Raw genomic sequence first — 57671 nt, forward strand, 5'->3', positions numbered from 1 at the left:
TCCACCGCGTTGATCGTGCTCAACGCCGACGCCGCCAACGCGCGCACCTTCACCGTGTCCGAGCACGGCCGGTCGTTCACCTACACGTTGCCCGCGAAGGCAGTCGCCACCTTCACCTGGCGGTGAAACCGCCCGGGCCGGGCGGGTGAAGCAACCCGCCCGGCCCCGACAGCGTCCGAGTACACAGAAAGGCCTGTGCGATCCGCCCCGCGGAGCGGGATGATCGAACAGTGGCGGTGTTATCGGAAGGGCGTGGCGCGATGACGAGGTGGCCGGCGATCATGTTGGCCGTGACGGGACTGCTGGTTGCCGGATGTTCCGGCGGATCCACCGGCGGCTCGGCGGCCACCAGCACCACACCGCCGCCCCCGCCCGCGAAGGTGGCGATCAGCCCCGCCGCCAACGGGAAGGACGTCGCCACCGAGACGCCGATCAAGGTCACCGCCGACGGCGGCAAGGTCACCGACGTGGAGATCAGCGGCGGCGAGCACGTCACCGGCAAGCTCAGCGCCGACGGCAAGACGTGGACCAGCATCGGAACGCTGAACGTGTCGCAGACCTACACCGTGTCCGCGACCGCGACGAACTCCGCCGGCAAGGCCACCACGTTGTCCAGCACGTTCACCACGGTCACGCCGAAGAGCATCGTGCACACGCACATCTTCGAGGGCGAGAACTCCACCTACGGCGTCGGCATGCCGATCATGCTGACGTTCGACAAGCCCGTGCAGAACAAGGCCGCCGTCGAGCAGGCGCTGCAGCTCACCACCTCGCAGCCCGTGGTCGGGGCGTGGGCGTGGGCCGACGACACGCACCTGAACTTCCGGCCGCGCGAGTTCTGGCCGGCCAACACCAAGGTCTCCTTCGACGGGCACCTCAACGGCGTGCAGGTCTCCCCCGGCGTCTACGGGGCCGCCGAGCTCACGCAGACGTTCAACATCGGCGACTCGCTCGTGGTCGTCGCCGGCACCGCCACGCACCGCATGCAGGTGTACAAGAACGGGACGCTGCAGTACGACTGGCCGATCAGCACCGGCAAGCCCGGCCACGACACGCCCAACGGCACCTACCTCACCATCGACAAGGGCAACCCGGTCGAGATGAAGCCGTCCGACATCGCCCCCGGCGCGCCCGGCTACTACGACCTCAAGGTGCCGTGGTCCGTGCGGTTCACCTGGAGCGGCGACTACCTGCACGACGCCTACTGGTCCGTCGGGCAGCAGGGCAGCGAGGACGTCAGCCACGGCTGCGTGAACATGGCTCCCGAGGCCGCTCAGGCCTACTACGAGGAGGAGCTGCCCGGCGATCCGGTGACCATCACCGGCAGCCCGCTTGCCGGCACGCCGGGCGACGGCTGGACCGACTGGTTCGACAACTGGCAGACCCTGCTCGGCAAGAGCGCCACCCACCAGGCCGTGCAGGCCGGCCCGTCCGGCAGTTCCCTCGTCGCGCCCACCTCGGTCGCCGCGTCCACCGCCGTCGCGCCCACCGGCATCCCCGTCGAGAACAACGCGGTCGCGTCGTAGTCGACGGGGACGGTCAGGCGCTCGCCATCGCCAGCACGATGGTGGTGAGCAGGATGCCGCACACCGTGGAGGCGAACAGCATGCCGGCGAAGACCTTGCCGGCCGTGCCGAGCAGGTTCTGCACGGAGGACAGGATGCGGCCCAGCACGCGGACGACGGCGATCAGCAGCATGACGCCGAGCACGAGCGCGACGGCGAACATGAGGGACATATCCGAGCTGTTCATGGCAACTCCCGACAGGTGCGGGTGATGCGGGGTCAGGGACGGTGTCGAGACGCCCCGGCCGGCGGGGCCGGCCGTGAACCGGGTGGGGCTGGGCGGTGCGCGGGTGTCGCCGGTGGCAGCCGGGCTGGGTGGTTCATCACTCCACCTCCTGAACTTCACCAAGCTCAGTCAACTTCAGTCCAAACTTGGTGAAGTTAACGATAGAGTGTGGAACGCAGGTGGACAAGGGCCGTCGACACGCTAGTGGAACGCCTACATCGGTACACCTGGTTGATGGTGTACCGTGCCAGCTTCAGCGAGGTATGGTGAAGTTAACTTAAGGGGTTTACCGCCGTGCACCCGACCTCTCCCGCTCTGGCCGCACGTCTGAGGGCGTTGCGGGAAGAAACATGGCCGGGGCGAGTCGTCACGCAGGCCCAGCTGGCGGACGCGTTCGGCGCCGAGCGGTCGACCAGCGTGCCGTTGATCTCCTCCTGGGAGAGCCTCGCCAATCCCAGGAAGCCGCCGGCGGTCCGTCTCGAGCAGTACGCCCGGTTCTTCGCCACCGAGCGATCCGTCCACGGCAGCCACCACCGCCTGCTCCCGGTGGACGACCTCACGCCGGCGGAACGCGCGGGGTACGAGGACCTGCTCGCCGAGCTGACCGAGCTCCGGTCGGAGCAGCCCGCCCGGCGCGGCGTCCATGCCACCGCCGCCCCGCATGGCCTCTGGCACTTCCCCGACGGCTACGACATCATCATCGTCTGTGCCCGGCTACCCCGGGATCTCGTGCACTCGATGGGGTCCTACACGGACCCGAACGACCCCGACTACGTCGAGCTGTACACGTACGCGGACCCCGACGCGCTGATCGAGCTGTTCGGCCACGTCCGCGCGCTGAACCCGACCAGCGAGGTTCGGTTCAAGACGGTCGACCAGCTCGACCGGGACGACTACACCAAGCACCTGGTGCTGCTGGGCGGCGTCGACTGGAACCGACTGACCAGAGAGCTGCTGGAGCGCGTAGATGTCCCGGTGGAGCAGATAACCCGGCCCAGCACGGCGGAGCCCAGCGGCTTCGAGGTGACCGACCACGGCACGCGCATGTACTCGCCGATCGTGCGGTCCGGCCGGCTCCTCGAGGACGTGGCGCACTTCTACCGCGGCGAGAACCCGTTCAACGTGGCGCGCACCGTCACCATCTGCAACGGGATGTACGGCCGTGGCACCTACGGGGCGGTGCGTGCCCTGACCGACGTCAAATTTCGCGAGCGAAACGACGACTACGCGCGTGACCAGCTCGACCGGCACGACTCGTACAGCCTGCTGATGCGGGTGCAGGTCGTGGACGGAGAGGTTCTGACCCCGGACTGGACCGTCGCCGAGACTCGCCTCCACGAATGGCCGGAGGCCACCAGTTGACCCGTGCCGACACGACGGCGAGCCCCCTCAACGACCTCACGCTCCACCACGGCTCCCACCGCAACCTGCTCACGCTCGTCACCGAGCCGCCGCTCGGGCCCGGCGAGGTCGACGCGATCATCGTGCCCACCGCGCGCCGGGCCGCCCACCTCAAGCGGGCCGTCGAACTCGCCGCGAAACTGCGGTGCACGCTGGTCACGCTGAACAGCAAATGGTCGTCGGCCGCCGCGACGCGGCGCATGTTCCTGCAGACCGGCGTCGACATCGCCGCAGTGAACATGGATGACGTCTCCCCCGCGCTGCTGCCGGAAATCGGCACGACGTCGTTGTTGGCCGGTACTCCGTTCGCCCGGGGCACCGACACCAGCCGCAAGCGCAATCTCGGGCTGTTGATCGCGCGGATGGCCGGCTGGAAACACGTCGTCTTCCTGGACGACGACATCGACATCCCGGACCACCAGCACCTCACCGACGCGGTGCGGCTGCTGCACCGGTTCGACGGGGTGGGCCTCACCGTCGGCGGATATCCGGACAATTCCGTGGTGTGTCATGCGCACCGCGAGACCGGGGGCTTCCAGGACACGTTCGTCGGCGGCGGCGCGCTGGCCGTGAACGCGGCCTCCTGCGAGTCGTTCTTTCCGGACGTCTACAACGAGGACTGGTTCTTCCTGCTCAACGACACGCGGCTGCGGCCGATCGCGAAGACCACCGGCCTCGCGGTCCAGAAGCCGTACGACCCGTTCGCGAACGAGCAGCGGGCCCGCACCGAGGAATTCGGGGATGTGCTCGCCGAGGGCGTGTTCTGGCTGTTGGACCAGGGCAAACGCGTCCAGGACGCGAGCGTGGACTACTGGCGGAAGTTCCTGGCCAAGCGGCTCGGCTTCATCAACGACGTGCTGCTCCGGGTCGACGACGCCGACATGGGCGCCGCCGAGCGTGAGCGAATGAAATCGGCACTGCGGGCGGCGCGCGGCCGGTGCACGCTCGTCACGCCGGAACTGTGCGTGCAGTACCTCAGGGCATGGCGCACGGATCGCGGCAAATGGCGCCGCCACCTGGAACGGCACGACCGCATCTCCACCGAGCTGGGCCAGCCGAGCATCGACGACGTGTTGCTCCTGCTGGGCATTTCTCAGCCCAGCAACTTGACCAGCACGGTGCATTCCTCGCGCGTCTCCAGCAACGTGTCGTCCGGGAGCCATTCCCGCTGAATGCAGTCCACCCGGCCGAAGCCCCAGTCCTGGTAGCCGAGCCGCTTGTACAGGCGTTCCGCGTCCACGTTCGACAGCTCGACCGCCAGCGCGACGGTCGTGTAGTGCCGGTCCCGCAACACCTGTTCGGCGGCCTCGACCAGGCGGGTGCCGATGCCCTGGTTGCGGCTGCCGGCGAACACTTCGAGATGGGTGATCAGCGGCGTTTCCGGCAGGTGCTCACGGATCTCGGCCTCCTCGGCCGGTTCCAGCCACAGGTAGACGCTGCCCACGGCGAGATCGCCGCGCCACGCGGCGAGGAACACGCCGCGGCCGTCGTCCTGGCGGGCCAGCCGGTCGTGGACGTATCCGGCCTGGCCACGCGCCTCGAGGGCCGGCGCTTCGCCCAGGCGCACGGGGTGTATCTCCAGGTCGACCATCACGTCCGACGGTAGGCGAGCCCGGGGCGCGCGTCACTGGTCCGACAGGGTGGGCCGCCGGTCAGAGGACGATCAGGGCGCGGGGGCTGTCGAGGGTGCCGGCGGCGAGGCGGGAGTAGGCGGTTTCGATGTCGTCGAAGGGGAAGCGCTGGACTTCGTTGCGGATGGCGCCGGTGGCGGCCAGGGAGATGACGTCGTGCAGGTCGGTGATGGCGGAGCCCTGGAAGGTGAAGACCTCGCCGTCCTTGGGGAGGGCGCCGAGCAGGGGGGCGGTGAGGCGGCCGCCGGCGGCGCCGACGAGGCCGTAGCAGCCGCCGGGGCGGAGGGCGCGCAGACCGGCGGCGATGGTGTCGTCGGCGCCGACGAAGTCGAGGACGGCGTCGGCGCCGGAGATGCCGTCGAGGGAGGGGAAGGCCTCGTGCGCGCCGAGGGAGAGGGCGGCGGGGAGGCGGGCGGGGTTAGTGTCGACGGCCACGATGCGGGCGGCGGTCAGCAGGCGTAAGAACTGCACGGCGAAGGAGCCGAGACCGCCGACGCCGATCACGGCGACGGTGCCGCCGGGGTGAATGCGGGGCAGCGCCCGGCGGACGGCGTGGTAGGAGGTGGCGCCGGCATCGGTCAAGGGCCCGGAGGTGACGGGGTCGAGGGATGCCAAGGGGATCAGGAACCGTTTGCCGTCAACGAGAACGTACTCGGCGAGCCCGCCGTCACGACCGTAGCCGCGGCCGGCCCGGCCGTTGGGGCACGCGGAATCCAGGCCCCGCTGGCAATGCCAGCACTGTCCGCACGAATTCGGCGACACGAGCGCGACGGCATCGCCCTCGGCGAAGCCGGTGACACCGTCGCCGAGGACGGCGATCCGGCCGGCGACCTCGTGCCCGAGCGTGAACGGCACCCGCCAGCCGAGCCGCTCCCCCACCGAGGCCGGCATGTGCGGCAGGCTGACGTCGGTGTGGCACAACCCGCAGCCCGCCACCCGGACCAGCACCTGCCCCGGACCTGGTTGCGGCACCGGCACATCCACCACCTGCGGCGGCTTGCCCCACTCGGTGATCCGAAATGCGCGCATGTCGATCACGGTACCGGGATTCGACCGCCGGCGATCTGCTCCAACACGGCCTTGGCGGCGGGCGCAGCGCCGGCAGCGATTTCACGGCTCGTGATCAGAACCGTAGCGTTGTGGTCATGACGAGGCGATTTCTCATCACCGGGGCCAGCCGGGGCATCGGCCGCGCGCTGGCGCAGCGCGTCGCGGACGCCGGCCACCGGCCGATCGGACTGGCCCGGACCGCGCCGGCCGACTTCCCCGGCGAGTTCCACGAGGTCGACGTGCTCGACCGCGCCGCGACCGCCGACGCGCTGGGCAAGATCGGCGACGTCGACGGCGTGGTCAACAACGTCGGCTTCGCCCGGATGGCCCCGCTCGGCGAGATCGACCTCGACGACCTGGCCTGGATGTACGACGGCAACGTCCGCGTCGCGGTGCAGGTGACGCAGGCGGCGCTGCCGGCGATGAAGGCGGCCGGCTGGGGCCGCATCGTCAACGTCACCAGCCTCGTCACCCTCGGCACGCCCAACCGCAGCGCCTACGCCGCCGCCAAGGGCGCGATGGACGCGCTGACCAAGGTCTGGGCGGGCGAGCTGGCCGGCGCCGGCATCACCGTCAACTCGGTGGCGCCGGGCCCGACCGAGACGGAGATGTTCCGCCGCAACACCCCCGTCGGCTCGCCACAGGAGGAGCGGTTCTTCGACAGCCTCCCGATCGGCCGCATCGGCCGGCCGGAGGAGGTGGCGGCGGCGATCTCCTTCCTGCTCTCGGAGGACGGCGCCTACACCACCGGCCAGATCATCCGCGTGGACGGCGGCGGCAGCATCGCCGCCTCGCAGCGCCGATAAGGCGCCGGCTACTTGGTCACCTGGTCCCCGAACGCGGCCAGGAACCTGTCCCGGAACGAGCTCATCGGCCACACCGGGGCGTGCGGGCTCGGCTTGAGCCCGTCGGTCCAGCCCCAGCCGGCGACCCGGTTCAGCACCGAGGGGTCCTTGGCCACGATGCTGATCGGCACGTCGTGGTCGGCGTCGGTGCCGCTGACCAGGGTCCCCGGCTGGTGGTCGCCGAGGAACACCATCACCGTGTTGTCGTCGCCGAAGTTCTGCAGGTACGAGATCAGCGTGTTCAGCGAGTACTGGATGGACTCGCCGTAGGCCTGCTGCACCTTGGCCTGGTCCGGCCAGACGTCCTTGACCTGCTTGCCGTTCGCGGCCTGCGGGCCGAACATCGAGCCGTCGCCCATGGCGTTCCAGTCGACCAGCTGCGGCAGCGGCGCCCACGGGACGTGGCTGGAGACCAGGTCGATCTCGCCGAACGCCGGGCCGGGCTTGGCGAGCTCGTGCTGGCGGATGAAGTTCATCGTGTACTGGTCGGGCATGGTGGCGTAGGAGAAGACCGGGCCCTTGTAGCCGACGTTGCGCGAGTCGTAGACGCTGTCGTAGCCGTAGAACTGGGTCTCCGGCACCCAGTCGCGGGTGTTGGCCGGGTCGTCGGCGAAGGTGCGCCAGCCGGCGTCCTTGAACGCCCGGGCCAGCGTGAACCGGTTGCCGTTGACCAGGTTGTTGTAGCGGTACTGACTGTTGACGTCCACACCGGACTCCAGGGTGGAGTGCGCGAGCCAGCTGCCGCCGCCGAACGTGGACGAGGTCAGGAATCCGGTCTTGGCGGCGAAACCGGCCTGCTGCAGCTTCTGCGTGCCGGCGTCGAGCACGGCGTCGATGCCGGGCGCGAAGCTGGAGTTCATCACCGCCGACCGGCCGTAGCTCTCCACGAACACCAGCAGCACGTTCTTGCCGCGCAGGCCGCTGAGCAGCTTGTCGTGCGCGGTGCCGACGTACGCGTCCGAGGACACCTGGTTCGCGAACTCCCGCTGGTCCTTGATGTCCGCGCTGACCTGTCGCAGGTCGTTGACGGCGAGCGCGGCCGCGTTGCTGGCGGCCAGGGGCTGGCCGGGGGCCAGCTGCGCGCCGGTCGGGGCCAGCACGAGCCAGACCACCGCGAGCACCGCGACGCCGCGAACCGTGCCGGTGCGGTGGTTGGCGACGAATCCGCCGAGGCGGGACACCGAGAGCGCGGTGAAGACGATCAGTCCGATCGCGACGACGATCACCAGGGCCGCGGCCGCCCAGCCGCCGAACTCGCCCACCTGACCCTGCACGAACTCCAGGCCGGGGCCGAGGAAACTCCAGTCGTACACCGGGTCGAAGGGGCGGTTCAGCGAGGCGTAGAAGCCCATGTTGGTGAGCTTGAGGATGGTCAGCACGCCGAGCGCCGCGCCGGCCACGATCGCCACCGGCCTGCGCCACCGGTTCGGCAGCAGCAGGAGCACGACGATGCCGACCAGGCCCTCGACCGGGATGCGCACGAAGGCGAGCGGCGTCAGCTTGCTCAGGTCGTCCGGCGCCACCAGCGCGAACAGGACCAGCAGGAACGCGAGGACGGTGGCCGTGACGGCCAGGACCCGGCGGACGGTCGACGGCGGGGTGCGGTCGTCGGAACCCTGTTCAGGCTGCCGGCGAAGGCGCGTGAGGAGCGACAAGCCGAGGTCCTTCCGTGCGGTGGTGGCGATGGTGCCACTTCAGCACACGGCCCCCGGTCGGCTTCGGTTCAATAGATCTTTCGGGTGGGGGCGTTTGCGCCCGATGCCCGATATCCGCCGACGCTAGCAGTTCGACGTGGTGCACGGCCGGCGGCTCAAGGCGTCGAACAGCACGGCGCGGAAGTCGGCGCCGCTCAACGCCTGGTAGGCCTTGCCGCCGGTGGCCGCGGCCAACTGCTGCAACACGGTCATGTCGGCGTCCGGCCCGAGGCCGATGCCGATGATCTGGATCGGCCGGGTCGGATCGACCTCGGCCCGCAGCGCGGCGATCAGGGCGGTCAGGTCGATGCCGCCGGGCGTCTCGTTCTTGCCGTCGGTGATCAGCACCTCGGAGTTGACCTTGGTGGCGTCGTAGCCGTCCCGCAGCGCCCGGTAGGCCTGCAATGCCGTGTCGTACAAGGCGGTGTTGCCACCGACCCGGCCGGGCAGCGACGCCGCGGCCTGCTGCAGCAGCTGCCGCTGCGGGCCGCCGTTGGTCTTGCCGCCGAGCGGCCCGACCGGCACGAGTTCGCTCCACTGCTCGGAAAACGTCCACAGTCCGACCGACGTGGTGTCCGGCATCAGCGACATGCCGGCCAGCGCCCCGTCGCGGGCGACCTCGACGCGGGACTGGCCGTCGGGCATGGGTTCCGCCATCGAGCCGGAAGTGTCGATCACCGCCAGGGTGCGGCCGTCCAGGTGGATCACGTCCCACGCCCGCAGCACCGTCGTCACCTGGTCGGAGGTCGGCGTCGGGAGCCGGTTCGGCGTGTCCATCCGGACGCCCTCCCGCATCGGCCACGCGGCGCGGCCGCCGGGTTCGCGGAATCCCGCGTCGCTCAACGACTTGGCGGTGTCGGCGGATCTCAGCCGGTGCTCGAACGCGGCCGCGGCGTCACTCGTGCCGGAAGGCTCTGCCGCCGTGGAAACCCGCACCACCGGGTAGTCGAACAGCACCGAGCCCTCGGTCGGATACAGCGCGACCGCCGGCACGGACGAGCTGCCGTTGTGCGCGATCACCGACTGCTCGGTGGCGGTGAACAACGGCGCGGTCGCCGGGTTCTTCACCATCAGCTGGTAGCAGGTGGCGATGTTCGGCTGGGTCGAGTCGCGCAGCCGTAGCAACGTCGCGATCAGCTCCGGCGGCGGCGTCCCGTTCTGCGCCGGGGCCATTCCCTCGGCGAGGCCGAGCGTCGCGATGCCCTCGGTGTTGGTCAGCGGGTCGGCGATGTCCACCGGCACACCCGGATCCACCAGTCGCTTCCAGCTCACGCTCGACTGCGGCCAGCCCAGCTTCGCCACCGCGTCCATGCCGCCGACCACCACCAGCGGCGATGTCGCCAGCGAGCCGTGCGGGGCGACCTTCGGCGTCACGCCGGGGACCGCCGCGTTCTTCTGCGCCGCCGTCGACGCCCACAGCGTCGAGTCCGGGATCCACAGCGCCGGCGGGTCGATCGGCTTCGTCGGCAGCTCGGCCACGACGTCGGCCGCCTGCTCCGGGACGACCTCCACCTTCACGCACACGCCGTTGACCGCCGCCCGGTCCTTCTCGAACCCGTCGGCGGCCCGCTGCACCACCTGCTGCAACGCCGGCGTGACCGTCACCCGCAACGGCAGCTCCCCGCCGCAGGTATGAGCCGCGTTGGTCGCATTGGCCGTCACCACCGCGCCGACCGCCAGCACCGCGACGACCACCGGCAGCACAAAGCGCCCGCGCCGCGGTGCACGCCGATGCCGACGCATGGCCTCGAACCACCTCCGGAGGGGATTGTTGGCCCTGGACCGGCTGTCCGACACCGCCGGACGGCGTGTCTCAGTCCTGCCGAGTGGCCGCGCGCAGCGCCGCCAGCACCCGGGCCACCGGTTCCGACTGCCGGCCGGGCAGGTGCGCGACGATCAGCCGGCGGCGCTCCTGCGGGCCGCCTCGGACGCTGAGCACCCGAACGTTCGCCGGCATCGCCGCCGTCATCGACGCCGGCACGGTGGTCAGGCCGCAGCCGGCGGCGACCAACTGGAGTTTGGTCAGCCAGTCCCGGGCGACGTGGACGATCTCCGGCCGTTCCGGCAGGCCCGGCCAGACCCCGAGCAGCGGCTCCTCCCCGGAGCTGCGGCTGGCGATCCAGCGCCGACCGGCCAGCTCGTCCACGTGCACGGAGTCGTTTTCGGCCAACGGATCCGTGGTCGGCACGGCGACGCACAGGTCCCGTTCCGTCAGCGTTTCCACATGCAGCGCCGGTTTGTCGGTGTCCGGGGCGCGGAACGGCGGGACGGCGGCGAGCACCGCCACGTCGATCGTGCCGGCCCGGATGGATCGGGTCAGCGCCGGCGTCGAGCCTTCCCGGCTGGTGACGGTGATTCCCGGGTGCGTGCGGCGCAGGATCGTCAGCGTGCGCGGCAGGACCACCGCGCCGGCGCTGGGGATCACTCCGAGCCGGACGTGCCCGGTTTCCATTGGCAGGCCACGAAGTTCGCGCTCCACGGCGTCCATCTCGTCCAGCACCGCCGCCGCGTGCCGGAGGATCACCCGGCCCGCTGTCGTCGGCACGGCCCCGTCCCGCCTGCGCTCGAACACCGCCGCCCCGGCCGTCTTCTCCACCGCCGCGATCTGCCGTGACACCGCGGACTGGGTGTAGCCCAGCGACTCCGCCGCCGCGCTGAACGTGCCGCGCTCGGCGACCTCCCGCACGACCCGCAGGCCGGTCAGCGTGAATTCCATGACGTTTACGCATACCATGCTTGCCATACTTTCGTTGGACTCATGGCCGTGACGCTCCTAGCGTTGCTGTCATGACAGGTCAACGCATCGCCGTGGTGACCGGCGCCAACCAGGGCATCGGTCGCGCACTCGTCGAGGAACTCGCCGCCCGCTGGACCGCCGACGATCTCGTGCTGCTCACCGGCCGCGACCCCGGCCGCGTCTCGGCCGCCGCCGCTGCCGTGTCCGGCGTGGCCCGCGTCGAGGGCCGCGTCCTCGACGTCACCGACACCGCCGCCATCGCCGACCTGGCCGCCTCCCTCGGCGCCGTCGACGTCGTGATCTCCAACGCCACCATGCGCATCACCCCCGAACGCACCCAGGTCGAGCAGGCCGACGAGTTCATCGCCGTCGCCAACGGCGCCACCCACGCCGTGCTCAGGTCGTTCCCCCCGATCCTGCGTCCCGGCGGCCGCCTGATCATCGTCGCCAGCTCGCTCGGCACCCTCCGCAATCTCGACCCGACGCTGCACCCCCTGTTCGAGGGCGCTTCCCTGGACGAGGTCGAGGCCGTGGTGTCGAAGTGGCAGGCCGCCGTCCACGACGGCACGGCAGCGGCGCAGGGATGGCCCGAGTGGATCAACATCCCGTCCAAGGTCGCGCAGGTGGCCGCGATGAAGGCGGTGGCCCGGGAGCGCCGGGAGCAGGACCTGGCGGAGGATCGGTTGATCGCCGCGGTCTGCCCCGGGCTGGTCGACACCCCCACCTCGCGCCCGTGGTTCGACGACTTCAGCCGAGCCAAGACCCCGACCCGGGCGGCCCGGGATGTGCTCGACTTCGTGCTGGCCTCGCCGGTGGACCCGGCGAAGTACGGCGAGCTGGTCCGGGACGGCAAGGCCCTGCGGTAGCTACTCCAGAATCGCCAGCACAGGCTCGACCCCCTGGCCGGTGGTCTCGTGCAGCAGCTGGAATTCGCTGACGAGCAGCGAGGGCGGCGTGCCCTCGGCCAAGGCGGCGTGGATCTCGGCGATGGACTCCTCCTGGCGGCCGAGCGCCCACAGGCAGACCGCCCGATCCATCGGCGCTGCGCTGGTGGCGAGAGCGGCCAGGATCAGCGTGTGCGACCGGCTGATCAAGGCCAGCAGGAAAAACGCGTGGGACCGGTGGCCGTTGAGTTCGACCACACGCTCGAGATCGGCGGCGGCCCGGTCGGGCTCGTTCATCATGAGCAGGATGTCGGCTCGCCGCATCATGCCGTAGATGTAGTCGCGGTCCAGTTCGATCGCTCGATCGACGTCGGCCAGCGCCTCCGGGAGTCGACCCATCCGCCGGAGGGTTTCGGCGCGGGCGCCGAAGGCCCAGGTGTACCTGGGTCGCAGTTCGATGGCCTTGTCGAGGTCCCCGAGGGACTCCTCGAGCCGACCAAGCGCCTGGAATGCGGCGCCTCGGCAGCCGTACGCCCAACCGTTCCCGGGGTCAACGGCCAGAAGACGATCGAGGTCCTCGATCGCTTCGGCGGCACGGCCCATGCGCCGCAGCGTCTCGCCGCGGTCGCCGACATAGCAGATGTTGTCGGGGTCCAGGTCGACCGCGGCCTGGAAGTCGGCAAGGGCCGGGTCGAAGTCACGGGCGGCACGGAGAAGGACGCCCCGCTCGGAATGGGCAAGCGCCCGCGCCTCGGCCGGCAGCGAGCGATCATCGACGAGGAGGCCGATCAACGCCATGTGGTCGGCCGCCTCGACCAGCTCGGTTCCACGCCGCACGACGTCAGGGGCGTCGGTCTCGCGACCGGCCTGGACGATCATCCGGGCCCATTGCGGCGCAAGGGATCGGCGGACCGAGAAGGCCGTGATCAAGTCCTGTAGCGCCTCGGGCAGCGCGGCGGCTCGGTCGGCGCACAGCCTGTGGTAGGCACGTTCGAGGGCCGAGTCATGGTTGTGCTCGGCCAGGGCCAGGTGGCGGGACCGCCACTCCGCCGGCGAGCGGCGTTGCAGGACGCGAAGCATCTGCGACCGCACGACGTCGTGGTAGTGGAAGCCGTCGGCCTGCTCCGTGACGAAGGGCTGTTGCAGCAGCCAGGGCAGGTGATCCACCGAGCCTGCGGCCACCGCGAACACCTCGGCGGAGAACCGGCGGGGCAGAGCACCGAAGAGGGCCGCGGTGCGGCGCTGGGGATCGGGTTCCCACTTGAGGAACCGTTCCACCGCGCTGCCGCTGGGGTCGCCGACTTCCGCGACGTCCGTGGGCTGGGACTCGGCCAGCATCGCGACCAGAACCGGGAGACGGCCGGAGAGCCCGAGGATCACGTCGACCACCCGGTCGTCGGTTACGCCACGGGAAGCCAGGAACCGGCCGGCCTCCGCCTCGGTGAAGACCTCCAGCGGGAGGTCGGTGCGGACGCTGAGGTAGTCGCCCCAGAGGTTGAGGTCCAGCGGCCGTTGGCCGGCCACGACGAAGACGATCTCGGGCGGGAGCGGGCCGTACTTGCCGGCCAACAGGTCCCGGAGCCACTGGTCGAGGAAGGGCGAGGTCCGCTCGTAGGTGTCGAAGAACAGGGCCAGCGGCTTGTCCACCGCGCCGAGGTCGCGGACCAGGGCCGGGGTGAGGACCTCGGACGGGGACAGGAGCAGCTGCACATCGTCGTGGCTGCGGAGCTTGCGGGACAGGAACACCCGGAGCTTGTCGACGTCCTCGGCCGCCGACCTGGCGTCGATGGCCTTGGTGAAGGCCCCGACAACGGGGACCTCGCCGGCGGCGGCCAAGCCGGCGCGAACCGTGGAGCGGGTCAGCAGCGACGACAGGCCCTCGGGAGCGGTGGGATCCGAGTCGAGGTCCTGGCGGTGCTGGCGGTAGGCGGCGAGCCGCTTGGCGAACTCCTTGCACGGCCCCAATCCGGCGGCCAACGCCTCCAGCGCGGACGGCAGGTCGTAGGCGGACTCGTCCACATGTCCGGTGGCGAAGCCATGATCCGTGGCCACGCGGCGGAACTGCCGTACCAGGTAGGACTTTCCGATGCCGGCGGCGCCGTGCACGCTGAACAGGAAGCGCCGGCGAGGGTCGACCACGGGCAGCCGGAGGTTCTCCTCGAACAGGGCCAGCTGCCGCTCGCGGCCGACGAACTCGCCGGCCTGCCGCCGGCGGATCAGATCCTGCAGGGTCAACGGGCGCTCGGGCACCCGGCACAGCCTAGTGGCCGCTGAGGACGTCCGGGGGGACTTCGCCGTCGGTGCGCAGGGCCTCGAACAGCCGGGTCGCCTTGTCCTTGTTCCACAGCACCACGGAGCCGACGCCGGAGATGGTGGGGGTGCTGCCGACGGGCACGGTCGTGGTGACGAGATCCTTGCTGGCCAGGGAGAACGCGAGGCTGGCGAGGTTCCAGACGTGGTCGCCGTTGTTGACGGTCAGCGCCCCCGGCACGCTCGACATCAGGGGGATGATCTTGAGCGGGTTGAGCATCACCCCGGGGCTGGTGATCTTGCTGACCACCGCCGACAGGAACTGCCGCTGGTGCACGACCCGGTCCAGGTCGGCCGACGGCGTGGCGCGGGTGCGGACGTAGCCGAGCGCCTGCGCGCCGTCCAGGTCCTGGCAGCCGGGCTGCAGGTTCAGGCCGGCCTTCGGGTCGACCATGGGCTTGTCGATGCACATGTTCACGCCGCCGATGTCGTCGACGACGTTCGAGAAGCCGGCGAAGCCGATCTCCATGTAGTGGTCGACGCGCAGCCCGGTCGCGCCCTCGACGGTCTGCTGCAGCAGCTGCGGCCCGCCGAACGCGAAGGCGGCGTTGAGCTTGTTCTTGCCGTGCCCCGGGATGTCCACATAGGAGTCACGCAGCATGCTGACCAGGGTCGGCTTGCCGCTGGACGGCACGTGCAGCAGCAGGATGGAGTCGGTGCGGGAACCCGCGGCGTCTCCGGTGGCCAGCTGCTGCTTCTGCTCGTCGGTCAGGCCCTCGCGGCTGTCCGACCCCACCATCAGCCAGTTCGTGCCGGCGCCCGCGGCGGGGCGGCCGGAGTAGTCCTGGAGCGCGTCGGTCCGCTTCAGCGAGAAGTCGGCGTACACGAACACACCCAGCACGAGCAGGATCAGGACCACCAGGACGATCCCGATGACACGCCCGATGCGCACCAGACCACCTCCGCGTTTGGACAGACATCCACAATAGGGACGTTCGGCCCCCGGCGCTGGTTGCCACGGCGCTGGTTGCTACGGGACCCGCTGCGACAGCACGAGCGCGCCGGCGGCGCCGAGCACCGCCAGCACCGCGCCCAGCGCCACGAACGGCTTGCTGACGTCGGCCTCCTGCGTCTCGTAGCCGATCTGCTGGCCGAGCGAGGCGTAGATCTGGTTCAGCTTGTCGCTGGTGTCGGCCTTGAAGAACTGGCCGCCGGAGATGTCGGCGAGCTGGTGCAGCGAGTCGTCGTCGACCGGCACCGGCACCTCCTGGTTCTGCAGCACCACCACGCCGTCGCTGGTGCCGTAGGAGATGGTGTTGATCGGGATCTTGGCGTCCTTGCACTCCTTGGCCATCGCGAACTCGTCCCGGCCGGCGGTCTGCTTGCCGTCGGACATGAGCACGATCTGCGCCGGCGGGGCGCCGGCCGGGCCGCCGAGGCCGCGTTCGAACTGCTGGATGGACTGCAGCGCGGCGGCGATCGCCTCGCCGGTCGCGGTGGCCGGCTGGAGCTGGATGTTGTCGATCGCGTCGGCCACCGGCTTGCGGGCCGTGGTCGGGCTGACGTCGACGGTGGCCGAGCCGCCGTAGGTGACCAGGCCCAGGTTCACCCCGCCGGTCATGTTCTCCACGAACGACTTGGCCGCGGCCTGGGCCGCCTTGATCCGGGACGGCTGGATGTCGGTGGCGTCCATCGACGGCGAGACGTCGATCACCAGCATCACGGTGGCCCGGTTGCGAGGCACCTTCGCCTCCGCCATCGGGCCGGCCAGCGCCGCCGTCAGCGCGACGAAGGCGACGAGGAACAGGACCGGCGGCACCATCCGCAGCCGGTTCGGCCGCTTCGGCGCGACCCGGTCCAGCACGGCCATGTTGGCGAACCGCACCACGTGCCTGCGCCGGCGCCGCGACACCCAGAAGTACGCGCCGAACACCGCCGCCACTCCCAGCAGCAGCGCGAACCACACCGGCGACGCGAACCCATCGATCCCCACGGCCCCAGTCAACCGCCTCGGACGTAAAACCCCGGCGAGTCCCGCTCTGGAGCACACCGAATGTCGGTTTCGAGCAGAACTGAGCCTCGAGTCTCGATTCTGCCGGAAACTGACATTCGGTCTGCCTGAGAGCGTGACTCGCGGGGGTCAGCTGAGGCCGCGGAGGCCGATGGTGGCGCTGGCCCGGCGCACCATGGCCGCCGGGTCGGTGGGCAGCACGTTGTTGAGGAACTCGTACGGGTGCAGCTCGTCGGCGTCGCGCCGCCCCAGGTGCCGCCACCAGCTGGCGATGTCGTGCCAGCCCGGGGCCGACAGCGACCCGCCGAAGTGCTGCACGGACAGCGCGGCGCACAGGTTGGCGAAGTTCACCCGGTCGGCGAGGGGCCAGCCCGCCAGCGTCCCGAACACGAAACCCGCCCCGAACACGTCGCCGGCCCCGGTGGGGTCCAGGGCGGCCATGTTCAACCCGCCGACGTCGACGGTGACGCCGTTGGCCGAGTCGACGGCGTAGGCCCCGTTCCCGCCCCGGGTGACGACCACCACCGGCACCAGCTCGGCGAGCTTGCGGGCGGCCTGCTCGGGCGTGTCCTCACGGGTGTAGCTCATCGCCTCCACGGCGTTGGGCAGGAACACGTCGTACCCGTCGAGTTTCCGCAGCATGGAAGGCGCCCACTGCTCGGTGGGGTCCCAGCCGACGTCGGCGAACAGCAGCGCCCCCTGCGCCTTGACGGCGCCGACCCACTGCTCCTCCTGCAGGTCGACGTGGACGTACGCGGCGCGTGTGGTCGGCGGCGGGTTGAGCAGCTCGTCCGGGCCGACCGGCGAGGGGTGACCGTGCGTGACCATGCTGCGGTCGCGGTCGACGGCCATCGACACGGTCAGCGGCGAGTGCCAGCCGTAGAACCGCCGGCTGCACGACAGGTCGACGTTCTCCTGGTTGGCCAGCACCTCCCAGCAGAAGTCGCCGTACAGGTCCTCGCCGAAGGCGGCGGCCAGCGCGGTGCGCAGCTGCAGCCGGCTCAGCGCGACCGCGAGGTTGGCGATGCCGCCGGGGCTGGAGCCCAGCCCGGTCGACCACACCTCGGTGCCGGCCGCCGGCTGGTGCGCCAGCCCGGTGAAGATGATGTCCAGGAACACCGTGCCGGACAGCAGCACGTCGAACTCCGGGCTCTGCTCTGTAGACGCCGTTGCCACCCTGGTCACCTTAGGACTCCGACGCCGCGTCAACCAAGATCAACGGCACTCGGGCGGGTGATGCCTGCTCACTTGGCCAGGCAGAACTGGTGCACGTCGAGGTAGCCGGCCCGGAATCCGGCCTCCGAGTAGGCCAGGTAGAACTCCCACATCCGGCGGAACGTCTCGTCGAAGCCCAGCGCCGCGACCTCCTGCCAGCGCTCCAGGAACCGCCGCCGCCACAGCCGCAGCGTCAGCGCGTAGTCCGGCCCGAACGCCCGGTCGTGCGCCACCCGCAGGCCGGTGTGCTGGGCGACGGCGTCCTCGATCGCCTCCACGGAGGGGATCAAGCCGCCGGGGAACACGTACTTGTGCATCCACGTGTACGCGTTCGCCGTGGCCAGCATCCGGTCGTGCGGCATGGTGATGGCCTGCAGCCCGATCCGCCCGCCGGGCCGGACCAGCCGGTCCAGGGTGGCGAAGTAGGTCGGCCAGTACCCCTTGCCGACGGCCTCGATCATCTCGACGCTGACCACGGCGTCGTAGCTGCCGTGCGCCTCTCGGTAGTCACGCAGCACGACCTGCACGCGGTCGGCCACGCCGGCGGCCTGGATCCGCTGCTCGGCCAGCGCCTTCTGCTCGGCCGACAGGGTCAGCGTCGTCACGCGGGCGCCCCGCAGCGCGGCCCGGATCGCCAACGCGCCCCAGCCCGTGCCGATCTCCAGCACGTGCGTGCCGCCGCCGACCCCGGCGAAGTCCAGCACGCCGTCGATCTTGCGCAGCTGGGCGTCGACGAGATCCTGCTTCCCCGAGGAATCAGACACTGCGGCGAACCAGGCCGATGAGTACGTCATCGTCTCGTCGAGGAAGATCGCGAACAGGTCGTTGGACAGGTCGTAGTGCCGGTGGATGTTCTCCCGCGCGCCGGCGAGGTCGTTGTCCTCCACCTCCGGCTGGGTGCGCTCGGCGATCCGGCGCAGCGCCTGCAGCGGCCGCGGCACGAGGGTAGCCATGCGTGCGGCGAACGGTGTCAGGACGTCGGCCACGTCGGGGCTCGACCAGTCCCCCACCATGTACGCCTCGCCGAAGCCGATCTTGGCGTCGGCCCCGAGCCGGTGGAAGAAGTGCGTCGGCCGGTGCAGGCGCATCACCGGCGCGTCCGGGCCGCCGGCCCCGAGCACCCGGCCGTCGGGGAACTCGACGCGCACCGGGATCTCGCGGACGGCGTGCCGGAACAGCCGCTCGGCGACGGCGGCCCGCAGCGGCGACCGCGGGACGGTCGCCAGCCCTGGCCAGATCCCCTTGCTGGGCAACGGAACGGACCGGGTTCTGGTCATCGCGCTGTCTCCTGGGCCTCGTGCGGGGTACGGGGGACGATCGGGATCCGGCGCAGCCACAGGGCGATGCCGTGCGTGCGAATCAACGCGGACACGCGGTGCGTGGTCAGTGGCCGCTTGACCAGCAGCCTGACCAGGGCGGACGGGGTCGCCGGCAGCCGGTGCCCGCGCAGCGTGGCGGTGAGCGGGGTCCGCCCGTTCTGCCGCAGCGCGATGGTGACGGACAGGGTCGGCCCGGGCTCGCCGAACCGCATCAGGTACTCGCCGCCGAGGTCGAGGAACGGCGAGACGTAGAACTCCTTGTCGGCGCGGGCGCGCCCGGTCTCGTCGGGGAAGAGCAGGTAGCAGTGCCTTTCCCCGTACGTGTTGTGCACCTCGGCGACCACACAGGCCAGCGCCGCGTCGTTGTAGCACCAGAACACGGTCAGCGGGTTGAAGACGTGCCCGAGCGACCGCGCGTTGGCCAGCATCAGGATCCGCGAGCACCGGATGCCGTGGTCCGCCAGGTAGGCGTCGAGGTTCTGGCGGATGGTCCGCGTCGGAACCCCGAGGTGGTCCCGGGATTGGAAGCGGGCGAACGGCCGCAGCCATCGGGGCAGCGCCGGCAGCTCGTCGAGGTCGACGAGCCACAGGAACACCCGGTGCTTGAACGCGTAGTCGATGCGTTCCCGCCGGGAGTGCGCGACCTCGACGTCGTACAGCGCGGCGGCTACCACGTGACGCCCATCGACTCGGCCGCCCGCACCCCGGCGGCGCAGCCGTCCTCGTGGAATCCCCAGCCGTGATAAGCCCCCGCGTACGCGACGGTTCCGTCGTTCAGCGACGGCAGCCGCCGCTGCGCGGCCAACGCGGCGGGCGTGTAGATCGGATGTTCGTACACCATCTTGGCGATCACGGCGTCCGGCGCGACCCGGTCGGTCGCGTTCAACGTCACGATGTAGCCGACCGGGGTGTCCAGTCGCATCAACCGGTTCATGTCGTAGCTGACGAGGACCGGGCCGCCGCCGTCGTGGCAACTGGTCTTGAGGTAGTTCCACGAGGCCCGCGCCCCGGGGCTCACCGGCAGTACGGACGGGTCGCTGTGCAGCCAGGTCTCGTTGCGGGAGTACTCGAACGCCCCGAGCACTTCGCGTTCCGCAGTGGACGGTGAGACCAGCAGCCGGAGGGCCTGATCCGGATGGGTGGCGACGACGACCTTGTCGAACTCGTGCGTCTGGTCGGCGTCGTCCCGGATCGCCACCCCGCCGGAGGTCCGGCTCAGGGCCCGGATCGGCGTCGAGATCTCCACCGCGGACAGGCCCTTCGCGGCCCGCTCCACGTAGCGACGCGATCCGCCGACGACGGTTTTCCACTGCGGGGACCCGCCGACCGACAACATGCCGTGGTTGGCGAGGAACCTGAACAGGTACCGCGCCGGGTAGCTCAGCGACTGCGTCTCCCCCGCCGACCACACCGCCGACACCACCGGAACCATGAAGTGCTGCACGAAGTACGGGGAATAGCCGCCGACAGCGAGGAATGCGCCCAGCGTGACGTCGCCGGCCCGTTCGTCGTCCATCACCCGCCGCGCATGCCGGTGGAACCGCTTCACCTCGGCCAGCATCCGCAGGTACCGCCCGCGAACGGCGTTGGCCCGCTGGGCGAACAGGCCCGGCAGCTGCCGCGCGCCGGCGTATTCGAGGCCGCAGCCGTCGCAGCGGACGCTCATCGACATCTCCGAGTCCCGCGTTGCCACGCCCAGCTCGTGGAACAGCCGCAACAGGTTCGGATACGAGCTCTCGTTGTGCACGATGAACCCGCTGTCCACGGCGACGAAGCCGCCGCCCTGGGTCGGCAGGTCGTGCGTGTGGGCGTGCCCGCCCAGCCTCGCGTCGGCCTCGAACAGCGACACGTCGTAGCGGCGTTGCAGCAGGTAGGCGGCGGTCAGCCCGGCCACGCCCGAACCGATCACCGCGACTGTGCCCCTCGTCATTCGGGCGACCTGTTCATTCCGGCGGCCCCTTTCAGGCTCAGCGGCACCCGGAGGCCCCGCGGCGACGGTTCATGCACAGCGTTCGCGATCCAGGCCGGCATCGGTTCGTAATCCAGGCGACCGAGGACAAAACTTCGGACCAATCTCGTCCATTCGCCCGCGCGGCGCAGCATCGCGTGCCCGTCGCCGTGCACCTCGAAGCGGCAGACGTCGCTCGTGACGGCCTTGGCCCGGACCGCGTAGTCGTAGGACAGGCGCGGGTCGGTCCAGCGCTCGCGGTCACCGTGCGCGATCAGCAGCGACTTCCCGGCCAGCTGCGCGACCGGCTCCCCCGGTTCCGTCCACGGCGCCAGCGCGCAAACGCCCAGCACGTGCGGGTCGGCGGCGGCGTGCAATGCGGTCCGGCCGCCCATGGAGTGGCCGACCAGCACGACCGGCAACTCACCGTGTCGTTCACGCAGGCGATCGAGCGCCCAGTGGGTGTCTTCGACGGGGTCCCCGTCGTTCCAGCCGCGGTACCGGTAGCTGAGCTGGGCCGCCAGTAGGCCGTGCTTGCGGCCGTGCCACGCCAGGTCGCGGGCGAACGGCACCATCCGCACGTAGGTGAGGTTTGCCCTGGTAGCCGGTTCGTGGCTGCGGGAACGACCTCCGTGCAACAGCAGCGCCACACCGGTGGGCCGCCGGACTTCACCCCGTTCCCGCAGGCCGGGGGCGACTGAGCTGGGCATGCCAGGGCATTCGCAGCGGAGGTTGCTCCGGTTCGCCGTGACTTTGGCGTACATGCGCGTCGCCGGATGTCCTGGCAGTGTGGAGAAGATGACCAGGGGGTGAATCAGGGGCCAACCGCCGGTGCGGCATCCTTGATCGACATCGAGTCTGTGAGGAGCGCGCGTGAACTACGAGATCTTCGGCTTGGTCAACGGGCTCGCCGGGAAGTTCGGCCCGCTGGACGTGCTGATGGTCTTCGCCGCGAAGTACCTGATCTTCCTGCTGTTCGCCGCCGGCGCCGTGGTGACCTTCCTGCGGGCCAGGCAGGACGGCTGGTGGCCGGTGGGCGCGTGGCGGATCGGGCAGGTCGGAGCCACGCTGGCCATCGGCCTGGTGCTGTCGGTGGTGGTGCGGATGTTCGGCCTGTCGCTGCGGCCGTTCCAGACCCACCAGGTGCACATGCTGATCACCCACGACCCCGGGGTGTCGCTGCCCAGCGACCACGCCACGGCCTCGTTCGCGCTGGCGATCGCGGTCTGGTTCTTCGTCTCGGCCAAGTGGGGCCCGTACTTCATGGGCGTGGCCGCCCTGGTGGCGATCTCCCGGGTGTTCGTCGGCGTGCACTACCCGGCCGACATCACCGCCGGCGCGCTGCTGGCCACCATCGCCGGCCTGGCGGTCTGGGGCGTCACGCTGCTGTGGCAGGACAAGTTCGTCAACCGGTTCACGACTCGGTGGGACGAGGATCAGCTCGTCGAGGAGCGGGCGCTAGAGTCGACTGTGTGATCGAGAAAACGCGCATCTCCACGCCCGCCGGCACGTTCGACGCGCTGGCCAGCGGCGACGAGGACGGCCGCGAGGTGCTGCTGCTGCACGGCTTCCCGCAGTCGTCGCTGGAATGGGAGCAGCAGCTGCGAGTGCTCGGGGGCGGCGGCTGCCGCGCGGTGGCCCCGGACCAGCGCGGCTACTCCCCCGGGGTGCGTCCCGAGCACGTCAGCGACTACCGACTGGAGGAGTTGGTCGGCGACGTCGCGGCGATCGCCGACGAGCTGGGCTGGCAGCGTTTCGACCTGGTCGGCCACGACTGGGGCGCGATCGTGGCGTGGGCGACGGCGGCCGCCATGCCGGAGCGCGTGCGCACGCTGACCGCCGTGTCGGTGCCGCACCCGGCGGCGTTCGACCACGCTCGCGCCACCGACGAGGACCAGCACGAGCGGTCCCGGTACATCACCACGTTCCGGCAGGCCGGGTCGGCGGAGAAGATGCTGCTCGCGGACGAGGCCGACAAGCTGCGCCGGATCTACGACTGGAAGGTCCCCGAGGACCACGTCGAGCACTACCTGGACCGCTTCACGCAGCCGGGGGCGCTGACCGCGGCGCTGAACTGGTACCGCGCCATGGACCTGACGGGCGAGGTCGGCCCGGTCGAGGTGCCGACGCTGATGGTGTGGAGCACCGAGGACAACGCGATCGGCTCGGCCGGCGTGCTGGCCACCGAGAAGCACGTCACCGGGCCGTACCGGCTGGAGATCGTGGAGGACGTCTCGCACTGGATCCCGGAGGAGGCGCCGGAGGAGCTGTGCCGGCTGCTCATCGAGCATCTGCTGGCACACCGGGGCTGAGCACGCGCTCGTAGCAGAGGGAGACCTCGCTGCCGACGTAGTCGCCGTAGAGCGGGATCGGGCGGTAGCCCTCGCGCTCGTAGAAGCGGATCGCGTCGGGCTGGCCGGTGCCGGTCTCCAGCCGCACGGTGGTCCAGCCGCGGTCGACGGCCGCCTGCTCCAGGGCCCGGAGCACGGCCGTCGCCACGCCGGTGCCGCGCGCCGCCGGCTCCACGTACATGCGCTTGACCTCGGCGGACGTGTCGTCGAGTTGGCGTAGCGCGCCGCAGCCCAGCGGCGTGCCGGCGTCGTCGAAGGCGATCAGGAAGACGGCGACGTCGGCGGCGCTCGGGTGCACGCCCGGCTCCGTGTCCTCGCCGCCGTAGCGGGCGAGAATCTCTTCGCGCTGGCGTTCGCGCAGGTGGATGCCGTTCGGGTCGTCCCAGGGGCGGTGTTCTACGGTCGTCACGGAACAGATGTTACGGTAACGTCTGTTACGGGAGGGTTTCATGTCACGAGTCGCGAACCCGCGGGCGGCGGAGCAGCTGTCGCAGGCGGTGTGGGACGTACTGGCCCAGCAGGGCCTGGAGCACCTGACCATCCGTGCCGTGGCGGCCGCCGCCGGCTGCACCACCGGGCTCGTGATGCACCGCTTCCCCAACCGCCGCGCGTTGCTCCGGCACGCCCGGGAGTTGCTGCACGAGCGGACCCGGTTGCGCGTCGAAGCGTTGGAGGCGGCCGCGTCGACACCCCGGGAAGCGCTGCGGGCCGTGCTGGCCCAGGGATTGGCGATCACCGAGGCCGGCACGACGGAAAGCGTGGTGTGGATCGGCTTTCTCGCCGCCACGGTCGGCGACTCCGAGCTGCTTGAGCTGCATCGGGTCAACACCAGGGCGTGGCGGCAACGAATCCTGCGACTCGTTGCCGCCGCCGCTCCTTCGTGGTCACCAGACGAGGTGTCCACGGCCGCACTGGCGTTGATGGGCATGGCCGAGGGCGCGGCCGCACTGGCATCGGCGGACCCGGAGACGTACAGCGCTGAGCTTCAGGAGGCCGCGCTGGACCGGACGCTGACGGCGTTGGGGCTCAGCTAGGCAGCGCCCAGATCTGGTTCAGCTGGTTGTCGCCGCAGGCATACAGCTGCAACGCCGTCCCGTCAGCGCTGCCACCGCCCGTGACGTCGAGGCACAGCCCCTGGTTGACGAGGTTCCCGTTCAGCTTGTACGACCACTGCTGGCTGCCGGTGCCGTCGCATGTGGACAGTACCGCCTTGTTGCCGCTGTTGGTCAGGCACTTGCCGAGGGTTCGGACGGTTCCGTTCGACGTCTGCCAGCGCTGGTTCGGGTTTCCGGTGCAGGGCCACAGGATCACCGGATTGCCGTCGGCGGTGCCGCTGCCGGAGTCGTCCACGCACTTGCCGCTCGTGCCGGAGATCTGGCCGATCGGATCGACCGCACCGCAGTCGTTGCCCGGCGTGACGCGGAAGATGCCGGTGCCATGTGCGGGAATCATCGCGCTGATGGCGTTCGAGGTCTTGCCGGTCCACAGGTCCTTGGCCGTGTAGGAACAACTCGGCAGCCCGCCGGTGGTGCTCGTGGTGACCGAGGAACCGCTGCGGTTGAGGATCGCCACCGCGCGGTCGCCGTTGGCCAGCGGCCGGTAGAGCACGTCGGTCGTGCCGTTCTGGGCGTAGACCGTGCCCTGCTTGCCCAGCCGATCCTGGTCCACCGCAAGGATGTCCGCGTTGCCGAGCGTCGCGATCGCCGTCGACGACAGCGTGGTCACGTCCGAGCTGAGGATCATCGGCGCGGCCATCATCGCCCACAGGGCGACCTGGCTGCGGGACTCGTCGGCCGTCATGCCGCCGTCACCGGCGATGAGAAAGTCGGGGTCGTTCCAGTTGCCCGGACCGGCGTAGCGGCCGAGCGGGTTGTTGTAGCCGTAGTTGCCGAGCACGCTGCCCCAGCGGCTGGCGTTCGGCTTGTTCTTGTCGTACGTGGCGATGTCGTAGCCCTCGCGCCAGAGCTGGCCGTACTGCTTCACCCAGCTCAACACCGTGTACCAGGAGGTCTGCCCCTGGAAGTAGGCCGGCGCCGACTCGGAGAAGACGATCTTCCGGCCGGTCTTCGCGAGCGCGGCGGACTGCTGGGCGTAGGCCGACTTGTAGGTCTGTTCCTCGGTCTGGCCCGGCACCGTCGGCACATTGCACCCGTCCAACTTGAGGTAGTCCACGCCCCAGCCCGCGAACAGGTCGGCGTCCTGCTGGAAGTGGTTCCAGCTGCCCGGATAGCCGCCGCAGGTGAGCGTGCCCGCGTCCTCGTAGATGCCGAACTTGAGGCCCTTGTCGTGCAGGTACCGGCCGACGTAGGCCATGCCGTCCGGGAACCTCACCGGGTCGGCGACGAGGTTTCCGTTGCCGTCACGGGATTTCGCCATCCAGCAGTCGTCGATGGTGACCGTGTTGTAGCCCTTGGCCGCCAGGCCGGTCGAGACCAGGGCGTCGGCGTTGGAGAGGATGGTCTGCTCGGTGAAGTCGCACTGGTAGTGCGCCCAGTCGTTCCAGCCCATCGGCGGCGTTTCGGCCAGGGTCGGCTCGGCGGCGGTGGTCACGGGCGTCAGCAGCGACGCGGCCGTGACCGCGGCGAGCAGGATCGTTGATGGCACGGCGGATGCCTTTCAGCTCAAGGTGCGGGCCAGGCTGATCGGTTGCGGTGGTCGGGCTTCAGGCCAGGGTTCGGGCGAAGCCGATCGGTTGCGGCGTGGTCTGGTGCAGGTCCAGCACCACGATCTCGTTGCGCCCCGGCCGAAGCCACGGCGCCGGGCAGAACAGCCGGTGCTGCGGGCCGATCTCCCAGTACCGGCCCAGGTTGTTGCCGTTCACCCACACCACGCCCTTGGTCCAGCGGGACATGTCCAGGTAGGTGTCGCCGACCACGTCGAGGGTGAGCGTGGCCCGGAAGAACAGGCCGGGCCGCTTGGCGTCCTTGACGATCGGCTTGAGTGTGCCGATGTCGTCCAGCGGCAGCGGGAAGATCTGCCAGCCGGCGAGCTTCGATCCGTTGAGGGAGACCGATTCGAGAATGCCCTTGCGGTCCACGATGGCGTGGCCGTAGTTGGTCCGGCCCATGCCCTCGACCAGGATGTCCAGCGTGGTGCCGGACATCGTCAGGGCCAGCGGCGCGTTGTTGTTGGTGACGTTGAGTTTCTTCGATTCCGCGTCGGGGATCAGCGGGCGGGAGAAGCCGCCCTGGTAGTGACCGTCGACGAACACCGTGGCGTAGTCGTGCACCCAGCGGATGTCGAGCTCACCGGCGCCGGCGATTCTCGTGCGGTACAAGGCGAAGCCGTAACTCTGGCCGAGCATCTCGAACGGCTGCGGGTCCGTCGACGCCACGGCGTCGGGGAGGTTGTCCCACAGCGACGCGTACACGGTCGGCGTGACCGGCGCGGGGACGATTGTCGGCTTCGGATCGGGAATCGGCGGCAGTGCCCGCAGGTAGCCGGCGATCAGGTCGCGATAGGCGTGGTACTGCGGAGTTGCCACGCCCTGCTCCGTGATCGGCGCGGCGTAGTCGTAGCTGGTGACATCGGGCTGGTAGCCGCCGGAGAGGTCGTTGGCGTTGGCGCCGGCGGAGAAGCCGAAACTGGTGCCGCCGTGCACCATGTACAGGTTGAACGACAGGCCTTCGGCCATGAACGCCTTGAGGTCCGCCGTGATGTCGGTCGGCCCGGCGAAGTTCTTGTCGCCCCAGTGCGTCAGCCAGCCCGGATACACCTCGCCGGCCATCGCCGGCACGGCCGGGAACGCCTTGCGGGCGGCGGCGATGGACGCCGCGTCGCCGCCGCTCAGCGCGATCGCCCCGCCCTTGACGTTGCTGTGGTTCTGCTCCAGCTGGCCCAGGCCGTCCTCGGTGTAGAACGGGCCGTCGACGCCGTGCTCGATCCACAGCTGGCGGAGTTGCTCCAGGTAGGCGGGGTCGCTGCCGTAGGAGCCGTACTCGTTCTCGATCTGCACCATCAGGATCGGGCCGCCGTTGGCGACCATCAGCGGGCGGATCCGCGGAGCGAGCTGGCCGATGTAGCGGCGGACCGCCGCCAGGTAGCGTTCGTCGGCGTCCACGCGCAGCTTGATGTCCTTGACGGCCAGCAGATACGGCGGGATGCCGCCGAGGTCCCACTCGCCGCAGACGTACGGGCCGGGGCGCAGCAGCACCCACATGCCCTCGGCCCGGCAGAGCCGGACGAACGCCTCCACGTCGCGGCGCTCGGTGCGGAAGTCGAACACGCCCGGTCGCGGCTCCACGTAGTTCCACATCACGTAGATCGAGATCGTGTTCAGGCCCATCGCCTTGGCCATGGCGATGCGATGCCGCCAGTGCTCGACCGGGATGCGGGCCGGGTGCATCTCGCCGCCGCGGATCTGGAACCGCTGGCAGTCGAGCAGGAAGCCGCTGCCGTCGGGCGCGAAGGCGAAGCGGTGGCCGCACCGCCCCGACTGCTCCCGTCTCACCGGTTGGCCCGGCATAACCGCAGCTAGCGGCGCCAATCCGCCCATGGCCAGGAACCACCGCCGAGCCATCTCCATGGCTTGCCTCCCACCCAGCTAGTCGCCGCGAACGGACACTACGGGCGAGCACTACTGCGCGTCCATGCGCCAAAAGTAGGGAAACCGAGCAGTTTCGCGCAGTCAGGGTCTGAACTGATGGCGCCGACGATCACGCCGTCGACCCGGGCCAGCCGGCTACCGCAGAGGCAGCGCAGGTACTCGACGCCGCCACGACCGGGGCGGCGGCCTAATCGCTCGGCGTCTTGATGGTCAGGTTGAAGTCCGCGCCGATCGTCAGCGGCGGGTCGAGCTTCCAGCAGTTCTTGTCCGCCAACTGCTGCAGCGCCTGTACCCGGTCGACAGCCTCGCTCCATACCTTCTGCCGGCCGGGGGTGCAGGGGTTGCGCAGGTGCTTGAGCCGGATCTTGTTGAAGGCGGCCAGGAAAACCGGCTCGGCGACGCCGGACACCGGGGTGCCGGAGGCCTCGATGATGGACTCGGTGATGAGCTTGGGCAGGCCGTCGCAGTCGCTGCTGCTGGGGCCCATCATCAGCGCGGTGTCGAACAGGTCCTCGGCGCCGAGGGTGCTGCGGATGTTGAGCTGGTTGGCGATGGCCAGCGCCGGCGTGAGGAACAGCTCGTGGCCGACCTTGAGCTGGACGTCGTCGAATCTCCGGTCGGCGGCGGCGGTCCGCCAGTCGTTGACGAACGAGTCGCCGAGGGCGCCGGTGTCGTCGCTGTGGGACTCGCCCAGCTTCTGCAGGGTGGGCAGGTAGCGGCGGAGCGGATTGTCGGGCACGTCGTCGGTGTACTGGCTGACCACGGTGAACACGTCGCCGCGGGCGGTGCAGAAGCTGGCCCAGCCGGCCTTGAAGCCGCAGCCGTCATGGTCGTTGACGATGCTGGCGTACTGCGGTGTGGTCTTGCCTTGTTCGAACACGGCGGTGATGTCGTCCAGCATCGTCACCACCCGGGGCGGCAGTGTCGGCCCGGCCGGGGGCTTGCTGGCCGTGGTCGTCGTTGTCGTGGCGCCGCCGGTGGTCGAGGACGTGCCGCCGGTCGGCGAGGTGGAGGTGACCGGCGGCGGGGATCCGGCCGGCGGCAACGTGATCACCGATGGCCCGGTGGGCACGACCGGCGGTAGCGCCGTGTTCTCGCTGGAGCCCGGCCACATCGTCGTGAACGCGATGCCGACACTCGTCACCAGCGCGAGGGCCACGGGTACCGCGGTTCGCAGCGGCAGGCCGCCGACCTGGACGTCCCAGAATCCCTTCGACCGCGGCTGACTGGACTCCACTCGAGTTCGCTCCGTGCTCGATCGGATTGCGCACACCGCTGGATTTACGCAGGTGGGAGCCGCGCGGTTCAACCGAACGGCCCCCGGCCCGACCCGCCCGGGCTCAGCCGAACGCCGTAGGCCGACCCATCGGATGACTTCTTCGATGTAAACGTATTCCGAACAGATACTACGGCTATAGATCGGATGTCCAGCCTTGACGACGCAGGCGTGACCGGAGTACTCGTTCATCGACAGCCACGAGCCTCCCGCCGCGGGCTCCATCGAGAGGAGCACGATGCCCAGCCCGCGCACGCGGGGCAGCTGGATCCGCCGGATCGGGATCGTCCTGGTCGCCAGCCTCGCCCCGATCCTGCCGGTCGCGGCCACCGCCGCCCCCGCACAGCCACCGTCCGCGACGGACTGGTCGAAGGCCGTCGTCGACTCGACCATGAAGCGCTTCACGCCGGCCACGCTCGGCAGCTGGGGCTACCAGACCGGCCTGTACCTCTACGGCCAGTACCTCGTCTACAAGCGCACCCACGACAAGGCGTACCTGGACTACATCAAGGCCTGGGTCGACCGCTTCGTCGACGCGAACGGCAAGGTGAGCAACAGCTTCAACAGCCTGGACTCCATGCAGTCCGGCAACCTGCTGGTGCTGCTGTACCAGGAGACCAAGGATCCCCGGTACCAGAAGGCGGCCGCGCAGATCCGGACCCGCCTGAACACCTACCCGCGCACCTCCGACGGCGGTTTCTGGCACGCCACCAGCCGTGAGCACCAGCTGTGGCTGGACGGCACCTACATGGTGCTGCCGTTCCTGGAGCGCTACGGCGCCACCTTCGACGACGCCACGTACGCCAACGCCGAGGCCGCCAAGCAGCTCGTCACCTACGGCAGCCACCTCGCCGACCCGTCCGGCTTCTTCTTCCACGCCTACGACGAGTCCGGCACGCAGACCTGGGCCGACCCCGCCACGCACCACTCCTCCGAGTTCTGGTGCCGGTCCATCGGCTGGTACTCCATGGCCAGCGTCGACGTCCTCGACTACACCCCGCGCTCCGACCCCAACCGCGCGAAGATCATCAAGAACGTCCAGAACCTGGCCAAGGCCATCCGCAAGTACCAGGACCCCGCCACCGGCCGCTGGTTCCAGGTGCCCGAGAAGCCGACCCTGTCCGGCAACTGGACCGAGACCTCGTGCTCGGCGATGTTCACCTACATGGTGTCCAAGGCCGTGCAGAAGGGCTACATCGACCACAGCTACCAGGCCGTGGCCGACAAGGGTTACAAGGGCGTGCTGGCCAAGGTGTCCCTCGGCAGTGACGGCCTGACCAACATCGCCGACATCTGCATCGGCACCAACGTCGGCGACACCGCCTTCTACCTGGCCCGGCCCCGGGCCACCAACGACCCGCACGGTCTCGGCGCGTTCCTGATCATGAACGAACAGATGCGCGGCACCCACCACTAGCGGCACGGACAAGGCCGCCTTGCCCGCGTCCGGCGCGAGCAAGGCGGCCTTCCGTGCCCCCCGGATAGGCTCGCCGGCATGGCGAGCGTGGCGGGGCTGGTGCTGGCGGCCGGGGAGGGCCGGCGGTACGGGATGCCGAAGGCGCTGGTGTCCCACGGCGGGCGGCTGTTCGTGGAGTCGACGGTGGATCGGCTGCGGGCGGCGGGGTGCGGCCGGATCGTCGTCGTGGCGGGGGCGGCGGCGGAGAAAGTCCGCGAGGCGGATCTCGGGGACGCCGAGGTGGTCGAGAATCCCGACTGGCCGAGCGGGATGGGGTCGTCGCTGCGCAAGGGAATCGAGGCGCTGCAAGGGACAGCGGCGCAAGGGGTGGGCGCGGTGGCGGTGATGACGGTGGACCTGCCGGGCGTCACGGCGGAGGCGATCGAGCGGGTGCTCGGGCACGCGACGCCGGACGTGTTGGCGGCGGCGACCTACAACGGCAGGCGGGGGCATCCGGTGTTGATCGGGCGCGAGCACTGGCAAGGGGTCCACGAGCTGGCGCAGGGGGACAGCGGGGCGAGGGCGTATCTGCGGCGGCACGAGGTGACGGAAGTGGCCTGTGAAGATGTGGCCGACGGGCACGACGTGGACCGCCCGGAGGACCTTCCCCGGTGAGGTAGCGTCCGCCCAATGAGGTGGATCACGGGAATCGTGGCGGCGTTGCTGGTGGTCACCACGGCGACGACGGCGGCGGCCGCACCAGGGCCGACATGGCGGCTGCACCCGACGGGAAGCGACGCCCGGTTGCGCGGACTGTCGGCAGTGAGCCCGCTGGTGGCGTGGGCGAGCGGCAGCGCGGGCACGATCCTGCGGACGACCGACGGCGGCAGGAGCTGGCGCCAGGTGGCGCCGCCGAACGCGGCAGCGCTGGATTTCCGTGACGTCCAGGCGTTCGACGCGCTTCACGCGGTGGCGTTGTCGATCGGCCCGGGGGACAGCTCCCGGGTCTACCGCACGGAGGACGGCGGCAAGTCGTGGCAGCAGACGCAGACGAACGCCGACCCGAACGCCTTCTACGACTGCATGGCGTTCTTCGACCAGCGGCACGGCCTGATCGTCGGTGACCCGGTGAACGGCCGGTTCGAGGTGCTGTCGACCGACGACGGCGGCCGCAGCTGGCAAGTGCTGCCCGACGCCGGCATGCCCGAGGCACAGCAGGGCGAGGCGGGATTCGCGGCCAGCGGCCAGTGCATCGCCACGAGCGGCGGCCAAGATGCGTGGATCGGCAGCGGTGGCGGGGCGCAGTCCCGGATCTACCACTCGACGGACCGCGGCCGCACCTGGCACGAGACGGCCACTCCCCTGCCCAGCAGCGCCTCCTCCGGCGTGTTCGCGGTGGCGTTCCGCGACCCGAGGCACGGCGTCGCGGTCGGCGGCGACTACTCGGCGCCGATGACGGGATCGGCGGCGACCAGCCAGGACGCCGGCCGCAGCTGGCAGGCGTCCACGGTCAGCGGCTACCGCTCGGGAGCGGCGTGGCTGCTCGGGAACGCTGTGGTCGCGGTCGGCCCCAACGGCAGCGATCTGAGCCTGGACGGCGGACGGCACTGGCGGCAGTTCGACACCGGCAGCTTCGACACGGTGTCCTGCCCGACGCCGGTGACGTGCTGGGCCGCCGGCGAGCACGGCCGCGTCGCCACGCTCATGCCTTGACAAGCATATAGCCGGTGACGTACTCCAACCTGGTGGCCACGACCTTCGAAGTGCTCGCCGAGCCGAGCCGGCGCCGGATCCTCGACCTGCTGCGGACCGAGGAGCGGTCCGTCGGCCAGCTCGTCGACCAGCTGGAGCTGAGCCAGCCGGCGGTGTCCAAGCACCTGCGCGTGCTGCGCGAGGCCGGTCTGGTGACGGTCCGGGTGGACGCGCAGCGCCGCTGCTACCGGCTGCGCCTGGACCCGCTGCGGGAGCTGGACGACTGGCTCGCGCCGTACCGGCGGCTCTGGTCGGACCACCTGGACGCGCTCGAACGCCACCTGGACCGGGTGGCCGGCGAGGACTCTTGACGGCCAGGGCACAGTGGTATGGACCAAAACACCGCCACGGAGGCAACTGAATGACCGAGGACTACGGCACCTTCCTGCGCGAGGAGCTGGGCCGGATCGAGCGGCACAACGCGGACGCGCTGGACAAGGTCGCGGACGTGCTGCTGGCCGCGATCAAGGCGGACGGCACGGTGCTCGCGGCGGGCGCCGGGCACTCGCTGGCCGCCGTCGCCGAGACCTTCTACCGCGCGGGCGGCCTGGCCTGCGTGCGCCCGCTCTACCACCCCTCGCTGCTGCCGATGCACGGCGCGGTGTCCAGCACGACCGCGGAGCGCAAGTCGGGCCTGGCCGCGGAGGTGCTGACCGGCGTGGAGCTGACCGAGCGGGACGTGCTGATCATCTTCTCCACCTCGGGCATCAACCCGTACCCGGTGGAGCTGGCCCGGCAGGCGAAGGCGGCCGGCACGCCGGTGGTGGCGTTCACCTCGATCGCGACCAGCTCGGTGGCGCCGAAGCGGGCCGGCACGACGCTGGCCGAGGAGGCCTCGTTCGTGCTGGACAACCTGGTCATTCCGGGCGATTCCGCCTATCCGCCGGGCGCCCCGGTGACGGCCCCGAGTTCGTCGCTGGCCAACGCGTTCCTGTGGAACCTGCTGCTGGTGCGGTTGCTGGACCGCGCCACGGCGACCGGCTTCGAGCTGCCGTTGTGGCGCAGCGCCAACGTGGAGGGCGGCGACGCGGCCAACAAGGCGCTGCTGGCCAAGTACACGCCCCGCATCGACGTGCTGGCGTGACGGAACCGACACCGGCGGTGAGTAGAAATACCGAGGAAGGGAAGTCGGGAAGGGGCTAGCGTCCGTCGAGGCACGTGACGCTCAAGGGGGGCCTGAACTTCATGCAGTCGAAGACCAGATGGTGGATTCTGGGCACGGGCGGCACGGCGGTGGTCGCCGTCATCGCCACCGCCGGGTACCTGCTGCTCATGCCCGGACCGCCGTCGAAGTACGTCACCAACTCGCCGGTGACGGACCCGCAGCCGTTGTCCGCCAACGATGTGGCCCACGACTACGCGCAGTCCTTCGGCGCGCTCGACGCCTCGGCCGCGGCGGCGCTGACCGACGACCCGACGGCGTCGACCGCGGCGCTCACGACGCTGTACAAGAACATGAGTGCCGCTCGGTTGACCGCGAGCGTGGCGGGCGACGCCGCGAACAACGCGGCCACCGTGAACGTGGACTGGCGCCTGGGCCAGTTCGACCTGCCCTACCAGGTGACGCTGCAATTGGTGCAGCGCAACGGGAAATGGCTCGTCCACTGGTCGGACGCGGACATCCACCCGGAGCTGGCCAAGGGCCAGTCACTGACGCTGCGCACCACGCCCGGCGGCTCGACGCTGACCGACCGCGACGGCAAGCCGATGCAGCTCGACGCCGTGCCGAAGACGCTCAAAGCCGGTGTGCAGCAAGCGATCGGCGGTGATCTGCAGGCCGTCGACGGGCATTCGATCACCATCGTGGACGCCGCCGGCACTGACGTGAAGACGCTGGGCCAGCAGGAGGGCACGAAGAAGGCGGCCTACGCGCTGACGATCGACGCCGGCACGCAGGCGGCGGCGCAGAAGGCGGTGGACGGCTTCCAGGGCGCGGCCACGCTGGTCGCGATGCAGGCGTCCACCGGCGAAATCCTGAGCGTCGCCACCAATGCCGCGTTCGACAGCAGCGGACTGAGCCCGCTCACCGGCACGTTCCCGCCCGGCTCCACATTCAAGATCGTGACGGCAACCGCGGCGTTGCAGCACGGCGTGACCGGGAACTCCGCTGTGTCCTGTCCGCCGACCGTCCACATCGGACCGCGCACGGTCCCCAACGAGGACGGCGTCGTCGCCGGCAGCCCGCCCGATTATGCTACCCAGGTGCACACGGCGTTCGCGAAGTCGTGCAACACCACGTTCGCCCAACTCGCGGCGAATCTGGGCGCGAACGACTTACCCACCGCCGCACGGCAACTCGGCCTCGGCGTGGACTACGACATCCCGGGCATCACGACCAACACCGGGCGCGTCGATACCGCGACCGACGAGGTCGATCGCGCGGTCGACGGCTTCGGCCAGGGCACCGACCTGGTCAGCCCGTTCGGCATGGCTGTCGTCGCCGCCACCGTCCACAACGGACAGGCGCCGACGCCGGTGTTGATCAGGGGTCAGCAGACCACCGCCCAGGGCATGGTCGCGGCGCCGCCGGTGAGCGTGCTCAACCAGGTGCGCACCATGATGCATGAGGTGTGCACGCCGGTGGGCACCGCGCACGCGCTGGCGTCGCTGCCCAACACGTTCGGCAAGACGGGCACCGCCGAGGTCGGCGACGGCCCGGCCCACGGCTGGTTCGTCGGATACCGCAACGACGTCGCCTTCGCGGTGCTGCTGCCGCACGCCGACTCGTCCGGCCCCGCGGTGAACGTGGCGGGCACGTTCCTGCGCGCGATCGGCTGATCCCAACTGATCACCCGGACGGCGCTGATCACCCCAATGGTCTAGGGGAAACGGGTCGTCCGGGTGCAGCCTCGCCCTACTTCTTCTTGGTCCTCGTGGCGCCGCCCCGGCCCCGAAGCTGCACGCCGGACTCGGACAACACCCGGTGCACGAAGCCGTACGAACGACCGGTGGACTCCGCGAGGGCGCGGATGCTGGCACCCTTCTCGTACTTCTTCTTCAGGTCAGCGGCCAGCTTGTCCCGCGTGGGCCCCGTGATCCGGGCGCCCTTCTTCAGGTCAGCCACCTTGTCCCGCCTTCCGTGGGAGTGCAGGTCGGGCCGTGTTCGGCCCCTGTCGTCGCAATGATCGAACACGACGGGCCCGAACGCCAGACGATCAAGCAAAATCATCGCTCGGTGATCGTTGAGTTACCTCTGGCTGATCACCGGAGTGAATGAAGTGATCAGTGTTGCCATTGTGGCAGATCAACGCCTCGACCAGCGGATCATGCCAACTCGATGAGCTCGAGGTAGTCATCCGACCAGTGGTCTTCCGTGCCGTCGGGCAACAGGATCACCCGCTCGGGTTCCAGCGCCTGAACGGCCCCCGGGTCGTGGGTGACGAGCACGACCGCGCCCTCGAAGCGGCGCAACGCGTCGAGCACCTGCTCCCGGCTGGCCGGGTCCAGGTTGTTGGTTGGCTCATCCAACAGAAGCACGTTGGCCGCGCTGGAGACCAGGCCGGCCAGGGCGAGCCGGGTCTTCTCGCCGCCGGACAGCGTGCCGGCCGGCTGGTCCAGCTGCTCGCCGCTGAACAGGAACGTGCCCAGCAGCGACCGCAGCTGCTGCTCCGGCACGTCCGGCGCGGCGTGCCGGATGTTCTCCCAGACCGTCGCGTCGTGATCGAGGGTCTCGTGCTCCTGCGCGTAGTAGCCGATCCGCAGGCCGTGGCCCGGCACGAGCTCGCCGGCGTCCGGCTTCTCCATGCGGCCGAGCAGGCGCAGCAGCGTGGTCTTGCCGGCGCCGTTCAGCCCGAGCACCACAACCTTGCTGCCGCGGTCGACCGCGAGGTCGACGCCGGTGAAGATCTCCAGCGAGCCGTAGGACTTGCTCAGGCCCTCGGCCATCAGCGGGGTCTTGCCGCACGGGGCCGGCTGCGGGAAGCGGATCCGCGCGACCTTGTCGGCGACCCGCTGGTCCTCCAGTCCGGACAGCAGCTTCTCGGCGCGCTTGGCCATGTTCTGCGCGGCGACCGCCTTCGTCGCCTTGGCCCGCATCTTGTCCGCCTGCGCCATCAGGGCCGACGCCTTCTTCTCGGCGTTGGCCCGCTCGCGGCGGCGGCGCTTCTCGTCGGCGGCGCGCGCCTCGAGGTACTTGGCCCAGCCCATGTTGTAGATGTCGACCTCGCCGCGGGTCGCGTCCAGGAACCAGACCTTGTTCACGACGTCGGCCAGCAACTCGACGTCGTGGCTGATCACGACGAGGCCGCCGGTGTGCTGGCGCAGGAAGGACCGTAGCCAGGAGATGGAGTCGGCGTCGAGGTGGTTGGTCGGCTCGTCCAGCAGCAGCGTGGTGCCGGCCTTGCCGCCCGCGCCGGATTCCGAGGCGCCGAACAGGATTCGGGCCAGCTCGACGCGGCGGCGCTGGCCGCCGGACAGTGTGCGCAGCGGCTGCGCGAGCACGCGGTCGGCGAGGCCGAGGTTGGCGCAGATGCGCGCGGCCTCGCTCTCGGCGGCGTACCCGCCGAGCGCGCCGAAGCGCTCCTCCAGCTTGCCGTACTTGCGAACCGCGTTGTCGAGCGCGTCCTGGTCGACCAGCTCGGCCATGGTCGTCTGCGCCTTCTCCATCTCGCGCAGCAACTGGTCGAGGCCGCGGGCCGACAGCACGCGGTCCTTGGCCGTGACGGACAGATCGCCCTCGCGCGGATCCTGTGGCAGGTAACCGAGTTCGCCGCTGCGGCGGACCTCGCCCGCATACGGCTGGCCCTCGCCGGCGAGCACGCGCAACGAGGTGGTCTTGCCCGCGCCGTTGCGGCCGACGAGGCCGATGCGGTCACCCGGCTGCACGCGCAGCGTGGCGTCGGAGAGCAGGATGCGCGAACCCGCGCGCAGTTCAAGGTCGGTGACGGTGATCAAGGCACAACTCCGGAGTCGGTGTGATCGCGGGCAGGACTCGTCCGCCCACCGGCCTCGGGGCCGGCGGGCCCGGAGGCCGCCTAGCAGATCAGCTTGATCACGTATCAAGTTTACGTGCCGGCGCGACCGGATTTCGCCCACCCCCGGGCTTCGCCACGCAGCTGTGACACGACACACAGTGACGACGCGTCAAATGTGAATGTCTTGACTACTCCATTCGAGCTATGCCTACACTCCGCCGGTCGCGGAAAGTTGCTAGATCAACAACTTTTAGTGACGGCCAATGCCTTCAGTGACCGCTTGAGATCAATTTCCGCCGCACTTGATCTCTTTCCGGGGTAAGCGCTTTCCCTGTGTGCTTTCGCGCGCCCGGAATCCGACCGGTGAGGGGAATTCCTTGCTCCGAACGCACAAGTGGCTGCCGCTGGCGGCTGCGACCCTGCTTGCCACCCTTGTCACACCGATCGCCGTGGCCGCGCCGGCCGGACCGCTGGCGGCCGGCGGCTCCAACTACGACTTCTACAACCTCACCAACGGCTGCGACCGCGAGGCGTACGGCACCGTCGACAGCTTCGACCGGGGCCGGGACACGATCACCACGCAACTGCGCCAGATGTACGACGCCGGCCAGCGCCGGCTCCGCATCGGCATCTTCCACCAGCACGGACCGGACTCCGGCACGGTCATGGACTCCAGCACCGGCGACCTCTCCCCTGTCGATCGCCAACAGCTCGTCGACCTGCTCGCGGCGGTGAAATCCGCCGGGTTCCAAGAGATCGAGCTGGCCTTCCACCCGCAAGGGGCCGATGACCCGCACAACTGGGATGCCATGGATGATTCGGCGTACCAGGAGGACTGGGGCGTGATCTCCAAGCTGCACCCGCTGATCGCCGCCGCTGGCATCCCGTACCGCATCGACCTGCTCAACGAGGGCATGCCGATGTCCAACGAGACCGTGTTGCGCTCGTACGCGCAGCGCCTGTGGTCCGACTACACCGGGCAGTTCGGCAGCGACGACACCGTCGGCTTCTCCATGACGGTGTGGATCGCCGACCGCGCCACGCAGCTGCCCGCCGTCTACGGAGACAACCCGCCGGACCTGTTCGACGTGCACCTCTACGGCGACAGCTGGAACGGCGACGAGTACAGCCAGTTCGTCGACGCCGACAAGAAGATGACCGAGCTGGGCTACCACCAGCAGTGGATCATCGGCGAGACCTACTTCGACGACGGCACGGCGGCGGACGGGATCCGGCGGGCCATCGCCGACACCGGCCGGTCCGTGCGCTACCTGACCCAGTGGCCGCTGACCCGGGCCCAGAAGTGCTCCGACGTCGACCAGGCCCCACCGGTCTCCTACGCCGCCTTCAGCGCCGCCGGCTTCTAACACCTCACCGACTCCCAGTCAACGCCTTGGTGTTCGGAACGGACCATTCCTCAACTCGGAGTTTAGGAATGGTCCGTTCCGACCGCAGGCTGGTGTCTGCCGGACGGCGGTCGGCGGGGGTGTGCCAATCTGATGCCCGTAGGCCGACACGGGTGAAGGGGCGTTCCTTGCTTCGACCGCGTGAGTGGTTGCCCGTGGCGTTGGCGATCCTGCTGGTCGCCGTGACGATTCCGCTCCGCCCGGGCGGCGGGGCGTCGGAAGCCGGCGGCTCCAACTACGACTTCTACAACCTCACCAACGGCTGCGACCGTGAGGCGTACGGCACCGTCGACAGCTTCGACCGGGGCCGGGACACGATCACCACGCAACTGCGCCAGATGTACGACGCCGGCCAGCGCCGGCTCCGCATCGGCATCTTCCACCAGCACGGACCGGACTCCGGCACCGTGATGGACTCCAGCACCGGCGACCTCTCCCCCACCGACCGCCGGCAGCTGACCGAACTGCTGGCCGCGGTGAAGGCCGCCGGCTTCCAGGAGATCGAGGTGGCCTTCCACCCGCAAGGCGACGACGACCCGCACAACTGGGACGCCATGGACGAATCGGCGTACCAGGAGGACTGGGCGGTGATCTCCCACCTACACCCGCTGGTCGCCGACGCCGGCATCCCGTACCGCATCGACCTGCTCAACGAGGGCATGCCGATGTCCAACGAGCCGGTGCTCCGCCAGTACGCGCAGCGCCTGTGGTCCGACTACACCGCCGCGTTCGGCAAGGCCGACACCGTCGGGTTCTCCATGACGGTGTGGATCGCCGACCGCGCCACGCAGCTGCCCGCCGTCTACGGAGACAACCCGCCGGACCTGTTCGACGTGCACCTCTACGGCGACTCCTGGAACGGCGACGAGTACTCCCAGTTCGTCCAGGCCGACCGGAAGATGACCGAGCTGGGCTACCACCAGCCGTGGATCATCGGCGAGACCTACTTCGACGACGGGTGGACCGCCGACGGCATCCGCCGCGCCATCGGCGCCACCGGCCGGCAGGTGCGGTACCTCACCCAGTGGCCGCTCACCCGCGACCGCAGGTGCGCCGACGTCGACCAGGCCCCGCCGATCCGCTACGCGGCATACGGGATGGCCGGCTTCTAGGGAACCAGCGGCCGCACCTGCTCGGCGACGAAGCGCACGAAGCCGACGGGATCGGGCTCGTCGCCGGTGGGCTGCAGGATCACGGTGTCGGCGCCGGCGTCGACCAGCTCCCGGACGGCGGCCGCGACGGTCTCGGCGTCGCCGGCGACGCCCACGTCCGGGCTGGTGCGGCGCAGGCGCTCCACCGCGTCGGGGCCGGTGGCGACGTGCAGGGGGGCGATGATCTCGTGGTCGATGAACTCCCGGATCCGGCGGACGCCGTCGACGGTCTCGTCGGCGACGAGCAGCGTGCCGTCGGCGGCCTCGGCGGTCAGCCGCAGGGTCTTCGGCCCGATGCCGCCGGCGTACACCTTCACGGGGTCCGAGGGCGGCCAGTCCAGACGCACCTTGTCCAGCTTCACGTACGTCCCGTCGACGCTGACCTCCTCGCCGCGCAGCAATGCCCGCAAAGCGTCGAGGTACTCCCGCAGCAACGTCAGCGGCGACGACACGCGGGCTCCGACCTGGCCCATCCAGCCCTGCACGCCGTGACCGACGCCGAGGATCACCCGGTCGGGGAACAGCCGGTGCAGGGTCGCCACCTCCATGCCGGTGAGGGCGACGTTGCGCAGCGGCACCGGCAGCAGCCCGATGCCGACGCGCACCCGTTCGGTCCACGCGAGGGCGGCGGCCGCGCTGGCGATCCCGCTCTCGGAGAAGCAGTCCTCCCACACCCACAGCTGGTCGAGCTCCCACGCTTCTGCGGTCTCCGCCATGGGGCGCAGGAGCTCGGGCGCGAACTGGGGCCGGAACACGGTGCCGAGGGCAGTCATGCCGCCTTCCTACCAGCCCCCGGTGCGGGTGATCACGTCCATCAGCGTGCCCGGATCCTCGACGTGCAGGTTGTGGCCGAGCCCCGGCAGCACCTCGACGTGCTCGGCCAGCGCCCGCACCTGCTCCGGGGAGCTCATCGGGTCGTTCTCGCCGGTCACCATCAGCACCGGGCACTTGGCCGCGGCGAGCAGGCCCCGCATGTCCGGCCGGCCGACGGCGAACGTCGCCGGGTCCAGCGCCAGCCGCCAGCCGTCGCCGGTGGTGGCGAGCCCGTCCGGGTCCGCCGGCATCAGACCGCCGAGACCGGACACCTTGAGGTAGCGTTGCGCCGCCTCTTCCTTGCTGCCGAACACCTTCACGGGTCGCTGCGCCATCGCGGCGGCGCCGGCGAGTTCGTCGTCGGTCCACTCCACCTTCACGCCGACGGCGACCGCGCGCCGCACCTCGACGCCGTACCAGCCGCTGGCCAGCGCGACGGCGAGCACGCCGCCGAGGGAGTGGCCGATCACGGTGACCGGCTCGCCCGCCGGCAGGTGCTCGGCGACCGCGCCGGCCATGGCGCCGAAGGAGTACCGTTTCAGCCGGCCGGATCTACCGTGTCCGGGCAGGTCGGGGGCGATCCAGCGGCGGTCGAGCCGCTCGGTGAAGCCGTCCCACACCGCGCCCGTCGCGCCCAGCCCGTGCAGCAGCAGCACCGTCGGTCCACCGGCTCCACCTGTTCGCACCCTCAACGTGTCCACCGTGCGGATCTTTCCCCACCACGGCCCCGGCGGGCTAGCGTCGTGGCCGTGGACGCCGCCGTGATCAACGATCCCGAGACCTATGTGCGTGGAGTGCCGCACGATCTGCTCGATGCTTTGCGTGCGGAAGCGTCCGTGCTGCGGGTGGCCGATTTCTGGGCGGTGCTGCGGCACGCCGAGGTGCGGCAGGTGCTGCGCAACCCGCAGCTGTTCTCGTCCAACCTGGGCGGCACGCAGATCCGCGATCCCGCGACGCCGGAGGACCTGCGGTACGTGCGGCGAATGATGCTCAACATGGATCCGCCGGACCATCCCCGGCTGCGCGGGCTGCTGGCGCGGGCGTTCACGCCGCGGGCCGTCGCCCGGCTGACGGATCGGATCACCGGATGGGCGGACGACCTGGTGGCCGCGGTGCAGCCCGACGGCGGCGCGGATCTGGCCAGGCAGCTGGCCGACCTGCCGCTGCTGACGCTGGCCGAGGTGTTCGGCGTCCCGGAGCGGGACCGGCGGCTGATGTTCGACTGGAGCAGCCGGGTGATCGGCTTCCAGGACCCCGAGTACGCGGTGATCGACACCGTCGACGCCGACGGCGTGACCGACATGGCGCGGGCGGCGCTGGCCGTGCGGCCCAGGCCGGGGCCTGACGGGGCGATGCCCGATCCGCGTACCCGGCAGGGCATGCCCGACCTGTACGCGTACGCGACGGCGCTCGGCGAGCACAAGCGTTCCCAGCCCGGCGACGACGTGATGAGCAACCTCATGCGGCACGTCGACGACGACGGCGGCCGGGTGTCGATCGAGGAGTTCGAGAACCTGTTCTGGCTGTTCTCCGTGGCCGGCAACGAAACACTGCGCAACGGCATCCCCGGCGGGTTGATCGCCCTGATGTCGCACCCCGACCAGTACCGGCGGCTGCTGGCCGACCGGTCGCTGCTGCCGACGGCGATCGACGAGATGCTGCGGTGGTGGACGCCGGTGATGCACTTCCGCCGCACCGCGACCGCCGACACCACACTGTCCGGAGTGGACATTCGCGCCGGGGACAAGGTGGTCGTGTGGTTCTCCTCGGCCAACCGGGACGAGCGGGTGTTCCCCGACCCGCACGCGTTCGACGTCGGCCGCTCCCCCAACGACCACCTCACGTTCGGCCACGGCCCCCACTTCTGCCTCGGCGCGCAGCTGGCCCGGGCGCAGATGACCGCCGTGTTCACGGCCGTGTTGGACCGTTTGGGCGAGATTCGCTCGGCCGGCGAGCCGATCCGGCTACGGTCCAGTTTCCAGAACGGAGTGAAGAGCCTGCCGGTCACGTGGTGACCTCGACTGGGGAGGATGTGCCTTGCTCAAGTTCGTCGTCGGTGTCGCGCTGGCCGCCGTGGCCACCAGCTGCGGGCCGAGTCAGATCGGGACCACGCCGTCCCCGGGTGCGCCGCCCGCCACGTCCACATCGCCGCTCATCCACCACTGGGCGATGCCCAACCTGGTCGGCTCCGGCCTCCAGGACGCGCAGGACGCCATCCAGAAGCTGACCGGCAACGAGATCTTCTTCAGCGGCTCGCACGACGTCAGCGGCAAGGGCCGGCACCAGATCCTGGACCGGGACTGGAAGGTGTGCAGCCAGAACATCGCCGCCGGCACCCAGATCCAGGCCGGTGTGAAGATCGACTTCGGTGTGGTCAAGCTGGCGGAGCAATGTCCGTGACGGCTGTCGAGGACGCGGCGCCGGCTCCGACCGTAGGGTGACGAACGCCTACGGAGGAGACGCGACCGATGGACTTCGAGCGCCACTGCGCCGAGATCGTCACCCAGACCGAGCTGCTGGCCGAGGGCGTGACCGGCGCCGATCTGACCGCCCGCGTGCCGGCCTGCCCGGAGTGGAGCCTGGGCGGGCTGCTCCGGCACCTCGGCAAGGCGCACGCGTGGATCGAGGAGATCGCCCGCACCCGGGCGCAGGAGCCGGTGCCGGACCCGTCGCGCGACGTGAACGGGGACGACTCGGGTGAGCCGCCGGTGGGGTGGCTGCTGGACGGGGCGAAGCGGCTGGCGGCGTCGATCCGCGACGCCGGGCCGAACGCGCTGGTGTGGACGCCGCTGGCGCCGATGCCGGTGTCGTTCTTCGCCCGCCGGATGGTCCACGAGACGCTGGTGCACCGGGCGGACGCGATGCAGGCCGCCGGCCGGGAGTTCGTGGCCGGCCCGGAGGTCGTCACCGACGCCGTCGACGAGTGGATGGAACTGGACCAGCTGCCGCAGCACTTCGAGTTCAACCCGGCCAAACGGGACCTGCTCGGCCCCGGCCGCACCTTGGCCTTCCGCGCCACCGACGCGGACGCGGCCTGGCACGTGGACCTCACCGGCGACGCCATCGTGAACGGGCGCGGTGACAAGCCGGCCGCCGTCACGGTCGAGGCGCCGCTGACCGACCTGCTGCTGATCATCTACCGCCGTCAGGTCCCGGTCGGCGTGACCGGCGACGCCGAGCTGTTGGCCTTCTGGTCCGAGCACGTGACGTTCGGTTAGGGGGCGACGGCCACCCACAGCGGCAGCGGGTGGCCGCTCTCCTTCGGGGTGAGCCGCTGCACGGCGGCGAAGCCGGCGGCGGTCAACCCGGCCGTGACCTGGGCGCCGGTGATCACCTGGTGCCGGGTCGACACCGCCCGGATCAGCTCCCACTGGCTGCCGGAGCGGGCCAGCTGCAGCACCTCCAGGCCGTAGGACTGCCCGTCCTCGGCCCAGTCCCACAGCTGCACGGTGACCTGGCGCTGGTCCCCGCGCCCGGACACGCGGGGCGGCGGGGCGGTCGGGCGGAGGCGGCGCAGCTTGTCCAGCTCGGGCACGGCGGCGATGAACAGGCCGCCGGGGCGCAGCGCCAGCCGCGCCGCCGCGAGCGCCGCGTCGAGGCCGTTCTCGTGCGCCAGTCGCGGCAGCAGGTCGTCGTTGGCGTGCACCACATCCAACTGGCCGGCCGGCATCTGGGCCAGCACGTCGAGCAGATCGGCGAACCGATGGTCGCCGGGGCCCAGCACTGCGGTGGCCACGTCGGCGAACACGCGGTCGCCCGCGGGTCTCGGTGTGGTCACGCGACCAAGCCTACGGGTCGGCCCTCTGGGGGATTGCCGGCGGTCCGACACTAGGGTGAACCAACACGCAAGCGCGACCGTCGAACCGGTTACAGCTGGACACCTGGCGACTCCAAGTAATACTTTACGCCATTAGGAGTACATACAGCCTCCGTTCAGAGGTGCCACGGTCACGTGCTCACCCAGTAGTGTCACTGCTGCGTGACAAGTTGACAGCGAGGAGTCACTATGACGATCGCTGCTGGTCATCCGGACCTGTCGTTCGTCGACACCGTGCCAGCCGACCGGGACGAACTGGTCGGCCTGCTGGCCACCGGTCCGTTTCCCGACGCCTTGCGCGCCGCGATCAAGACCAGCCGGTTGAGCCTGGACCGTATCCAGCACCGGCTCGGGCTGCGGGGCACCACCATCAGCGTCGCCACGCTCAGCTACTGGCAGTCCGGCCGGAGAAGGCCGGAACGGCCGGAGTCCCTCGAGGCACTGCGCCACCTGGAAGCCGTGCTCGGCGTGCCGCCGAGCTCGCTGACGGCGCTGCTCGGCCCGCCCAGGCCGCGCGGCCGGCGCAGCCGTCCGACCAGGGTGCTGCCGATCGACGCGCTGTGGTCGCGGCGGGAGCGGCTGGCCACGCTGCTGTCCCGCGTCGACACGACGTCCGACTGCCGCCTCGGCCGGCTCAGCCAGCACGACCGCATCGAGGTGGCTCCCGACGGTGGGCAGCGCTCGCTGTGGGTACGCCAGGTGCTGCGCGCGGAGCAGGACGGCGCGGACCGCTGGGTGCTGGTCTACGACGCCGAGTCCGGCCCGGGCGTGATCCCGGAGCTGACCAACCTGAGCAACTGTCGGGTCGGCCGGACCGCGGTGGACGAGGAGTCCAGCATCATGGTCGCCGAGCTGGTCTTCGACCGGACGCTCGCGCGCGGCGACACGGTGATCATGGAGTACCAGCTGAACCACCCGGGCCCGCAGTACCCGGCCAGCGGCAACGCCTACTGCCGCAAGTTCCGGCTGCCGGTCCGCGAGTACGTCATCGAGGTGCGGTTCGACCAGTCGCGGCTGCCGGCGCGCTGCCAGCAGTACGCGGTGCCGGCCGGCGAGGAGGGCCCGTCCCGCCGCCGCAACCTCACGCTCGACCCGTCCGGTGGCGTGCACTCGGTCGCGCTGGGCTTCGGCCCCGGCGTGTTCGGCATCCGCTGGGACTGGCCCAGCCGCTAGAGAGCATCCCGAAGGAGCCCGTCGCCTGCCCCCGGCGGCGGGCTTTTTCGTGGGCACCACCTGCTCGTAAATTACGAATAAATATTGACAGCGCGGGTCCCGCCCCGGCACCCTTCGTCCCGGCAGCAGCGCAGCCGCCAGGAACGAGGTAACTATCGATGTCCCCCTTGTTACGCAGACTCACGCTCGCCTGCGCGGTGGCGCTCGGCATCGGCACGCTGGCGGCGCCCGTCGCGACCGCCGACGCCGACCACCACGCGAGCGACAGCGTCATCTCCCCCACCCCGTACATGGGCTGGAACTCCTACTTCGGCCTCGGCGCCCCGACCGAGCAGAACGTGCACAGCGTCGCCAACTTCCTGGTGTCGAGCGGCCTGTCCAAGGCCGGCTACGACATCGTCTGGCTGGACGGCGGCTGGCAGGCCGACCCGCCCCGGACGCCCGCCGGCGACCTGGCCGTCGACCCGGCGCGCTGGCCGGGCGGCATGCCGGCGCTGGTCGCGTTCATCCACGGCCTCGGCCTGAAGGCCGGTATCTACACCGACGCCGGCGCCTACGACGGCAAGAACTGCGGCCTCGGCAGCGGCGGCGGCTACTACCAGCGCGACGCCGACCAGTTCGCCCGGTGGGGCTTCGACGCCGTCAAGATCGACTTCCTCTGCGGCCTGGCCCAGAAGCTCGACCCGGCGGTGGCGTTCCACGAGTTCTCCCAGGCCGTCGCCAACACCGGCCGCAAGATGATCCTCAACCTGTGCGACCCGGTCACCTCCGTCTGGGGCGTGCCGGACTGGCCGTCGACCCGGGAGGCCGGCTACGCCTACACCTGGGGTCCGACCAACGCGACCTCCTGGCGCACCGACACCGACGTGGCCTTCGGCAATCCGACGCCCGGCGAGTGGCCCGCCGTGCTGCGCAACATGGACGACAACGCGGCGCACCCCGAGGCGCAGAGCCCTGGTCACTACAACGACCCGGACTACCTGATCCCGATGCGTCCCTTCCCCACCGGCGGCACCGAGCTGACCGAGGAGGAGTCGACCACGCAGTTCGTGATGTGGGCGGAGATGGCATCGCCGCTGATCATCGGCTCCGACCCGCGCACGCTGCCGCAGTCGATGCTCGACACGCTGAAGAACCCGGAGATCCTGGCCGTCGACCAGGACCCGCTGGCGATCCAGGGTGTTCGGGTGGCCGACTCCGGCGGCGGCAACGTCTACAGCAAGGTGTTGTCCGGCAAGGGAAACCGGGCGGTCGTGCTGCTGAACCGGAGCAGTGACCCGTCGGACATGACCGTGGACTTCGCCAAGGCCGGCCTGAGCGGCGACGTCAAGGTCCGTGACCTGCGGGCCCGCGCCGACAAGGGCACCGTCACCGGTTCGTACACGGCCACGGTTCCGGCCCACGGCACCGTGATGCTGAAGCTGTCCGGCACGGACCTCACGCCGGGCAGGGACCTCGGCGGCAACGCCAGCGACAGCCCGGCCCTGGTCCGGTTCGACGACACGCACGCCTACACCTTCGTGCGGGACGTGTCCGGCCAGCTCGCGGAGAGCACGGTCGGCAGCGGCAAGTGGGCCAAGCTCGGCGGCCCCACCCACGACCAGATCGTCGGCCAGCCCGCGGCCTACGCCTCCGGCGCCGACCGGGTGGACGTCTTCGTGCGCGGCACGGACAACGCGGCGTACCAGCGGACGTTCGAGCACGGGCGCTGGGGCAACTGGGTGAAGCTCGGCGGCAACCTGACCGACTCCCCCACCGTCGCCTTCACGTCGCCGACGCAGTGGACCCTGGTGGCCCGCGGCGCCGACGGCAAGGTGTGGCAGCGCGGCTCCGGCGGCTACGGCAACTGGACGTCGCTGGGTTCACCGAGCGACAAGCCGATCTACGGTCGCCCCAGCGCGGTCGCCGACGCCAACGGGACGCACATCGTGGTGCGGGCCTTCGACGACAGCGCTTGGCTGTGGGAGCAGAACACGGGCTGGACCGCCCTCGGCGGCGTGATCAGCACCGCCCCGACGCTGCTGGCGACCTCCGGCCGGCTGTACCTGTTCGCCCGAGCCAGTGACTACACGCTGTGGCAGCGCAACTTCACCGACGGTTCGTGGGGAGGATGGTTCCCCCGCGGCGAGTACGCCAGCAACGCCATCGTCGGCACCCTCGGTGTCGCGGCCGGCGCCAACGGCTCGGCGTGGGTGGCCGTCCGCGGTGTGGACGACCACGTGCACCAGACCGTGCTGTGACACGAGGAGTTTCTGTTGAGTGACCGTTGTGCTGTCGTGACGGGGGCCGCGTCCGGTATCGGCGCGGCCACCGCCCGGCGGCTCACCGCGGACGGCTACCGGGTGATCGGCGTGGACATCGCCGAGGGTCCCGAGGTGGCCGTCCGCGGCGACGTGAGCGCGCAGGCGACCTGGGACGAGGCGTCCCGGCTGGCCGGCGGGCCGGTGGACGCGTTGGTGAGCAACGCCTTCACCGTCGTCGTGAAGCCGCTGCACGAGCAGACGCCGGCCGAGTGGTCGCGTCAGATCGACGTCAACCTGACCGCCGCCTACCTCGGCGCGCACCAGTTCCTGCCGTCGCTGCGGGAGCGGCGCGGCGCGATCGTGCTGGTGTCGTCGGTGCACGCGCGGGCGGGCCTGCCCGGACATCCGGCCTACGCCGCGAGCAAGGGCGCTCTGGTGTCGCTGGGGCGGCAACTGGCCGTCGAGTACGCGCCCGAGGTGCGGGTGAACACGGTGCTGCCGGGGCCGGTGCTCACGGGCGCGTGGGATCGAGTGTCCGAAGAGGACAGGTTGCGCAGTCAGGAATCGACGCCGTTGCGTCGGCTCGGTGATCCGTCGGAGGTGGCGTCGGTGGTGGCGTTCCTGCTGTCGGCGGAGGCGTCCTTCGTCACCGGCGCGGATCTCGTGGTCGACGGCGGCTGGACCGTGCAGAAGGACTCGGCGTGAACTCCGTGCGGTGCTGGCCTTTTCACCGGGTCAGCACCACGCGGGCCGGGGCGGCTTCGGCGTCGGTGAGCCGGATCGGCAGGCAGGTCAGCTCGTAGCGGCCGGGTTCGGTGGCGGCGAGGTCCAAGCCCTCGATGATCGGCACGCCGGCGCCGAGCAGCGTGTGGTGGGCCGGGAAGTCGGTGGCGCCGAAGCACTCCACCGACAGGTAGTCGATGCCGACGAGACGGATGCCCTTGGCCACGAGCGCTTCCGCCGCCTGGGCGCTGACCGCGACGTAGCCGGGGTCGAACGCCTTGTGGAGCCGACCGGTGGTGGAGTTGGTGGTGCGGAACAGAATCCGCTCCGCGCCGGCCGGGATCTCGGCGACGTGCTCGGCGCGGATCGGGCTGTCGTCGTCGATGCCGACGACGTGGACCGGCCCGCACAGCACGTCCAGGCCGATGTCGTCGATGCCGGCCGCGCCGGGGATGAAGTGCGACGGAGCGTCGACGTGCGTGCCCTGGTGGGCCGACAATGTCCACTTGCTGGCGTCGGACTCCTCGCCGCGGTCCAGGCGGGTTTCCCACTCGCACACCGGCGCGGTGCTGCCCGGCCAGTGCGGCATGTCCGGCCTGATGGCCAGCGTGACGTCGATCAGCACGGGAGTCATCGTAGGAAGCCTGTCAATAAGTATCCATAATTAATGATTTGATGTACCCTGAGCGACGACCGGCGACCATCCGTGAGGCGGGGGCCTTGTGAAGATCACTGACATCGAGACGTTCCTCGTGCCGCCGCGCTGGCTGTTCCTGAAGGTCAGCACGGACGAGGGCGTCATCGGCTGGGGCGAGCCGGTGGTGGAGGGTCGCGCGGAGACCGTGCGGGCCGCCGTGCACGAGCTGGCCGACCTGGTGCGCGGCCAGGATCCGCTGCGCATCGAGGAGCACTGGCAGGTGTTGCGGCGCAGCGGTTTCTACCGCGGCGGCCCGATTCTCTCCAGCGCGCTCGCCGGTTACGACCAGGCGCTGTGGGACATCGCCGGCAAGGTGCGCGGCGTGCCCGTGCACGAACTGCTCGGCGGCCCGGTCCGTGATCGCATCCGGGTCTACTCCTGGGTCGGCGGCGACCGTCCACATGGGATTCGCGCGGCGGTTCAGGGACAGGTGGACCGCGGCTTCACCGCCGTGAAGATGAACGCCTGCGGGCCCATCGACGCCATCGCCACCCCGGCCGACGTCGACGGCGTCCTTGCCCGCGCGCACGAGGCCCGTGACGTCCTCGGGCCGGACCGCGGGCTGGCCATCGACTTCCACGGCCGCGTCTCCCCCGCCATGGCCAAGCGGTTGCTGCCCCGCCTGGAGGAGGTGCAGCCGCTGTTCGTCGAGGAGCCGATCCTGCCCGAGTTACCGGCCGACGTGCTCAAGTCCGTTGTGGACAGTTCCCCGGTGCCGATCGCCACCGGGGAACGGCTGTACTCGCGCTGGGAGTTCAAGCCCGTGCTGGACGCCGGCATCGCCGTCGCGCAGCCCGATCCCTCCCACGCCGGCGGCATCTCCGAGCTGCGCCGGATCGCCGCCCTGGCCGAGATCTACGGCGCCAGCATCGCGCCGCACTGCCCGCTGGGGCCGATCTCGCTGGCCGCCAGCGTGCAGGTCGCGTTCGCCACGCCGAACTTCCTGATCCAGGAACAGAGTCTGAACCTGCACTACAACGCCGGCAGCGAGCTGACCGGGTATCTTCTGGACACCAGCCCGTTCGCCTTCGTCGACGGGCAGATGGCCCGACCCACCGGGGTCGGGCTGGGCATCGAAGTCGACGAGGACGCCGTGCGCCGGGCCGCCGAGATCGGGCACGCGTGGCGGTCGCCGGTGTGGCGGCACGAGGACGGAAGCCTCGCGGAGTGGTGAACCACCAGGACAGGAGCCTTGCGCTGTGGTGACTTTCGGGAACGTGCTGCGATCGACCCGGCTGGTCGGCATCGTCCGCGGCGACGGCGTCGGCAACACCCGTGACGCCGTACGGGTGCTGTTCGAGTCCGGGGTGCGGCTGGTCGAGGTGTCCCTGACCGGGCCAGGGGCGCTGGAGGCCATCTCCGCCGTCCAGGTGCCCGACGGCTGCTGGCTCGGCGCCGGCACCGTGCGGACCCGCTCGCAGGTCTCCGCCGCCATCGCCGCCGGCGCCACCTTCGCCGTCAGCCCCGCCCTGACGGAGTCCGTCGCCGCCTGCGTCGACGCCGGCCTCCCCATCCTGGCCGGCGCCTTCACGCCCACCGAGGTCGAAACCGCACTCTCCCTCGGCGTCGAGGCCGTCAAGCTCTTCCCCGCCTCCGCCGGCGGCCCCGCCTATCTTTCCGCGCTGCGCCAACCGTTCCCGGACGTGCCCTTCGTGCCCGTCGGCGGCGTCGGCGTCGCCGAGGCCGAGGCCTACCTGGCCGCCGGGGCCATCGCCGTCGGTGTCGGCTCCCCGCTGGTCGGCGACGCCGCCTCCGGTGGCGACCTGACGGCCCTGGCCGACCGCGCCGCCCGGTTCGTCACGCTGGCGTCGTCATAGGACCTTTCGCTCAGCGTCCGGAGATCCGCTTGAGGTCCTCGCTGGCCTTGTCCACCAGCGCCCGCATCGCCTGCTCGGCGCCCTCGGCGTCGCCTTCCCGGATGGCGTCGAGCACCCTGCGGTGACTGGGCACGGGGTCGTCCGCGGGATCGGCGTTGTGCACGACCTGGTCGCGCATGGCCAGGCCGCTGGCGATCACCCGTTCCATCTGCACGACCAGCTGGTTGTGCGTGGCGCCGAGGAGCGCGCGGTGGAAGTCGAGGTCGGCGTCGACGAGCTTGCCGGGGTTGCCGGCGGCCTCGCCCATGCGGGCCAGCGCGGCGTCGAGGTCGGCGAGATCCTCCTCGGTGGCGCGCTGCGCGGCGAGCCTGGCGGCGGCCGGCTCCACGATGGACCGCACCTCGGCGAGGTGTTCGAGCAGGTCGGGGTCGGGCGGCCCGGCGGAACGCCAGCGCAGCACGTCGCCGTCGAGCATGTTCCAGCCGCTGCGGGGCCGCACGAAGGTGCCGCGCTTCTGCCGCGCGTCGATGATGCCCTTGGCGGACAGCACCTTCAGCGCCTCGCGCAGCGCGGTGAGGCTGACGTCCAGCTCCTCGCGCAGGGCGAGCAGGTCGAGCGTCGCCCCCTCGGGGATCTCCCCGGACAGGATGCGCCGCGCGAGCGCCTCGACGGTCTGCCCGTGCACGCCCCTGAGCTGGTAACCGCTCAACACCCCTCCACCCCTCATGTGCCGAGGGCATACAGTATCGCCCCGCCACCGGAGATACTAATTTAGTAATATATCTTGACACCGCCGCCTCGCCGCTGCAACCTCACTGTCACTTCCCAACCCACGTGAACGACAGGGGTCGCCGATGACCACCACGGGCTTCTCCCGGCGCAATTTCCTGGCCGGACTCGGCGCCGTAGGCGCGGCCACCGCCCTCGGTGGCTGCGTGACCTCGACCGGCAGCTCGGCCTCCGGCGGGTCGGCCACCGGCCCGGTGACCGTGCAGTCCAATCTCTCCGCGCCGGCGGCCAAGGCCGCCATGCAGGCGCTGATCGACGCGTTCAACAAGAAGGGCGGCGCGCAGGCCAGCCTGAACACCGTCGCCTCGGAGACCTTCCGCACCCAGCTGCCGACCTACCTCACCTCGTCCAACCCGCCGGACGTGATGACCTGGTACGCCGGCTCGGTGGCCCGCTCCTACGCCGACAAGGGCCTGCTGCTCGACGTCAGCGACGTGTGGACCGGCGTCACCGGCTACAGCGACGCGCTCAAGCAGCTCAGCACCGACAACGGCAAGCAGATCTTCATCCCGATCAACTACTACTTCTGGGGCTGCTTCTACCGGAAGTCCAACTTCGCCAAGTGGGGCGTGCAGGAGCCGACCACCTGGGCCGAGTTCCTCCAGGTCTGCGAGACCATCAAGTCGAAGGGCGTCACCCCGATCGGCCTGGGCGCGGACAACTCGACGCCCTGGGTGGCCTCGGGCTGGTTCGACTACCTCAACATCCGCATCAACGGCGCGAACTACCACCGGGAGCTGCTGGCCGGCCAGCACAGCTTCACCGACCCGCAGGTGCACAAGGTGTTCGACCAGTGGAAGACGGCGCTGCCGTACTTCGACCCGAAGGGCACGGCACTGTCCTTCCAGGACGCCACCACCAACCTGCTGCAGGGCCGCACCGGCCTGATGCTGATCGGCACCTTCCTGCTCGACACCACGCCCAAGGAGGACGTGGACGACATCAGCTTCTTCCGCTTCCCGGTGATCGACCCGTCGGTGCCGGTGGCCGAGGAGGCCCCCACCGACGGCTTCTTCGCCAGCTCCCGCACCAAGCGCGTCCAGCCGACCAAGGACTTCCTGAAGTACCTGACCACGGTCGAGGCCCAGGAGGCGTACCTGAAGGCGTCCTCGGGCAGCTCGCTGCCGGCCAACCCGGCCGCCAAGGACGCCGGCACGGCCCTGATCACCAAGGGCAAGGACATGCTGAACAAGGCGGCCGACCTGACGCAGTTCTTCAACCGGGACTCCAGCGACGCGCTGCAGCCGACCGCGGACACGGCGCTGATCAAGTTCATCCAGCACCCGGAGCAGATCGACTCCATCCTGACCGAGTGGCAGACCAACGCCAAGAAGATCTGGGCCTCCTGACATGACCGTCACCCTCACGGCGCCGGCCGTGGCCCCGCCCGCCGCGGCGGGGCCGCGCCGCCGGCGCCGCACCCTGTCCCCGACGCTGTTGGCCTTCGTGCTGGTGCCGCTGCTCGTCGAGACGTTCTGGGTGTTCTGGCCCGCGATCCAGGGCGTCTACCTGTCCTTCACCAGCTGGGACGGCGTCTCCCCGGCCACCGTCGTCGGCGTCGGCAACTACGTCGAGCTGCTCGGCGACCCCACCTTCGGCCGGGCGTTGCTGGACACCGTGCTCTGGCTGGTGCTGTTCGGCGGCCTGTCCGCGCTCGGCGGCCTCGGCATGGCGCTGCTGCTGCTCAAGGACCGCCGCGGCGTCGGCTTCTACCGGGCCGCGCTGTTCACGCCGGTGGTGTTCTCGCTGGTCGCGACGGCACTGATCTGGCAGGCGATCTACCAGCCCGACGGTCTGGTCAACACCATCCTCGGCGCGCTGGGCCTGGACAGCTGGCAGCACTCGTGGCTGGCCGACGCCAACACCTCGCTGTACGCGGTGATCGTGCCGGCGCTGTGGCGGCAGATCGGCTACATCATGGTGCTGTACCTGGCCGGCCTCAAGGGAATCGACCCGACGCTGTACGAGGCGGCCACTGTGGACGGCGCCAACAAGTGGCAGCAGTTCACCCGGATCACGTTGCCGCAGCTGAGCAGCGTCAACTCGGTGGTGCTGTCCGTGATCATCATCGACTCGCTGCGCTCGTTCGACGTCGTGTGGGCGCTGACCCGCGGCGGCCCCTACCACTCCTCCGAACTGCTGAGCACCTACATGTACTCCACCGCGTTCCAGTCGCTGCGGCTCGGCTACGCCTCGGCGCTGGCCGTGGTGATCTTCGTGCTGGCCTTCGGGGTCATCCTCACGTACCTGGTGCGTGCGTTCCGGGACGCCGACGCATGAGCCGGCGGCCCCTCAGGACCGGCGGCTACCACTTGGTCGCCGGTGGCATCTCCATCCTGTGGCTGCTGCCGATCCTGCTGGTCATCGTGACCAGCCTGCGCAGCTTCGACGACGTCGCCGCGAACGGCGTCGGCGGCCTGCCGCACTCGTTCACGCTGGGCAACTTCGCGCAGGCGTGGGTCGACGGCGGCGAGTTCCAGGCGATGGTCAACAGCCTGATCGTCACCATCCCGGCCGTGATCATCACGCTGGCGCTGGGCGCGATCTCGGCCTTCGCGCTGAGCCGCTACGACCTGCCGTTGCGGCGGACCGTGCTGCTGGTGATGCTCGCCGGCAACCTGCTGCCGCCGCAGATCCTGCTCGTTCCGGTGTCGAAGATGGCCGAGATGCTCGGCATCTACGACACGCTGGCGGCGCTGATCGGCGTGCAGATCGGCTTCGGGCTCGGCTTCTACACCTTCGTGCTGTACGGGTTCATGCGGGCGATCCCGAACGAGATCCAACAGGCGGCGGTGATCGACGGCGCCTCCCCGACGCAGATCTTCTGGCGGATCATCCTGCCGCTGACCCGGCCCGCGCTGGCGTCGCTGGCCGCGCTGGCGTTCACCTGGGTGTTCAACGACCTGCTGTGGTCGATCACGGTGATCCGCACCGACTCCAAGATGCCCATCACGTCGGCGCTGCTCGGCCTGCAGGGGCAGTACGTGTCGCAGTGGAACGTGATCGCGGCGGGCTCGGTGATCGCGGCGATTCCGACCGTTGCGGTGTTCCTTCGGTTCCAGCGGCACTTCGTGGCGGGTCTCGCGTTGGGGGCAGTCAAGTGATTTCGCGGGGGGATCAGCGCTGGACGCTCCGGTTGGCCTCCACGACCTACACGGTCGGGTTGCCGGAGCACCGGCGCTGGGCCGAGCTGCTGTCGTGGGGCCCGGCCGGCATCGAGGACGGGCCGTCGCCGCTGGTCAACGTCGGTCGCACGCCGTACCTGACGGAGGCGGACGGGGCGCCGGTGGAGTACGCCCCGTTCGGGCTGCGGCCGTTCTCCGGCGCGGATCTGGTGGCCGGACCCGTCGGCGCGGCGCGGGAGTCGTGGTGGTCGTTCGATTCGGCCTCCTCGACCGACACCTCGCTGCGCCTCACCTTCGGCGACGAGCTGACCGGCCTGCGGACCGACCTGTACTACGAGGTCGTTGCCGGCACGGACGTGTTGCTTCGGTGGACGGAGCTGACCAACACCGGGTCGGCGCCGATTCGCTTGGAGCGCTTCGATTCCGCCGGGTTCTGCGTTCCGGTCGAGCACGCGCGGCTGTCGTTTCTCATCGGCCGGTGGGCGCAGGAGTTCCAGCTCCGCCACGTCGAACTGCCGGCCGGCCGGTTCGAGATCGGCAGCCGGCAGGGCGTCGCCGGGCATGGCTACTCCCCCTGGCTCGCGGTGCAGGACGCCTTCGACGACGGTCCGACCTGGGGATTCTCGCTGGCGTGGCCGGGTTCGTGGCGGATCGACGCCGACATCGAGCTGAGCGGGACCTGCCGGGTGCGGGTCGGCCGTCAGCCGCACGAGTCGGCGGTGCTGCTGGAGCCCGGCGCGTCGTTCGAGACGCCGCAGGTCGCCGCCGCATACAGTGCGGAGGGACTCGGCGGGCTGGCTCGGGTATGGCATTCCTACGAGCACAAGCTGTCTCCCGGTGGCCGTCGCGTGCTGTACAACTCCTGGGAGGCAACGGAGTTCGCCGTCGACGCCGCCGGTCAGCTGGAGCTGGCGAAGGTGGCGGCCGAGGTCGGCGCCGAGCTGTTCGTGGTCGACGACGGCTGGTTCGTCGGGCGGAACGACGACACCGGCGGCCTCGGCGACTGGACGCCCGACCCGGCCAAGTTCCCCAACGGCTTCGGGGCGTTCATCGAGGACGTCCGGGCGCTGGGCCTGGAGTTCGGGCTGTGGGTGGAGCCGGAGGCGGTCAGTCCCAAGTCCCGTCTGTACGCCGAGCATCCCGACTGGGTCTACCACCTCGACGGCCGGCCACCGACGCTGATCCGCAACCAGCTGCTGCTGGACCTCGGCCGTGAGGACGTGCACGACTTCGTGCTGTCCACTCTGGACGGTCTGTTGACCGAGTACCCGATCCGGTACCTGAAGTGGGACATGAACCGTCCGCCGACCGAGCGGGGACGGCCCGGCGCGGGTGATCCGGAGTCGTTGGATCTCGACGGCGCCCATGCCCGCAACTACCTGCGGATCCTCGACCACCTGCGGGCGGCCCACCCCGATGTCGCCATCGAGGGCTGCGCCGGCGGCGGTGCCCGCGTCGAGCTGGCGACCATCGCCCGTACCGATGTCGTGTGGCCCAGCGACAACACCGGCCCGCTGGACCGACTCGCCATTCAGTACGGCTTCCTACACGCCCACGCCCCGCACGTGATGAGCTCGTGGGTCACCGACGCCGCCGGCCTGTTCGACCCTCGACCACGATCGCTGCGGTTCCGGTTCGTGCTGGCCATGGCCGGCGCCCTGGGCATCGGGGCCGACATCCGGTCGTGGACGCCCACGCAGCGCTCGGAGGCCGCCGGCTACGTGGCGCAGTACAAGGAGCTCCGGGAGTTCCTGCACTCCGCCGCCGTGACGATGATCGGCACGCCGACCGACCCCACGTTCGCCCTCCAGTACACCGGCCCCGACCAGGTCGTCGTGCTGGCCTGGAACACCGGCCCGTTGGACGGCACCCCCGCCCTGTCCGGTCGGTCGACCCGACTCCGACTGTCCGGTTTGGACCCCGCGGCGCGCTACGGCTCGTACGGCGGGGCCCACCTGATGTCCGCCGGGCTGCCGGTCAGCTGGGAGTCGGTGGACGCCGACGTGATCGTGTTGGAGCGGTCGTGACCATCACGTTCGCCTGCGGTTCCGGCCGGATCCTGCAGGCTTCGGTGCGCGGCCGGGACGCCTTCTGGGTCGCGACCCAGCCCGCCGGTTGGAACCTGGGCGGGGACCGGCTCTGGCTCGGGCCCGAGCGGGACTGGTTCTGGGCCGGCGCCGCCCGTGACGACCTCACCAAGCACCTCGTGCCCGCCGAGATCGACCCCGGCAACTGGGATGTCGTGCACGAGCGTCCCGACGGCGTCGACCTCGTGCTCACCGCCACCCTTCGGGACCGCAACACCGGCGCTCCCACCAGCGTCATCGTCGAACGGCACATCACCGTGCGGGCCGACACCCGCTACGTCGCCGAGTACGAGACCGAGACCGTCCTCCACGTCCAAAGTGGACAGGCCGTCGACGCCTGGAGCATCGTCCAGGTCCCCCTCGGCGGTCGCCTGGAGATCGGCGTCACCGGCGAGTTCTCCTTCCGTGACCACCTGTCCTCGCCCGTCGATCCGTCCCGCTTCGCCGTCGCCGACAGCGTCGCCACCATCGACCTCGCCGGCCAGCACATGACCAAGTTCGGCGTCACCTCGTCGGTAGCAACGGGTTTGCTGCGCTACACCCGGCCCGGCCTGGTCATCGAGCGGCACATCGACGTCCACCCCGGCGGCGACTATCGCGACGGCCCCTACCAGCAGACCGGCGACGTCATCCAGGTCTTCGAGGACGACGGCCATTACGGCGGCTACGCCGAGCTCGAGCACCACAGCATCGCCGCCCAGCCCGGTCAGACCGTCCTCGACCGCTGCCGCACCGTCATCCGCGCGACCTGAGACACGCCAGCACGCGCTCGTCGACGATGTCCGCAGCGCTCAGTCGCCCCCTCCCATGGGCAGTACCC

The 57671-nt window shown here is 70.3% G+C and carries 56 protein-coding genes (2 of these 56 running past the window's edge); 30 read left to right on the forward strand and 26 right to left on the reverse strand.

What is annotated here, in order from left to right:
• Both BJ998_RS00270 and BJ998_RS00275 read left to right on the forward strand, forming a co-directional pair.
• Window positions 1-126, forward strand: partial view of a glycoside hydrolase family 30 protein gene (locus BJ998_RS00270; protein WP_184857362.1) — the 3' end only. The gene continues 1302 nt to the left of window position 1, outside the view; only the last 126 of its 1428 coding nucleotides appear in the window; its start codon lies off the left edge, out of view; the stop codon is at window positions 124-126.
• Between the two features lie 164 nt (window positions 127-290).
• Window positions 291-1526, forward strand: coding sequence for a L,D-transpeptidase (locus tag BJ998_RS00275; RefSeq protein WP_184857364.1), 1236 nt, complete (start codon window positions 291-293; stop codon window positions 1524-1526).
• A gap of 13 nt (window positions 1527-1539) precedes the next feature.
• Here BJ998_RS00275 and BJ998_RS00280 read toward each other — a convergent pair whose 3' ends face one another.
• A complete protein-coding gene (locus BJ998_RS00280; RefSeq protein WP_184857366.1) occupies window positions 1540-1752 on the reverse strand; it encodes a hypothetical protein in 213 nt (70 codons plus the stop codon).
• A gap of 333 nt (window positions 1753-2085) precedes the next feature.
• Between BJ998_RS00280 and BJ998_RS00285 the strand changes: the two genes are divergently transcribed.
• Together BJ998_RS00285 and BJ998_RS00290 are read left to right on the forward strand one after the other, a co-directional pair.
• Window positions 2086-3153: an XRE family transcriptional regulator gene (locus tag BJ998_RS00285; RefSeq protein WP_184857368.1), complete on the forward strand. Its 1068-nt coding sequence runs from the start codon at window positions 2086-2088 to the stop codon at window positions 3151-3153.
• The gene (locus BJ998_RS00290) at window positions 3132-4364 is read left to right on the forward strand and encodes a glycosyltransferase family protein (RefSeq protein WP_184857370.1); all 1233 of its coding nucleotides are present in this window, start codon (window positions 3132-3134) and stop codon (window positions 4362-4364) included. Before BJ998_RS00285 ends, BJ998_RS00290 begins: the two co-directional genes overlap by 22 nt.
• On the opposite strand, the gene BJ998_RS00295 is transcribed toward BJ998_RS00290, so the two are convergent.
• On the reverse strand, window positions 4286-4783 hold the full coding sequence (locus BJ998_RS00295; RefSeq protein ID WP_184857372.1) for a GNAT family N-acetyltransferase: 498 nt from the start codon (window positions 4781-4783) through the stop codon (window positions 4286-4288). The two genes, BJ998_RS00290 and BJ998_RS00295, sit on opposite strands and share 79 nt — an antisense overlap.
• A gap of 61 nt (window positions 4784-4844) precedes the next feature.
• A complete protein-coding gene (locus tag BJ998_RS00300) occupies window positions 4845-5852 on the reverse strand; it encodes an alcohol dehydrogenase catalytic domain-containing protein (RefSeq protein WP_184857374.1) in 1008 nt (335 codons plus the stop codon).
• A gap of 116 nt (window positions 5853-5968) precedes the next feature.
• Here BJ998_RS00300 and BJ998_RS00305 point away from each other — a divergent pair, with 116 nt between their 5' ends.
• Window positions 5969-6679 (forward strand): SDR family oxidoreductase, encoded by a 711-nt coding sequence (locus BJ998_RS00305; protein ID WP_184857376.1) that lies wholly within the window; start codon window positions 5969-5971, stop codon window positions 6677-6679.
• 8 nt (window positions 6680-6687) lie between these two features.
• Here BJ998_RS00305 and BJ998_RS00310 read toward each other — a convergent pair whose 3' ends face one another.
• The 3 genes from BJ998_RS00310 to BJ998_RS00320 all read right to left on the reverse strand — a co-directional run bounded on the left by BJ998_RS00310 (window position 6688) and on the right by BJ998_RS00320 (window position 11128).
• A complete protein-coding gene (locus tag BJ998_RS00310) occupies window positions 6688-8373 on the reverse strand; it encodes a sulfatase-like hydrolase/transferase (protein ID WP_246488490.1) in 1686 nt (561 codons plus the stop codon).
• 123 nt (window positions 8374-8496) lie between these two features.
• Window positions 8497-10155 carry a substrate-binding domain-containing protein gene (locus tag BJ998_RS00315; RefSeq protein ID WP_184857378.1) on the reverse strand — a complete coding sequence of 553 codons (1659 nt, stop codon included), beginning with the start codon at window positions 10153-10155 and terminating at the stop codon, window positions 8497-8499.
• Between the two features lie 70 nt (window positions 10156-10225).
• The gene (locus BJ998_RS00320) at window positions 10226-11128 is read right to left on the reverse strand and encodes a LysR family transcriptional regulator (RefSeq protein ID WP_184857379.1); all 903 of its coding nucleotides are present in this window, start codon (window positions 11126-11128) and stop codon (window positions 10226-10228) included.
• A gap of 71 nt (window positions 11129-11199) precedes the next feature.
• Here BJ998_RS00320 and BJ998_RS00325 point away from each other — a divergent pair, with 71 nt between their 5' ends.
• Window positions 11200-12015 (forward strand): SDR family NAD(P)-dependent oxidoreductase, encoded by an 816-nt coding sequence (locus tag BJ998_RS00325; protein ID WP_184857381.1) that lies wholly within the window; start codon window positions 11200-11202, stop codon window positions 12013-12015.
• On the opposite strand, the gene BJ998_RS00330 is transcribed toward BJ998_RS00325, so the two are convergent.
• From BJ998_RS00330 to BJ998_RS00365, 8 genes are all read right to left on the reverse strand, one after another.
• Window positions 12016-14283 (reverse strand): tetratricopeptide repeat protein, encoded by a 2268-nt coding sequence (locus BJ998_RS00330; protein ID WP_184857383.1) that lies wholly within the window; start codon window positions 14281-14283, stop codon window positions 12016-12018.
• A 10-nt stretch (window positions 14284-14293) separates the two neighbouring features.
• On the reverse strand, window positions 14294-15235 hold the full coding sequence (locus BJ998_RS00335; RefSeq protein ID WP_312889850.1) for an LCP family protein: 942 nt from the start codon (window positions 15233-15235) through the stop codon (window positions 14294-14296).
• A gap of 78 nt (window positions 15236-15313) precedes the next feature.
• Complete coding sequence (locus BJ998_RS00340; RefSeq protein ID WP_184857385.1) at window positions 15314-16276, reverse strand: VWA domain-containing protein; 963 nt, start codon at window positions 16274-16276, stop codon at window positions 15314-15316.
• Between the two features lie 147 nt (window positions 16277-16423).
• Window positions 16424-17479, reverse strand: coding sequence for a carbohydrate kinase family protein (locus BJ998_RS00345; RefSeq protein WP_312889851.1), 1056 nt, complete (start codon window positions 17477-17479; stop codon window positions 16424-16426).
• A gap of 59 nt (window positions 17480-17538) precedes the next feature.
• A complete protein-coding gene (locus BJ998_RS00350; RefSeq protein ID WP_184857387.1) occupies window positions 17539-18786 on the reverse strand; it encodes an SAM-dependent methyltransferase in 1248 nt (415 codons plus the stop codon).
• Window positions 18783-19502, reverse strand: a complete 720-nt coding sequence (locus tag BJ998_RS00355) for a DUF1365 domain-containing protein (RefSeq protein WP_184857389.1) — start codon at window positions 19500-19502, stop codon at window positions 18783-18785. The genes BJ998_RS00350 and BJ998_RS00355 overlap by 4 nt, the downstream gene beginning before the upstream one ends.
• On the reverse strand, window positions 19496-20758 hold the full coding sequence (locus BJ998_RS00360) for an NAD(P)/FAD-dependent oxidoreductase (protein WP_184857391.1): 1263 nt from the start codon (window positions 20756-20758) through the stop codon (window positions 19496-19498). The genes BJ998_RS00355 and BJ998_RS00360 overlap by 7 nt, the downstream gene beginning before the upstream one ends.
• On the reverse strand, window positions 20755-21486 hold the full coding sequence (locus BJ998_RS00365; protein ID WP_184857393.1) for an alpha/beta hydrolase: 732 nt from the start codon (window positions 21484-21486) through the stop codon (window positions 20755-20757). The genes BJ998_RS00360 and BJ998_RS00365 overlap by 4 nt, the downstream gene beginning before the upstream one ends.
• Before the next feature lie 163 nt (window positions 21487-21649).
• On the opposite strand from BJ998_RS00365, the gene BJ998_RS46950 reads away from it, so the two are divergent.
• Window positions 21650-22252 (forward strand): phosphatase PAP2 family protein, encoded by a 603-nt coding sequence (locus BJ998_RS46950; protein WP_184857395.1) that lies wholly within the window; start codon window positions 21650-21652, stop codon window positions 22250-22252.
• Window positions 22249-23088 (forward strand): alpha/beta fold hydrolase, encoded by an 840-nt coding sequence (locus BJ998_RS00375; protein WP_184857397.1) that lies wholly within the window; start codon window positions 22249-22251, stop codon window positions 23086-23088. Before BJ998_RS46950 ends, BJ998_RS00375 begins: the two co-directional genes overlap by 4 nt.
• Here the strand turns inward: BJ998_RS00375 and BJ998_RS00380 are convergent.
• Window positions 23057-23536: a GNAT family N-acetyltransferase gene (locus BJ998_RS00380; protein WP_312889852.1), complete on the reverse strand. Its 480-nt coding sequence runs from the start codon at window positions 23534-23536 to the stop codon at window positions 23057-23059. The genes BJ998_RS00375 and BJ998_RS00380 overlap by 32 nt on opposite strands.
• 40 nt (window positions 23537-23576) lie before the next feature.
• Between BJ998_RS00380 and BJ998_RS00385 the strand changes: the two genes are divergently transcribed.
• On the forward strand, window positions 23577-24161 hold the full coding sequence (locus BJ998_RS00385) for a TetR/AcrR family transcriptional regulator (RefSeq protein WP_184857401.1): 585 nt from the start codon (window positions 23577-23579) through the stop codon (window positions 24159-24161).
• Here BJ998_RS00385 and BJ998_RS00390 read toward each other — a convergent pair.
• The 3 genes from BJ998_RS00390 to BJ998_RS00400 form a co-directional block, all read right to left on the reverse strand.
• Entirely contained in the window at window positions 24154-25731 is a 1578-nt protein-coding gene (locus tag BJ998_RS00390; RefSeq protein ID WP_184857403.1) for a ricin-type beta-trefoil lectin domain protein, read from the reverse strand. The two genes, BJ998_RS00385 and BJ998_RS00390, sit on opposite strands and share 8 nt — an antisense overlap.
• Window positions 25732-25789: 58 nt before the next feature.
• The gene (locus BJ998_RS00395) at window positions 25790-27577 is read right to left on the reverse strand and encodes a beta-galactosidase (protein WP_221337821.1); all 1788 of its coding nucleotides are present in this window, start codon (window positions 27575-27577) and stop codon (window positions 25790-25792) included.
• A 283-nt stretch (window positions 27578-27860) separates the two neighbouring features.
• On the reverse strand, window positions 27861-28910 hold the full coding sequence (locus BJ998_RS00400) for a chitosanase (RefSeq protein ID WP_184857405.1): 1050 nt from the start codon (window positions 28908-28910) through the stop codon (window positions 27861-27863).
• 277 nt (window positions 28911-29187) lie between these two features.
• Between BJ998_RS00400 and BJ998_RS00405 the strand changes: the two genes are divergently transcribed.
• The 6 genes from BJ998_RS00405 to BJ998_RS48940 all read left to right on the forward strand — a co-directional run bounded on the left by BJ998_RS00405 (window position 29188) and on the right by BJ998_RS48940 (window position 34875).
• Entirely contained in the window at window positions 29188-30366 is a 1179-nt protein-coding gene (locus tag BJ998_RS00405) for a glycoside hydrolase family 88/105 protein (protein ID WP_184857406.1), read from the forward strand.
• 78 nt (window positions 30367-30444) lie between these two features.
• Window positions 30445-31020: a nucleotidyltransferase family protein gene (locus tag BJ998_RS00410; protein ID WP_184857408.1), complete on the forward strand. Its 576-nt coding sequence runs from the start codon at window positions 30445-30447 to the stop codon at window positions 31018-31020.
• A gap of 15 nt (window positions 31021-31035) precedes the next feature.
• Window positions 31036-32058 (forward strand): WD40/YVTN/BNR-like repeat-containing protein, encoded by a 1023-nt coding sequence (locus BJ998_RS00415; RefSeq protein WP_184857410.1) that lies wholly within the window; start codon window positions 31036-31038, stop codon window positions 32056-32058.
• A gap of 32 nt (window positions 32059-32090) precedes the next feature.
• The gene (locus tag BJ998_RS00420; RefSeq protein WP_184868321.1) at window positions 32091-32408 is read left to right on the forward strand and encodes an ArsR/SmtB family transcription factor; all 318 of its coding nucleotides are present in this window, start codon (window positions 32091-32093) and stop codon (window positions 32406-32408) included.
• Window positions 32409-32458: 50 nt separating this feature from the next.
• Window positions 32459-33181, forward strand: coding sequence for a sugar isomerase domain-containing protein (locus BJ998_RS00425; RefSeq protein WP_184857412.1), 723 nt, complete (start codon window positions 32459-32461; stop codon window positions 33179-33181).
• A gap of 74 nt (window positions 33182-33255) precedes the next feature.
• A complete protein-coding gene (locus BJ998_RS48940; RefSeq protein ID WP_184857414.1) occupies window positions 33256-34875 on the forward strand; it encodes a penicillin-binding transpeptidase domain-containing protein in 1620 nt (539 codons plus the stop codon).
• 76 nt (window positions 34876-34951) lie between these two features.
• On the opposite strand, the gene BJ998_RS48425 is transcribed toward BJ998_RS48940, so the two are convergent.
• Complete coding sequence (locus BJ998_RS48425; RefSeq protein WP_025357225.1) at window positions 34952-35161, reverse strand: helix-turn-helix domain-containing protein; 210 nt, start codon at window positions 35159-35161, stop codon at window positions 34952-34954.
• Window positions 35162-35361: 200 nt separating this feature from the next.
• The gene (locus BJ998_RS00440; RefSeq protein ID WP_184857416.1) at window positions 35362-36990 is read right to left on the reverse strand and encodes an ABC-F family ATP-binding cassette domain-containing protein; all 1629 of its coding nucleotides are present in this window, start codon (window positions 36988-36990) and stop codon (window positions 35362-35364) included.
• Window positions 36991-37387: 397 nt separating this feature from the next.
• On the opposite strand from BJ998_RS00440, the gene BJ998_RS00445 reads away from it, so the two are divergent.
• Window positions 37388-38377, forward strand: coding sequence for a hypothetical protein (locus BJ998_RS00445; RefSeq protein WP_184857418.1), 990 nt, complete (start codon window positions 37388-37390; stop codon window positions 38375-38377).
• A 167-nt stretch (window positions 38378-38544) separates the two neighbouring features.
• Entirely contained in the window at window positions 38545-39528 is a 984-nt protein-coding gene (locus BJ998_RS00450; RefSeq protein WP_184857420.1) for a hypothetical protein, read from the forward strand.
• Here BJ998_RS00450 and BJ998_RS00455 read toward each other — a convergent pair.
• Entirely contained in the window at window positions 39525-40340 is an 816-nt protein-coding gene (locus BJ998_RS00455; RefSeq protein WP_184857422.1) for an LLM class flavin-dependent oxidoreductase, read from the reverse strand. The two genes, BJ998_RS00450 and BJ998_RS00455, sit on opposite strands and share 4 nt — an antisense overlap.
• A 9-nt stretch (window positions 40341-40349) precedes the next feature.
• Window positions 40350-41081 (reverse strand): alpha/beta fold hydrolase, encoded by a 732-nt coding sequence (locus BJ998_RS00460; protein WP_184857424.1) that lies wholly within the window; start codon window positions 41079-41081, stop codon window positions 40350-40352.
• 48 nt (window positions 41082-41129) lie between these two features.
• On the opposite strand from BJ998_RS00460, the gene BJ998_RS00465 reads away from it, so the two are divergent.
• The 3 genes from BJ998_RS00465 to BJ998_RS00475 all read left to right on the forward strand — a co-directional run bounded on the left by BJ998_RS00465 (window position 41130) and on the right by BJ998_RS00475 (window position 43598).
• A complete protein-coding gene (locus tag BJ998_RS00465; RefSeq protein WP_312889853.1) occupies window positions 41130-42395 on the forward strand; it encodes a cytochrome P450 in 1266 nt (421 codons plus the stop codon).
• A 22-nt stretch (window positions 42396-42417) separates the two neighbouring features.
• The gene (locus tag BJ998_RS46430; RefSeq protein WP_221337823.1) at window positions 42418-42780 is read left to right on the forward strand and encodes a PASTA domain-containing protein; all 363 of its coding nucleotides are present in this window, start codon (window positions 42418-42420) and stop codon (window positions 42778-42780) included.
• Window positions 42781-42848: 68 nt separating this feature from the next.
• Window positions 42849-43598 carry a maleylpyruvate isomerase family mycothiol-dependent enzyme gene (locus tag BJ998_RS00475; RefSeq protein WP_184857426.1) on the forward strand — a complete coding sequence of 250 codons (750 nt, stop codon included), beginning with the start codon at window positions 42849-42851 and terminating at the stop codon, window positions 43596-43598.
• Here the strand turns inward: BJ998_RS00475 and BJ998_RS00480 are convergent.
• The gene (locus tag BJ998_RS00480; RefSeq protein ID WP_312889854.1) at window positions 43595-44158 is read right to left on the reverse strand and encodes a hypothetical protein; all 564 of its coding nucleotides are present in this window, start codon (window positions 44156-44158) and stop codon (window positions 43595-43597) included. The genes BJ998_RS00475 and BJ998_RS00480 overlap by 4 nt on opposite strands.
• A gap of 228 nt (window positions 44159-44386) precedes the next feature.
• Between BJ998_RS00480 and BJ998_RS00485 the strand changes: the two genes are divergently transcribed.
• From BJ998_RS00485 to BJ998_RS00495, 3 genes are all read left to right on the forward strand, one after another.
• Window positions 44387-45370, forward strand: coding sequence for a helix-turn-helix domain-containing protein (locus BJ998_RS00485; protein WP_184857428.1), 984 nt, complete (start codon window positions 44387-44389; stop codon window positions 45368-45370).
• Window positions 45371-45528: 158 nt separating this feature from the next.
• Window positions 45529-47610 carry a DUF8189 domain-containing protein gene (locus BJ998_RS00490; protein WP_184857430.1) on the forward strand — a complete coding sequence of 694 codons (2082 nt, stop codon included), beginning with the start codon at window positions 45529-45531 and terminating at the stop codon, window positions 47608-47610.
• 15 nt (window positions 47611-47625) lie between these two features.
• A complete protein-coding gene (locus BJ998_RS00495) occupies window positions 47626-48318 on the forward strand; it encodes an SDR family NAD(P)-dependent oxidoreductase (protein ID WP_184857431.1) in 693 nt (230 codons plus the stop codon).
• 22 nt (window positions 48319-48340) lie between these two features.
• Here the strand turns inward: BJ998_RS00495 and BJ998_RS00500 are convergent, their stop codons facing one another.
• A complete protein-coding gene (locus BJ998_RS00500) occupies window positions 48341-48970 on the reverse strand; it encodes a cyclase family protein (protein WP_184857433.1) in 630 nt (209 codons plus the stop codon).
• Window positions 48971-49058: 88 nt separating this feature from the next.
• Between BJ998_RS00500 and dgoD the strand changes: the two genes are divergently transcribed.
• A complete protein-coding gene (gene dgoD / locus BJ998_RS00505) occupies window positions 49059-50207 on the forward strand; it encodes a galactonate dehydratase (RefSeq protein ID WP_184857435.1) in 1149 nt (382 codons plus the stop codon).
• Between the two features lie 25 nt (window positions 50208-50232).
• A complete protein-coding gene (locus BJ998_RS00510; protein ID WP_184857437.1) occupies window positions 50233-50850 on the forward strand; it encodes a bifunctional 4-hydroxy-2-oxoglutarate aldolase/2-dehydro-3-deoxy-phosphogluconate aldolase in 618 nt (205 codons plus the stop codon).
• Between the two features lie 10 nt (window positions 50851-50860).
• Here the strand turns inward: BJ998_RS00510 and BJ998_RS00515 are convergent, their stop codons facing one another.
• On the reverse strand, window positions 50861-51559 hold the full coding sequence (locus BJ998_RS00515; RefSeq protein ID WP_184857439.1) for a FadR/GntR family transcriptional regulator: 699 nt from the start codon (window positions 51557-51559) through the stop codon (window positions 50861-50863).
• A 145-nt stretch (window positions 51560-51704) separates the two neighbouring features.
• On the opposite strand from BJ998_RS00515, the gene BJ998_RS00520 reads away from it, so the two are divergent.
• The 5 genes from BJ998_RS00520 to BJ998_RS00540 are packed head-to-tail and all read left to right on the forward strand — an operon-like array spanning window position 51705 to window position 57603.
• Complete coding sequence (locus tag BJ998_RS00520; protein WP_184857441.1) at window positions 51705-52988, forward strand: ABC transporter substrate-binding protein; 1284 nt, start codon at window positions 51705-51707, stop codon at window positions 52986-52988.
• A 1-nt stretch (window position 52989) separates the two neighbouring features.
• On the forward strand, window positions 52990-53919 hold the full coding sequence (locus BJ998_RS00525) for a carbohydrate ABC transporter permease (protein ID WP_184857443.1): 930 nt from the start codon (window positions 52990-52992) through the stop codon (window positions 53917-53919).
• Window positions 53916-54743: a carbohydrate ABC transporter permease gene (locus BJ998_RS00530; RefSeq protein ID WP_184857445.1), complete on the forward strand. Its 828-nt coding sequence runs from the start codon at window positions 53916-53918 to the stop codon at window positions 54741-54743. The genes BJ998_RS00525 and BJ998_RS00530 overlap by 4 nt, the downstream gene beginning before the upstream one ends.
• Window positions 54744-54775: 32 nt before the next feature.
• Window positions 54776-56791 (forward strand): alpha-galactosidase, encoded by a 2016-nt coding sequence (locus BJ998_RS00535; protein WP_221337824.1) that lies wholly within the window; start codon window positions 54776-54778, stop codon window positions 56789-56791.
• A complete protein-coding gene (locus BJ998_RS00540) occupies window positions 56788-57603 on the forward strand; it encodes a hypothetical protein (RefSeq protein ID WP_184857447.1) in 816 nt (271 codons plus the stop codon). The genes BJ998_RS00535 and BJ998_RS00540 overlap by 4 nt, the downstream gene beginning before the upstream one ends.
• A gap of 39 nt (window positions 57604-57642) precedes the next feature.
• Here the strand turns inward: BJ998_RS00540 and BJ998_RS00545 are convergent, their stop codons facing one another.
• On the reverse strand, window positions 57643-57671 hold the end of the coding sequence (locus tag BJ998_RS00545; protein WP_486336084.1) for a DUF7878 domain-containing protein. 205 nt of this gene lie beyond the right edge of the window; the window shows 29 of its 234 coding nt (coding positions 206-234); its start codon lies off the right edge, out of view; its stop codon occupies window positions 57643-57645.

It is taken from the genome of Kutzneria kofuensis (genome assembly GCF_014203355.1).
Lineage (GTDB): Bacteria > Actinomycetota > Actinomycetes > Mycobacteriales > Pseudonocardiaceae > Kutzneria > Kutzneria kofuensis.

Bases quoted from the DNA above. Each gene is read 5' to 3' on its own strand.
- BJ998_RS00280 (WP_184857366.1), bottom strand. From the start codon at position 1,752: ATGAACAGCTCGGATATGTCCCTCATGTTCGCCGTCGCGCTCGTGCTC.
- BJ998_RS00290 (WP_184857370.1), top strand. From the start codon at position 3,132: ATGGCCGGAGGCCACCAGTTGACCCGTGCCGACACGACGGCGAGCCCC.
- BJ998_RS00295 (WP_184857372.1), bottom strand. From the start codon at position 4,783: ATGGTCGACCTGGAGATACACCCCGTGCGCCTGGGCGAAGCGCCGGCC.
- BJ998_RS00300 (WP_184857374.1), bottom strand. From the start codon at position 5,852: ATGCGCGCATTTCGGATCACCGAGTGGGGCAAGCCGCCGCAGGTGGTG.
- BJ998_RS00305 (WP_184857376.1), top strand. From the start codon at position 5,969: ATGACGAGGCGATTTCTCATCACCGGGGCCAGCCGGGGCATCGGCCGC.
- BJ998_RS00315 (WP_184857378.1), bottom strand. From the start codon at position 10,155: ATGCGTCGGCATCGGCGTGCACCGCGGCGCGGGCGCTTTGTGCTGCCG.
- BJ998_RS00320 (WP_184857379.1), bottom strand. From the start codon at position 11,128: ATGGAATTCACGCTGACCGGCCTGCGGGTCGTGCGGGAGGTCGCCGAG.
- BJ998_RS00325 (WP_184857381.1), top strand. From the start codon at position 11,200: ATGACAGGTCAACGCATCGCCGTGGTGACCGGCGCCAACCAGGGCATC.
- BJ998_RS00350 (WP_184857387.1), bottom strand. From the start codon at position 18,786: ATGACCAGAACCCGGTCCGTTCCGTTGCCCAGCAAGGGGATCTGGCCA.
- BJ998_RS00360 (WP_184857391.1), bottom strand. From the start codon at position 20,758: ATGACGAGGGGCACAGTCGCGGTGATCGGTTCGGGCGTGGCCGGGCTG.
- BJ998_RS00365 (WP_184857393.1), bottom strand. From the start codon at position 21,486: ATGCCCAGCTCAGTCGCCCCCGGCCTGCGGGAACGGGGTGAAGTCCGG.
- BJ998_RS00385 (WP_184857401.1), top strand. From the start codon at position 23,577: ATGTCACGAGTCGCGAACCCGCGGGCGGCGGAGCAGCTGTCGCAGGCG.
- BJ998_RS00405 (WP_184857406.1), top strand. From the start codon at position 29,188: ATGCCCAGCCCGCGCACGCGGGGCAGCTGGATCCGCCGGATCGGGATC.
- BJ998_RS00410 (WP_184857408.1), top strand. From the start codon at position 30,445: ATGGCGAGCGTGGCGGGGCTGGTGCTGGCGGCCGGGGAGGGCCGGCGG.
- BJ998_RS00415 (WP_184857410.1), top strand. From the start codon at position 31,036: ATGAGGTGGATCACGGGAATCGTGGCGGCGTTGCTGGTGGTCACCACG.
- BJ998_RS00425 (WP_184857412.1), top strand. From the start codon at position 32,459: ATGACCGAGGACTACGGCACCTTCCTGCGCGAGGAGCTGGGCCGGATC.
- BJ998_RS00455 (WP_184857422.1), bottom strand. From the start codon at position 40,340: ATGACTGCCCTCGGCACCGTGTTCCGGCCCCAGTTCGCGCCCGAGCTC.
- BJ998_RS00475 (WP_184857426.1), top strand. From the start codon at position 42,849: ATGGACTTCGAGCGCCACTGCGCCGAGATCGTCACCCAGACCGAGCTG.
- BJ998_RS00485 (WP_184857428.1), top strand. From the start codon at position 44,387: ATGACGATCGCTGCTGGTCATCCGGACCTGTCGTTCGTCGACACCGTG.
- BJ998_RS00490 (WP_184857430.1), top strand. From the start codon at position 45,529: ATGTCCCCCTTGTTACGCAGACTCACGCTCGCCTGCGCGGTGGCGCTC.
- BJ998_RS00500 (WP_184857433.1), bottom strand. From the start codon at position 48,970: ATGACTCCCGTGCTGATCGACGTCACGCTGGCCATCAGGCCGGACATG.
- BJ998_RS00520 (WP_184857441.1), top strand. From the start codon at position 51,705: ATGACCACCACGGGCTTCTCCCGGCGCAATTTCCTGGCCGGACTCGGC.
- BJ998_RS00525 (WP_184857443.1), top strand. From the start codon at position 52,990: ATGACCGTCACCCTCACGGCGCCGGCCGTGGCCCCGCCCGCCGCGGCG.
- BJ998_RS00530 (WP_184857445.1), top strand. From the start codon at position 53,916: ATGAGCCGGCGGCCCCTCAGGACCGGCGGCTACCACTTGGTCGCCGGT.